General features: G+C 67.2%; 39 protein-coding genes (1 of these 39 running past the window's edge). 23 read left to right on the top strand and 16 right to left on the bottom strand.

What is annotated here, in order from left to right; translation table 11 throughout:
* The 6 genes in view from NMI01S_RS05150 to NMI01S_RS05125 are tightly spaced (at most 31 nt apart) and all read right to left on the bottom strand, a layout consistent with a single transcriptional unit that may run on beyond the window.
* A protein-coding gene (locus NMI01S_RS05150; RefSeq protein ID WP_439956224.1) for a hypothetical protein crosses the window boundary here: on the bottom strand, positions 1 to 132 show its 5' portion. Its footprint begins 525 nt before the window's first position; the window shows 132 of its 657 coding nt (coding positions 1–132); the start codon lies at positions 130 to 132; its stop codon lies off the left edge, out of view.
* Positions 129 to 1,799: an ABC transporter family substrate-binding protein gene (locus tag NMI01S_RS05145; RefSeq protein ID WP_062994861.1), complete on the bottom strand. Its 1,671-nt coding sequence runs from the start codon at positions 1,797 to 1,799 to the stop codon at positions 129 to 131. Before NMI01S_RS05145 ends, NMI01S_RS05150 begins: the two co-directional genes overlap by 4 nt.
* Before the next feature lie 31 nt (positions 1,800 to 1,830).
* The gene (locus tag NMI01S_RS05140) at positions 1,831 to 3,507 is read right to left on the bottom strand and encodes an ABC transporter family substrate-binding protein (protein ID WP_062994860.1); all 1,677 of its coding nucleotides are present in this window, start codon (positions 3,505 to 3,507) and stop codon (positions 1,831 to 1,833) included.
* Positions 3,508 to 3,516: 9 nt separating this feature from the next.
* Positions 3,517 to 5,403: an ABC transporter ATP-binding protein gene (locus NMI01S_RS05135; protein ID WP_084512441.1), complete on the bottom strand. Its 1,887-nt coding sequence runs from the start codon at positions 5,401 to 5,403 to the stop codon at positions 3,517 to 3,519.
* Complete coding sequence (locus NMI01S_RS05130) at positions 5,400 to 6,404, bottom strand: ABC transporter permease (protein WP_062994859.1); 1,005 nt, start codon at positions 6,402 to 6,404, stop codon at positions 5,400 to 5,402. Before NMI01S_RS05130 ends, NMI01S_RS05135 begins: the two co-directional genes overlap by 4 nt.
* 13 nt (positions 6,405 to 6,417) lie before the next feature.
* Entirely contained in the window at positions 6,418 to 7,395 is a 978-nt protein-coding gene (locus tag NMI01S_RS05125) for an ABC transporter permease (protein WP_062994858.1), read from the bottom strand.
* Between the two features lie 172 nt (positions 7,396 to 7,567).
* On the opposite strand from NMI01S_RS05125, the gene NMI01S_RS05120 reads away from it, so the two are divergent.
* Positions 7,568 to 8,371, top strand: a complete 804-nt coding sequence (locus NMI01S_RS05120) for an HAD family hydrolase (RefSeq protein WP_157126055.1) — start codon at positions 7,568 to 7,570, stop codon at positions 8,369 to 8,371.
* A gap of 125 nt (positions 8,372 to 8,496) precedes the next feature.
* On the opposite strand, the gene NMI01S_RS05115 is transcribed toward NMI01S_RS05120, so the two are convergent.
* Positions 8,497 to 10,773: an N-acetylmuramoyl-L-alanine amidase gene (locus NMI01S_RS05115; protein ID WP_062994856.1), complete on the bottom strand. Its 2,277-nt coding sequence runs from the start codon at positions 10,771 to 10,773 to the stop codon at positions 8,497 to 8,499.
* 308 nt (positions 10,774 to 11,081) lie between these two features.
* Between NMI01S_RS05115 and NMI01S_RS05110 the strand changes: the two genes are divergently transcribed.
* A complete protein-coding gene (locus NMI01S_RS05110; RefSeq protein WP_062994855.1) occupies positions 11,082 to 12,647 on the top strand; it encodes a SpoIID/LytB domain-containing protein in 1,566 nt (521 codons plus the stop codon).
* Between the two features lie 99 nt (positions 12,648 to 12,746).
* Here NMI01S_RS05110 and NMI01S_RS05105 read toward each other — a convergent pair whose 3' ends face one another.
* Positions 12,747 to 13,247, bottom strand: a complete 501-nt coding sequence (locus tag NMI01S_RS05105; RefSeq protein WP_062994854.1) for a MarR family winged helix-turn-helix transcriptional regulator — start codon at positions 13,245 to 13,247, stop codon at positions 12,747 to 12,749.
* Positions 13,248 to 13,358: 111 nt separating this feature from the next.
* Between NMI01S_RS05105 and NMI01S_RS05100 the strand changes: the two genes are divergently transcribed.
* The 20 genes from NMI01S_RS05100 (at position 13,359) to NMI01S_RS05005 (ending at position 41,863) form a co-directional block, all read left to right on the top strand.
* Complete coding sequence (locus NMI01S_RS05100; protein ID WP_062994853.1) at positions 13,359 to 14,330, top strand: EamA family transporter; 972 nt, start codon at positions 13,359 to 13,361, stop codon at positions 14,328 to 14,330.
* Between the two features lie 6 nt (positions 14,331 to 14,336).
* Complete coding sequence (locus NMI01S_RS05095; protein WP_062994852.1) at positions 14,337 to 14,972, top strand: NAD(P)-dependent oxidoreductase; 636 nt, start codon at positions 14,337 to 14,339, stop codon at positions 14,970 to 14,972.
* A gap of 178 nt (positions 14,973 to 15,150) precedes the next feature.
* On the top strand, positions 15,151 to 15,753 hold the full coding sequence (locus NMI01S_RS05090) for a hypothetical protein (protein ID WP_062994851.1): 603 nt from the start codon (positions 15,151 to 15,153) through the stop codon (positions 15,751 to 15,753).
* A gap of 14 nt (positions 15,754 to 15,767) precedes the next feature.
* The gene (locus NMI01S_RS05085; protein WP_062994850.1) at positions 15,768 to 16,274 is read left to right on the top strand and encodes a hypothetical protein; all 507 of its coding nucleotides are present in this window, start codon (positions 15,768 to 15,770) and stop codon (positions 16,272 to 16,274) included.
* Between the two features lie 172 nt (positions 16,275 to 16,446).
* Complete coding sequence (glf, locus tag NMI01S_RS05080; protein WP_062994849.1) at positions 16,447 to 17,649, top strand: UDP-galactopyranose mutase; 1,203 nt, start codon at positions 16,447 to 16,449, stop codon at positions 17,647 to 17,649.
* Between the two features lie 37 nt (positions 17,650 to 17,686).
* Positions 17,687 to 19,618 (top strand): glycosyltransferase, encoded by a 1,932-nt coding sequence (locus tag NMI01S_RS05075; protein ID WP_062994848.1) that lies wholly within the window; start codon positions 17,687 to 17,689, stop codon positions 19,616 to 19,618.
* Complete coding sequence (locus NMI01S_RS05070) at positions 19,615 to 20,214, top strand: phosphatase PAP2 family protein (protein WP_084512438.1); 600 nt, start codon at positions 19,615 to 19,617, stop codon at positions 20,212 to 20,214. Before NMI01S_RS05075 ends, NMI01S_RS05070 begins: the two co-directional genes overlap by 4 nt.
* 1 nt (position 20,215) lies before the next feature.
* Positions 20,216 to 21,163, top strand: a complete 948-nt coding sequence (locus NMI01S_RS05065) for a decaprenyl-phosphate phosphoribosyltransferase (protein WP_062994847.1) — start codon at positions 20,216 to 20,218, stop codon at positions 21,161 to 21,163.
* A 4-nt stretch (positions 21,164 to 21,167) separates the two neighbouring features.
* The gene (locus NMI01S_RS05060; RefSeq protein WP_062994846.1) at positions 21,168 to 23,126 is read left to right on the top strand and encodes an arabinofuranosyltransferase AftB family protein; all 1,959 of its coding nucleotides are present in this window, start codon (positions 21,168 to 21,170) and stop codon (positions 23,124 to 23,126) included.
* A gap of 282 nt (positions 23,127 to 23,408) precedes the next feature.
* A complete protein-coding gene (locus NMI01S_RS05055; RefSeq protein ID WP_062994845.1) occupies positions 23,409 to 24,419 on the top strand; it encodes an alpha/beta hydrolase in 1,011 nt (336 codons plus the stop codon).
* A gap of 458 nt (positions 24,420 to 24,877) precedes the next feature.
* Positions 24,878 to 25,888 (top strand): alpha/beta hydrolase, encoded by a 1,011-nt coding sequence (locus NMI01S_RS05050; protein WP_062994844.1) that lies wholly within the window; start codon positions 24,878 to 24,880, stop codon positions 25,886 to 25,888.
* A gap of 491 nt (positions 25,889 to 26,379) precedes the next feature.
* Positions 26,380 to 27,309 (top strand): alpha/beta hydrolase, encoded by a 930-nt coding sequence (locus NMI01S_RS05045; RefSeq protein ID WP_062994843.1) that lies wholly within the window; start codon positions 26,380 to 26,382, stop codon positions 27,307 to 27,309.
* Between the two features lie 233 nt (positions 27,310 to 27,542).
* On the top strand, positions 27,543 to 29,351 hold the full coding sequence (locus tag NMI01S_RS05040; RefSeq protein WP_062994842.1) for an alpha/beta hydrolase-fold protein: 1,809 nt from the start codon (positions 27,543 to 27,545) through the stop codon (positions 29,349 to 29,351).
* Between the two features lie 143 nt (positions 29,352 to 29,494).
* Complete coding sequence (locus NMI01S_RS05035) at positions 29,495 to 30,043, top strand: DUF732 domain-containing protein (protein WP_174554444.1); 549 nt, start codon at positions 29,495 to 29,497, stop codon at positions 30,041 to 30,043.
* Positions 30,040 to 31,026, top strand: coding sequence for a cutinase family protein (locus tag NMI01S_RS05030; protein WP_062994841.1), 987 nt, complete (start codon positions 30,040 to 30,042; stop codon positions 31,024 to 31,026). The genes NMI01S_RS05035 and NMI01S_RS05030 overlap by 4 nt, the downstream gene beginning before the upstream one ends.
* 138 nt (positions 31,027 to 31,164) lie before the next feature.
* On the top strand, positions 31,165 to 32,199 hold the full coding sequence (locus NMI01S_RS05025) for an LLM class F420-dependent oxidoreductase (protein ID WP_062994840.1): 1,035 nt from the start codon (positions 31,165 to 31,167) through the stop codon (positions 32,197 to 32,199).
* Between the two features lie 242 nt (positions 32,200 to 32,441).
* Positions 32,442 to 34,364 carry a long-chain-fatty-acid--AMP ligase FadD32 gene (fadD32, locus tag NMI01S_RS05020; protein ID WP_218020926.1) on the top strand — a complete coding sequence of 641 codons (1,923 nt, stop codon included), beginning with the start codon at positions 32,442 to 32,444 and terminating at the stop codon, positions 34,362 to 34,364.
* A gap of 244 nt (positions 34,365 to 34,608) precedes the next feature.
* Positions 34,609 to 39,948 carry a polyketide synthase Pks13 gene (pks13, locus tag NMI01S_RS05015; RefSeq protein ID WP_084512432.1) on the top strand — a complete coding sequence of 1,780 codons (5,340 nt, stop codon included), beginning with the start codon at positions 34,609 to 34,611 and terminating at the stop codon, positions 39,946 to 39,948.
* Positions 39,945 to 41,489: an acyl-CoA carboxylase subunit beta gene (locus tag NMI01S_RS05010; RefSeq protein WP_062994838.1), complete on the top strand. Its 1,545-nt coding sequence runs from the start codon at positions 39,945 to 39,947 to the stop codon at positions 41,487 to 41,489. The genes pks13 and NMI01S_RS05010 overlap by 4 nt, the downstream gene beginning before the upstream one ends.
* Before the next feature lie 173 nt (positions 41,490 to 41,662).
* On the top strand, positions 41,663 to 41,863 hold the full coding sequence (locus tag NMI01S_RS05005; RefSeq protein ID WP_036497026.1) for a DUF5988 family protein: 201 nt from the start codon (positions 41,663 to 41,665) through the stop codon (positions 41,861 to 41,863).
* 87 nt (positions 41,864 to 41,950) lie between these two features.
* Here NMI01S_RS05005 and NMI01S_RS05000 read toward each other — a convergent pair whose 3' ends face one another.
* From NMI01S_RS05000 to dprE1, 6 genes are all read right to left on the bottom strand, one after another.
* Positions 41,951 to 45,322 carry an arabinosyltransferase domain-containing protein gene (locus NMI01S_RS05000; RefSeq protein ID WP_084512429.1) on the bottom strand — a complete coding sequence of 1,124 codons (3,372 nt, stop codon included), beginning with the start codon at positions 45,320 to 45,322 and terminating at the stop codon, positions 41,951 to 41,953.
* A gap of 50 nt (positions 45,323 to 45,372) precedes the next feature.
* Positions 45,373 to 48,624 carry an arabinosyltransferase domain-containing protein gene (locus NMI01S_RS04995; protein WP_062994836.1) on the bottom strand — a complete coding sequence of 1,084 codons (3,252 nt, stop codon included), beginning with the start codon at positions 48,622 to 48,624 and terminating at the stop codon, positions 45,373 to 45,375.
* A gap of 97 nt (positions 48,625 to 48,721) precedes the next feature.
* Positions 48,722 to 50,572 (bottom strand): DUF6541 family protein, encoded by a 1,851-nt coding sequence (locus NMI01S_RS04990; protein ID WP_157126046.1) that lies wholly within the window; start codon positions 50,570 to 50,572, stop codon positions 48,722 to 48,724.
* 170 nt (positions 50,573 to 50,742) lie between these two features.
* Complete coding sequence (locus tag NMI01S_RS04985) at positions 50,743 to 52,707, bottom strand: galactan 5-O-arabinofuranosyltransferase (RefSeq protein ID WP_062994835.1); 1,965 nt, start codon at positions 52,705 to 52,707, stop codon at positions 50,743 to 50,745.
* A gap of 169 nt (positions 52,708 to 52,876) precedes the next feature.
* On the bottom strand, positions 52,877 to 53,638 hold the full coding sequence (gene dprE2 / locus NMI01S_RS04980) for a decaprenylphospho-beta-D-erythro-pentofuranosid-2-ulose 2-reductase (RefSeq protein ID WP_062965584.1): 762 nt from the start codon (positions 53,636 to 53,638) through the stop codon (positions 52,877 to 52,879).
* Complete coding sequence (gene dprE1 / locus NMI01S_RS04975; RefSeq protein WP_167669868.1) at positions 53,635 to 55,125, bottom strand: decaprenylphosphoryl-beta-D-ribose oxidase; 1,491 nt, start codon at positions 55,123 to 55,125, stop codon at positions 53,635 to 53,637. The genes dprE2 and dprE1 overlap by 4 nt, the downstream gene beginning before the upstream one ends.
* A 142-nt stretch (positions 55,126 to 55,267) precedes the next feature.
* Between dprE1 and NMI01S_RS04970 the strand changes: the two genes are divergently transcribed.
* Positions 55,268 to 55,750 (top strand): GtrA family protein, encoded by a 483-nt coding sequence (locus NMI01S_RS04970; RefSeq protein ID WP_084461108.1) that lies wholly within the window; start codon positions 55,268 to 55,270, stop codon positions 55,748 to 55,750.
* On the opposite strand, the gene NMI01S_RS04965 is transcribed toward NMI01S_RS04970, so the two are convergent.
* Positions 55,737 to 56,354 (bottom strand): pyridoxamine 5'-phosphate oxidase family protein, encoded by a 618-nt coding sequence (locus tag NMI01S_RS04965; RefSeq protein WP_062994834.1) that lies wholly within the window; start codon positions 56,352 to 56,354, stop codon positions 55,737 to 55,739. The genes NMI01S_RS04970 and NMI01S_RS04965 overlap by 14 nt on opposite strands.
* Positions 56,355 to 56,518: 164 nt before the next feature.
* A partial coding sequence (locus NMI01S_RS04960) for a molybdopterin dinucleotide binding domain-containing protein (RefSeq protein WP_281186632.1) occupies positions 56,519 to 57,671 on the bottom strand: 1,153 nt, incomplete at its 5' end.

Genomic DNA, 57,671 nt, shown 5'->3' with positions numbered 1-57,671 from the left:
AACCAGCGCCACCGCCGCCAACATGGCCGATTGCTCCGAATCGGCGAACGGCGCCCAGGCGATGCAGATCACCAGGGCGCCGATCGTGGTGAGAACCGGATAGGCCAAGGCGTGGCCGGTACCGGAAATCACTTCAGGTAGCCGACTTTCGTCCAGTCGAGGGTGGCCAGGCCGCGCGCGCCGTAGTTGGCGAGGTTGGACCGGGCCGCGACGATGCCGGGCGACTGCAGCAGCGGGAGCGAATGACCCTCGGCGAAGACCTGGCGGTCGACCTGGTTGGCCAGATCGATGGCCTTGGCCGGATCCAGTTCGGAGACCGTCTTCTCGATCAGGTCGTTGAGTTCCGGGGAACCGATATGGCCATAATTGCCCTGCCAGTTGTTCGGGTCGTAGCCCCAGATCTGGCTGATGCTGCCCAGGGGGAACGGGTCACCCACCCAGGAGAATTGCGCCAGATCGAAATCGCCCTTCTGGAACACATTGGTGAACAAGCCCTGTCCCGGCCGAGTATCGATCGTGAGTTTGACGCCGATCTTGGCGAGGTTCTGCTGCATGATCTGCGCCATCTGCACCCAGGACGGATCGTTGTACATCACATCGCGGATCTCCAGTTTGCGGCCGTCCTTCACGCGCACGTCGCCCTGCACTTTCCAGCCGAGGGCGTCGAGTTCGCGGGCGGCGGCGTCGGGGTCGTAGGGCAGGGCGTTGTCCTGGTAACCCTTCTGCCCCTCCAGGTAGATGTGATTGTTCAGCGGTTTGGGTTCGGCGACCAGACCGTTCTGAATCGCGTTCGCGATGCCCTGCCGATCGATGGCCTTCGAAACGGCTACGCGAACCTTGGGATCCTCCAGAATCGAACCGGGAGCGCCGTTGAAGGTCAGATGCGACCATTGCAGCGCCGGCGCGCGGCGGATGGAAACATTCGGAACACCTTGGGCCGTCACCAGATCGCCACGGCTGCCGATTCCGATCGCGTCGAGTTCGTTGTTCTGCAGTGCGGGCACCAGTGCGGCCGAATCGAGCACGCTGAAATTGACGGTGTCGAGTTTCGGCGGCGCACCCCACCATTTCGGGTTGCGTCCCAGCGTGATCCGCCCCTGAGTTCGGTCGGTGGATTGGACGGCGAACGGTCCGGCCGTCACCTTGATGCCATCGACGAGACTCTTGTTGAATGCCTCCGGATTCGAGGTCACCGACTTCGGGTACAGCATGCTGTTGCCGGAGAATTGACCCTGCCATTCACCGAAGTGCTTGCTGAATGTCAGCACCGCCTGGCGATCGTCGGCGCCGCGCTCGACCTTCGCGACGCGATCGAAACCCATGTTGTTGGCGATCAGGTACTCCGGGTTGCGACCGCTCAGCGCCTCGGCCTGAGAGGCGATGTCCTCCCAGGTGATCGGCGTGCCGTCCGTCCACACCGCCTTGGGGTTGATGGTGTATGTGACGGTCTGCGGATCGGTGCCGGTCAACTCGACATTGGTGAAGTAGTCGGTGTTGAGATGGGTGCCACCGGCGGCATCGATGCTGAATGCCTGTGGCAGCATCGGTCGTTCGACCGCGGTGATGTCGTAGTTGTTGCCGTCGATCTGGAGGTTGTTCCAGTTCGGCGGGAATTCCGAGATCGCCAACCGCAGGCTGCCGCCGTCGCGTAGGTCGGCGACGTCGTGCGGATTGATGTCGTTGGTCGTGCCGAGAGCGGAGCTCCCGGTCCCGGTCGTGGAGCCCGAACACCCCGACAGCAGCAGTCCGCACGCGACGGCGGGGATCGCGAGCCGGGTTATTGTCGAACGAATCCGCATGGTCTCGTTCTCCTTTCGTCGGGACGGGCGGCTAACTTACGAAGCCGATCTTGGTGTAGTCGTAGGAGGCCAGGCCCGGAGCACCGTAGTTGGCGACGGTCGTGCGCACGCCGTAGTTGCCCGGATCCTGGGTGAGCGGCAGCGAGAAACCCTCTTCGAAAACCTTGCGGTCCACTTGATTCGCGAGGTCGATAGCCTTTCTCGGATCCAGTTCGTTGAGGGTCTGTTCGATCAGCGCGTTCAGTTCGTCGGAGCCGATGCGTCCGAAATTGCTCTGCTCGTCATCGGGATGGTAGGCGTAGATCTGCGGAATGCTGCCCAGAGGGAACGCGTCGCCGGCGAAGAGGAACTGCGCGGCGTCGAAATCGCCGGGAATCATCACATCGGTGAAGAAACCTTGTCCGGGCCGGGTGTCGATGGTGAGTTTCGCCCCGATCTTCGCCAGATCGCCCTGAACGATCTGAGCGACTCGCACCCAGGTCGGGTCGTTGTACATCACGTCACGTATTTCGAGTTTCCGTCCGTCCTTCACCCGCACGTCGCCCTGCAACTTCCAGCCCAGGGCGTCGAGTTCGCGGGCGGCGGCGCCGGGATCGAAGGGCAGGCTGTTGTCCTGATATCCCTCCTGGCCCTGGACGAAGATGTGATTGCCGAGCGGCTTCGGATTCGCAACCAGGCCGTTTTCGATGGCGTTCGCGATACCCTGCCGGTCGATCGCCTTCGAAATCGCCACGCGCAATGCGGGATCGGCGAGAATCGAGCCGGGCGAACCGTTGAAGGTGATGTGGCGCCACAGATTTCCTGGAGCGTGCCGGACGACCAGTTCCGGACTGCTGCGCACGGTGGCGAGATCCTCGATGGAGGTCAGTCGCGCGGCATCCAATTCGTTGTTCTGCAGGGCGGCGGCGTAGGCCGAACGGTCCAGCACGCTGTAGGTGATGGTGTCGAGTTCGGGTTTGTCGCCCCACCATTTCGGATTGCGCGCCAGTACGATCCGGCCCTGCGTCCGGTCGGTGGACTGCACCACGAACGGACCGGAGGTCAGCGTGATTTTGTCGGCGAGTGCGTGATTGAACGTTTCCGGGTCGGCGGTCACCGATTTCGGATACAGCATGGCGTTGCCTGCGAATTGTCCGCGCCAGTCGGCATAGTGCTGTTTGAAGGTGATCACGGCCTGGCGGTCGTCGACGCCGCGTTCCACCTTCTCCACCCGATCGAAGCCGTTGTTGATCGCGATAAGATAGCGCTTGTCGGTACTCGACAGCGCATGCGCCTGGGAGGCGATGTCCTCCCAGGTGATCGGCGATCCGTCACTCCACACCGCTTCGGGATTGATGGTGTAGGTGACCTGCTGCGGGTCGGTGCCGGTGAGCTGGATATCGGTGAAATAGTCCTTGTTGATCGTCAATTGACCCGCGGCGTCGATCACGTAGGAGCGCGGCATCAATGGCCACACGACCTCGCCGATCTCGAGTTCGTTTCCGTCGGTGGACAACGTATTCCAGTTGGCCGGAAAAGCGCTGATCGCGAGCCGCAGGTTACCGCCGTCGCGTACCGCGTCGCGCGGTTGCGGGTTGATGTCGTTGGACGCGCCCAGTGCGCTCGGCCCTGTGGTGGTGTCGAGACCGGAACATCCGGCCGAGGCGAGGCCCATCCCGGCCGCGACGACGACAACAGCACAACGTAGTGCCCGCGAACGTATCCTCACGACGAACTCCTAGCGTGCGACGACCGGAAGGGGCACCGCGTCGATCAGCGCGCGGGTGTACTCGTGCTGCGGTGCCGCGAAAATCTGCTCGGCCGGCCCGGATTCGACGATCTTGCCGCGATACATGACCGCGATATCGTGCGCGAGATTGCGGACCACCGAAAGGTCGTGGGAGACGAACAGATACGACAGCCCGCGTTCGGCCTGCAGATCCCGCAGGAGGTTCAGGACCCCGGCCTGAATGGACACGTCGAGCGAGGACACCGGCTCGTCGAGCACCAGCATGTCCGGATCCAGCGCCATCGCCCGCGCGATGTTGATGCGCTGCTTCTGTCCGCCGGAGAAATCGGCCGGATAGCGATCGGCGTGTTCGGCGCGCAAGCCGACCTGCTTCAGCAATTCCGGTACCCGCTTGCGGATTTCGTCGCGGGACCGGCCGTCGACCCGCAACGGTTCGGCGAGGGCGTCGAAGATCGGCAGGCGCGGATCCAGCGAGGAGGACGGATCCTGGAACACGATCTGCAACCTGCGGCGGATATCGCGTGTGCGCTGCTTGCTCAGCGTCGCGACATCCTCGCCGAAGACCTCGATGGTGCCCGCCTCGGGCCGGACGAGGTCCATGATCTGGCTCAGTGTCGTCGATTTCCCGGATCCGGATTCGCCGACGAGTGCGAGCGTGCGTCCCTTGCGCACCGCGAAATCGATGCCGTCGACCGCGCGCACCTCACCGGTGCGCCGTTTGAAGACGACACCGGAGGTGACCGGGAAGGTTTTGGTCAGCCCCGAAACCCGCAGCACCACCTCCGAATCGGCGGGTTCGGTCGCGGCCACGCTGTCGGTGTCGTGGCGGTAGGCGGCGAACAGTTCCGCGGTCCCCACTTCGGTGGTGCGGATGCAGGCGGCCCGGTGCGCGGGCGCGGTTTCCTGCAGTGGCGGCTCCGCGGCCAGGCAGTCGTCGATCGAGACCGGACAGCGCGGCGCGAAGGGGCAGCCTGGCGGCAGGGCGTGCATGGGCGGGGGAGCGCCGACGATCGGGATGAGCGGTGCGCGGGCCGGACCGTCCATCCGCGGGATGGAACCGAGCAGGCCGACGGTGTAGGGCATCCGCGGTGAGTTGAACAGCTCTGCGGCCGGGGCGTTCTCGACGATCCGCCCGGCGTACATCACGGCCACGCGATCGGCCAGTGTGGCCGCGATCCCCATGTCGTGGGTGATCATGATGACGCCGGCGCCGGTGATGTCGCGGGCCTTGCGCAGCAGGTCGAGAATCTGCGCCTGCACCGTCACATCCAAGGCGGTGGTCGGTTCGTCGCAGATGATCAGTTCCGGATCGTTGGCGATCGCCATCGCGATCACCACGCGCTGACGCATACCGCCGGAGAATTCGTGTGGAAAAGCCTTGGCACGCACCGCCGGTTCGGGAATGCCGACCAGATCGAGCAGCTCCACCGCCCGGTCCGCGGCCTGCGACTTGCTCATCTTCTTGTGGGCGACGAGGGCTTCGGCGATCTGATCGCCGACCCGGTAGACCGGGGTGAGCGCCGAGAGCGGGTCCTGGAAGACCATGCTGACCCGCGTGCCCCGCAGCGCCGAGAGCTGTTTGTCGCCCATGCCGAGCAATTCCCTGCCGCGCAGGCGAATCGAGCCGCGGATGCGGGCCTGATCGGGCAGCAACCCCATCACGGCCAGCGAGGACACCGATTTACCGGAACCCGACTCGCCGACGATGGCCAGCACCTCACCGTCGGCGACGGTGTAGTTCACGCCGCGCACCGCGTCGATGCGGCCCTCCTCGCCGGGGAAGGACACATGCAGGTCCGACACTTCCAGCAGGGGTGCGGTGGTAGCGCGGCGCGAGTCCGCGCGGCCGGCGGATTCGGTGGTGCGATCGGTCATGCCGCTTCAATCCTCTTGTCCGACTGCTCATCCGGACCGGCACCGGAGGTCCGCGCCGATCTTCCGAGCAGCGCCTTGTCCCGCTTGCCGGCCTTGCGGCCCGCCCGTGCTCCCTTGGAACTCGGGTCGAAGGCGTCCCGCAGGCCGTCGCCGACGAGGTTGGCGCACAGCACGATCGCGATCAGGAAACCACCCGGGAACAGGAACAACCACGGGAAGGTCAGCGCCGATTTGGTGCCGAAGGCGATCAGCGAGCCCAGTGAGACGTCCGGCGGTTGCACACCGAATCCGAGGAAGCTCAAACCGGTTTCGGACATGATCGCGGCGCCGACCGCCAGGGTGGTGTCGATGATCAGGATCGACGCGATATTCGGCACGATGTGAGTGACGATCACCGAACGCGTCGACGCACCCATATACCGTGCCGCGCGGACGAATTCGCGTTCCCGCAGGCTCATCGTCAATCCGCGCACGATGCGGGCGCTGATCATCCAGCTGAATCCGGCCAGCAACACGATCAGCAACAGAATCGAACTGCTGCCCTTGGTGCGCGGGGCGAAGATCGCGATGATGATGAAACTGGGCACTACCAGCAGCAGATCGACCAGCCACATGATCGCCCGGTCGGTCCAGCCACCGAGCAGACCCGCGATCGACCCCGCGGTGACCGCGATCAGCGAGGTCAGCACCGCCACGCAGATGCCGATGATCAGCGATTTCTGCAAACCGTGCAGGGTCTGGGCCAGCATGTCCTGGCCGATCTCGTTGGTGCCGAACAAATGCTGCGGCGAGGGCGGTTGCAACAGCGCGTACGGATCGCGCTCCTGATAGTCGTAGGACAGGAACGGCGGAATCGCGAAGGCGCCGATCAGCATGATGATCAGCACGGACGCGCCGACCAGGGCGGGCTTGTTGCGGAGGAATCTGCGCCACACCAGCTTGCGGCGACCGGCAGCCGCGGGCTCCGGCGCACCCTGCGCGATGATCTCGGTTTCGGTCACAGTCCAGCCCCGATCATCCGACCCGCACCCGCGGATCCAGAATCGCATACACGATGTCGGACAGCAGGCCCGATACCAGCACCACGAATCCCGCGAACACCGTGACGGTTACCACGATGTAGATGTCCTGCGCATTGATCGCGTCGACCAGCCATTCACCGACGCCGTGCCATCCGAAGATCTTCTCGGTGAAGGTGGCGCCGGTGATCAGCGCGCCGAGACTGTAGGCGAACAGGGTCGCCATCGGAATCAACGCGGTGCGCAGACCGTGTTTGTAGAGCGCGCGGCGCCGGGTCAGTCCCTTCGCCCGCGCGGTGCGGATGAAATCGCTCTGCAGCACATCCAGCATGGCGTTGCGCTGATAGCGGCTGTAACTGGCCATCGCGCCCAGGGCGAGGCCGAGGGTCGGGACGATCATGTGCTGTAACCGGTCGACGAACTGATTCCACACTCCGTGCACGGCATTGGCCGACGTTTCGCCGGTATACAGGAATATCTGCTGTCCGGTGGCCGAATTGATTTCCAGTGCACCGTATTTCAGTAGCGTGGCCAAGAGGAACACGGGCGTGCTGAGTACCAGCAGGGAAATAATCGTGGTGAAGTAATCGGTGAACCGATATTGCCGGATCGCACCGGCCGCGCCGATCAGCACACCGAGGACCGTTCCGACCACCGAGCCCACGATCAGCAACCGCAGACTGACCCCGATCCGGCGCGGCAGTTCCTGACTGACCGGCTGCCCCGTCAGGGTCGTGCCGAAGTCGCCGTGCACCACGCCGCCGACCCAGGTGAGGTAGCGCTGCGGGATGGGCTGGTCGAGATGCAGTTCGTGGGCCTTGGCATCGATCACCGACTGCGGCGGTCGCGGATTGCGCTGTTCGAGGCTGTCCAGCGGCCGAAATGTCAGCGACGCCAGACTGAAGGCCAGGAACGACGCCAGCGCCAGCAGCACGACATAGTTGAGCGCACGTCGTAGCAGAAAGCCGGTCATCGGTCCCCTCGGGTCGGTTACTAGCCCCTGATCATAGGGAATGGTCTCGAGTCCACCGGTGACATCGTGCACCACTTCCGGCCCGCTCGCAGGCGGGGCGCGGGCAAACGATTACAGCCGCGCCGCGATTTCGGGCAGGATGGAATAGGTGACGCGTCTGCCGAAGCCGAAGATGGTGGCCACCGATGTCGATGGCACGCTGCTCGACGAGTGGGAACGGGTGACGCCGCGCACCCGTACCGCGGTGGCCGCGCTGATCGCCGACGGCGTGCCGTTCGTGCTGGCCACGGGCCGTCCGCCGCGCTGGATCGATCCGGTGATCGAAGGGTTGGGCTTTCCTCCGCTGTGCGTCTGCGGCAACGGCGCGGTGATCTACGACAGTGCCGCCGACCGCATCCTGCACACCAGCACGCTGGATGTGGAGAGTCTGGCGTGGATCGCCGATCTCGCCGAGCGCGTACTGCCGGGCTGTGGGCTGGCCGCCGAGCGCGTCGGCCGCAGCGCACACGATGCGGCCACGCCGCAATTCGTCAGCTCGCCCGAGTACGAGCACGCCTGGCTGAATCCGGACGACACGCAGGTGTCGCGGCAGGAGGTCATCTCGGCGCCGGCGATCAAGATGCTGATCCGGCTGCGCGGCACGCCGAGCGCGGAGATGCAGTCGGCGCTGGAACCCCACCTGGCCGGGCGCGCCGACATCACCTACTCCACCAACAACGGACTCATCGAACTGTCCGCGCCGGGTATCACCAAGGCCGCGGGCCTGAGCGTGGTCGCCGAGCGGCTCGGGGTGGACCCGGCAGCGATCCTGGCCTTCGGCGATATGCCCAACGATGTGCCGATGCTCCGCATGGCCGGCCACGGCGTCGCGATGGGCAACGCCCACCCCGAAGCCCTTGCCGCCGCCGACGAGATCACCGCCTCCAATTCGGAGGACGGTGTGGCGCGGGTGCTCGAGCGCTGGTGGGAGAGTTAGGGCGTCCGCCAGGTTGGCCTTGCCCTGAACTGATCGTGCAAACCTCGCCGCTCTGAGCAGGTTTCGCGCATTCGGCTCGAGGTTTGCGCGAAAAATTCGGGGTGATGCGACCTCAGCCCCAACCCTCAGCCCGCAGGAGCCGGAGGAATGGGCTGAGCCGGCGCCGCCACAGCGGACTCGGGTGCGGGCGGTGCTTCTCGAACCGCCCCTTGTTGTGCGGGTGCGGCCGGGTCCGGTGCTTCGGGAGCGGGGGCTACCGGGTTCGGTGCTTCAGGAGTGGGGGCTGCCGGAGCCTCCGGTGCTGCCTGCGCCTCGGGTGCCGCCGGGGGCGCTTGGGGATCGGAAGGCACCGCGTCCGGAGCCGGGGCGTCCGCGGCGGGCAGTGCTTGCGGAATCGGCTCGCCCGCCGGGCCTGGTTGTGCCCCACCATGTTTCAACAGGGTGGTGACCACACCGGTGGCGGTGTTGAGGATCAACGAGCCGAGCCGGAAGTCGGCCCGCTGGCCGCCGGGAACCGGATACGGAGTGCGCAACGGCGTTCCGAGCAGCCCGGATTCGGCGCCGAGCTGGACGAAGCGATCGAGAATCCGACCGGCCAGTTCGACGATCGAACCGTCGGGGGCCGCGTAGACGTACCCGTTGACGAACTCGGCGTACTGGCCGCCGTCACCGGTCGGGGTCGGTTCGGAGGATGCGGCACCGAGGCGTCCGTCCGGACCGCCCTGCCCCGCCCAGTAGGTGGCGATGGCGTTCTTGCCGACCATGCTCAGCAACTGCGTGGTCAGATTCGCCAGAGCCGCCAGATCCGCGTGCGCCCGTTGGTCTTTCGGAGCCGCGGGCGCGCTGCCGGCGGCGATGCCCGCGGCGATCTCGCGGATGCGATCCATGCGCGCATAGGCGGCGTCGCCGGGACAGGTGGTGTTGCCGACGTCGCGATGTGCGAACACGATCGGGAGGTCCACCGCCTCACCCTCGGCGTACGGGGTGTAGTCGGTGCCCTCGGAATACATGGTGGTGTGGCCCTCGGGGTCCAGTCCCGCGATCTTGGCCCGCCAGCCGACGAACTGCCCGGTGGCCTGGAGTTGGGCGTCGCTGGGTGCGTCGGTCTCGAAATCGCCCATCATCGCCACGCCCGCGGTGTTCTCGTTGAAACCACCGGCGTGCGCGCCCTCGACCGGGCGGTCCAGACCGCCGTAGCGGCCCTCGAAGATTTGGCCGTACTTGTCGACCAGCGCGTTGTAGCCGATATCGCACCAGCCCAGCGTCTTGGCGTGATACGCGTAGATCGCGCGCACGATGCCGGCGGATTCGGCCTTGCTGTAGTCGTTGCGACCGGCGGTGTGGTGCACGGTGATTCCGCCCAGCCCGTCGTCGTAGGTGGGCTCCTCGCAGCGCAGCGATTCGTCGGCGCCCCACTGCGCGCGGCTGATCACCTTCGGCCCGCCGCCCGGCAGCGGTGCGGCGACCGAGGTCAGGTTGTCGTCGATCGCGCCGCGCCCGGGATCGATCAGCACCGCCGACAGTTGCGACGCGGCCTGCTGCGCCGGATCGTCGGAGCGGCCGGCGGCCGGAGCGATCGCCTTGTGGGTGGTGAGTATCTGAACCGCCTTGGTCTCGCCGACGTAGATCGGTTCGGTACCGGTGCGGGCGGGGGCGGCCGCGTGATCGCTGCGACCGGTGTCGACCCGGTCGGCCGGGAACCACGGTCCCCAGGTGCCGTCGGCCTGCTGGGCGCGAATGAGGGAGGTGGTGTCGGTCAGTTCCTTCGCGGTCAGCGCGACCATGCTGAAGGGGGTGTCCCGAGTCAATTCCTTGACCTCCGCGCCGACCTGATCGGCCATATTTGGTGGTACCGCACCGGGGGACAGGGCGGGGGCGGCCGGGTCGGCGCCGGGTACCTGTGCGGGGTCGAGCGGAGCGGCGATGAAGCCGGGGCCGGCGTGCGCGGGGGAGGCGGCGGGAGTCCGCGTCGGCGCGGCGGGGGCGGGAGCCTGTGGGGTGACCGGACCGGCGTATGGCGTCGGGGTCGAGGTCGGGGTGGTGGTCGTCGGATCACCGAATTGGGGTAGGGGGATCTCGCTGGGTAGCTGTAGGCCCGGCGGGGCGGGTAGGCCGGGCGGGACGGGAATCGACTTCGGCAGCGGGAGCTTCCGCAAGTCGGACAGGCGCAGATCGGGCAGGTTCAAGCCGGTGAGTTCGCGCAGCGGCAACACGATGTCGGGGGCGGACGCCAGGGCCACCTCGGCGAGTTGCGCGGGTATCGCGGCGAGGTCGCTGTCGCCCGCTGGGCGATAGCCGGGAGCGTCGCGCAGTGTCAGCGTCGCGAGTGGGGCGGCAACCGCGAGGGTCGCGACCACGGGCAGGACGACCGAACGTTTCGGGCGGCGGTACGGCACGAGCATCTCCCATTCAGGTAGAACCGGTGACCGTCAGCGTCGAACAGGGTGGCGCGCGGGGTTGATTCCTGACGGATCAATGGTCACACTAGTCCCAAATGCCGCAGATCTAAACCTTTGGTTGAGGATTAGGGCTAGGATAGCTCGAATGTAACTTTCCAGTAGCCACGCAAGGTCAGGACATGCCGAGCGAGCGGTGCGTCCGCTCAACCAGCCGGCTCGCCGAACCCGTTGGGAGGCACGATGGCTCACCCTCGCCCGAGTGCGCGCCGGGACGGCCGATCGGCGCTGTCCGCACACCACAGGAGGGTTCGATGAACCGGACCGAAGCCCCTCGGACCGGCGCCGCACCGCCGGATCGCCCGAACACCACACCTGCGGACGGGGTGGCGGGCGGATTCACGAGCCGACTCCGGCGCCGGCGCGGCGGACTGCTGCGTCGCCGGCGAATGCGGCGCGGTGCGCTGATCGGCTTGGTCGTGGTGCCGGTGACCGGCGGGGTCGTCCTCGCCTTCGCGGTGCCGATGTCCGGTTCCGGTACTCGCAACGCCGCGTATCAGGCGGCCGCGGGCCCCGGACACGGGCGCGGGATGAGCCAGGTCGGCGCGTTCGACCAGGCCACCGCGGGCGCGACCGCCGACGGCATCCTGGCGCACTACTACCCGGGTGCCCAGCTCGCAACGATCGGGCCGACCACGGTGCGGGTGCGGCTGACCGTCTACGACAACGAAACCCTCGACGTGTACTCCGATTCCGGGCTGACCGTCGCCGGCCGGCGAGTGGTGGCGGGACAGGCCGCGCACCTGACCCCGACGCCCGACGGCGGCGCGAATGTCGTGGTGACCATCGGTTGTGACGGTGATGTGCTGTGGCAGGGTTCCACCGACGACCCGTGGGCCTACCCTGCCGACTCCGGTCCCGACCGGCCCGAGGCCGAACATCTGAAGGTGTGCGACGGGTCGAGTTTCCGTGGGGCACTGGGGGTTACGCAGGACAACGGGCAGCCGGCGACGGTGAACCAGCTCGACGTCGAGGACTATCTGCTGGGTGTGGTCCCCGCCGAGATGGAGGCCGGTTGGGCCGACAAGGGTGGTGCGGAAGCGCTGCGGGCGCAGGCGATCGCGGCCCGCTCGTACGCGCTGGCCGAACACCGCTACCCGTATGCCCAGACCTGCGACACCACCGACTGCCAGATGTATCCCGGCACCGACAAGGAGGATCCACGCGCGGCCGACGCGGTCCACTCCACCGCGGGCCAGGTCCTCATGCGCGACGGCCACCTCCTGCGCACCGAGTATTCGGCGGCGCCCGGCGGCGGGCAGCCCATCGACATCACCACCCTCGAGGTCGGGCCGACACCCGCGGAACTGGAAGCCGCACCGGCCGTGCCCGAACCTCCGGCCGCACCCGCACCGGCGGTCCCCGAGCAAGCGGTTCGCGGTAATTCCGCTGTCGATGCGAAGTACGCCGAAAGCGGCGGCGCGACAGGGCCTTTGGGTGATCCGATGGGGCCGGAGTCGTTGCTGCCCGGCAAGGTCGGAACCTTCCGCCTGTACCAGGGCGGTGTCATCATCGCCACCCCGACCCTCGGCGCCCAGATCGTCGATTACGCCCGCCTGCTGCAGATCGCACCGCAGGTCAGTCAGAGTGCGGGCGAGGGCGCCGGGGTGCAGGCCGCGGCTCCCGGCGGCACCCGCACCCCGGGGACGGCGGCGACTCCCGACCCGCCACCGGCGCCTACCGGGCAAAATGCGGCCCCCGGTGCGGGCCAGGCAGACTCCGCCGGCGCACCGGCCGACTCGTCGGCAGCGGGTATCGCGGCACCGGACCACACCGCGCCCGTGCCGGAGGCAGCCGCTCCGCGGCAGATTCCGGGATAGCGGACCGCGGCTCGCGTGTCCGATGTGGCGCGGCCGGTTTCGCCGACGCCGCCGGCCGCACCCGGGACCGGATCGTCGGCGCTGCTGTAGTAGCCCCGCTCAGCCCAGCGAGGTGTCGTCCAGTGATTCGGACAGCCTGCGGAGCAGGTCGGCGAGTTGGTCCAGTTCGGTTCGGCTCATACCGGACAGCAGGCGGATCTCGTTGTCGACGTGCAGCGGCATGACCTCGTCGATCACGTCGCGGCCGTGGTCGGTCAGCTGGACGCGGATGGTTCGCCGGTCCCTCGCATCGGGAACCCGGCGGACCAGATCCTTGGCGGCCATCCGGTCGATACGATGGGTGATCGCGCCCGAGGTCACCATGGTGGCTTTGATCAAGTCACCGGCCGTGAGGCCGTCGGGCCCACCGGATCGGCGCAGCGTGGACAGCACGTCGAATTCCCAATATTCGAGTCCGTAGCGGGCGAAGAACTCCTTCATCTCATGCTCGAGCCGGCGACCCATGCGCTTCAACCGGCCGATGACGTGGGTTGGCCAGACATCGAGGTCGGGGCGGACGCGACCCCAGTCCGCGACGATCCGGTCCACGGCGTCGCTCATAGCGCTCTCCTCCGTGCATTCGAATATCTCAACGTTCAGATACTTGACATCAAGACACTCGCTGGTGTCCGATTATCTCAACGTTGAGATTATCAATGAGGAGATACCGTCATGACAGGTACGGCCGCCGCCCGCGGTTCGACTGCCGCGATCCTCGCGATCACCGGTCTGGCGCCACTGGTGTGGGGGACGACGTACGCCGTCACCTCCGAATTCCTGCCGCCGGAGCGACCGATGTTCACCGCGCTGATGCGCGCCCTCCCGGCCGGATTGGTGCTGCTGGGCGCCACCCGGGTGCTGCCGCGTGGCCGCTGGATCGGCCGGTCGGCCCTGCTCGGCGTGCTCAACATCGGCGCCTTCTTCCCGCTGCTGTTCCTCGCCGCGTATCGGCTGCCCGGCGGCGTGGCGGCCGTATTGGGTTCGGCCGCACCGCTGTTCGCCCTGGCCTTCGCGGCGGTGCTGTTGCGGGTGCGGCCGAGCGGACGCAAGCTGCTGGCCGCAGCGATCGGCATGCTCGGGGTGGCGCTGGTGGTGCTGCGGGCGAATGCCGCCCTGGACACGATCGGGGTGCTGGCCGGGTTGGCGGGTGCGGCATCGATGGCCGCGGGAACCGTGCTGACCGGGCATTGGGGACGGCCCGAAGGTGTCGGCCCGCTGGCGTTCACGAGCTGGCAACTGACCGCGGGCGGGGTGGTGCTGCTGCCGTTGGCGCTGATCACCGAGGGTGCGCCGCCTGCCCTGGACGGCTCGGCGATCGGCGGATACCTCTATCTCGGCGTGCTCGGCACCGCGGCGGCCTATGCCCTCTGGTTCCGCGGGCTGGCTCGGGTACCGGCCACATCGGTCGCCTTCCTCGGCCTGTTGAGTCCGCTCTCCGCGGCGGTGATCGGCTGGCTCGCGCTCGGACAGTCGCTGACTCCGCTGCAGGTGCTGGGCATGGCGATCGCTCTGGGCGGCACGGTGCTGGGGCAGGTGGGCGATCGGGCGCAGCCGCCGTCCGAGCGCCCGGAGCCGCTCTCGCCGTCGGTCACCGACGCACCCGAACTCGCCGACCCACGGCAACTGTCATCGATCGAGGAGTGAAAAACCATGCATATCACCGTTTTCGGCGCGGCGGGCAGCGCGGGCAGTCGCATCGTGCGCGAGGCGCTGGCACGCGGCCACGAGGTCACCGCCGTCGGCCGCGGCGAGCGTTCGAACGATCTGCCCGCCGCGGCGAGCTACCGCACCGCCGACACCACCGACCCGGCCCAGGTGAAGGATGTCGCCACCGGTAGCGACGTGGTTATCAGCGCGACGCGGCCGCGACCCGGGCGCGAATACGAATTGGCGGACGTGGCGGCGGCACTGCTGGACGGATTGCGCGGCACCGGAATCCGCCTGCTGGTCGTCGGCGGCGCGGGCGATCTGATCGTGCCCGGCACCGCCACGACCGTCATGCAACGGCCCGACTTCCCGCCGGACTGGCGTCCGATCGCCCTGGCCTGCCACGCGCAACGAGAGGTGTTCCGCACCGCGACAACCGATGTCGACTGGGCCTATCTCAGCCCACCCGCGCTGCTCGAGCCCGGCGAACGCCGCGGAACCTACCGAATCGGCGCCGACGAACTGGTCACCGACAGCACGGGCACCTCGCGCATCTCGATGGAAGACCTCGCCGTAGCCCTCCTGGACGAGGCCGAGGAGCAGCGCCACACCCGCACCCGCTTCACCGTCGCCTACTGAGTTACCGGACCGAATCACGTTCTCGGACAGGGCCTTATCCCGTCGTTAAGGATCAGCCAACCGCCCCGGCGACGATAGGTGACATCCGGTGAGCCGGCCTCCCCCGTGATGCGGGTTCACCTCGTACCGACGTCGTCGGCAGGCGGTAGAGTGCCTGCCCGAGAGAAGGGGGAGGCCGATGAGCTATCCGTACGGGCCCGGCTACGGGGGGAACGGCTATCCGCCGGCGGGCTACCCGCCGCCCGGGTATCCGCCCGCGGGATATCCGGCGCCGGGCTATGCGCCCTACGGTTATCAGGAGCCGCGCCCGAGCGGGGGCGCGGCGATCACCGCGGGAGTCTTCGCACTCCTGCTGGCGTTGCTGGCCGCGTTCGGAATCATCGGATTGCTCAGTGCGGCCAGTAGTGTGAGCCACTCCTACGGCTCCTACCGTTCGCACAGCAGCGGTTCGGCCGACATCTTCTACGTCATGGCCGCGGTCGACGGCCTGATCGCGCTGCTGTGGGCCGTCGGCGCAATCATGCTGATGAACCACAAGAATGCCGGGCGGGTGATGCTGATCCTGCTGTCCTCGCTCGGACTGCTCGGTGGTCTCGCGGGCATCGTGATGGCGCTGGCCAACGGCGTGCCCGCGGCATCGATCGGCGCAATCATCGGACTGCTGTTCGCGGTGCTGATGTTGAGCCTGACGCTGTCCGGTTCGGCGAAGCGGTGGTGCGGCGTGGGCATACCGGCCTATCCGCCGGTGGCCTACTACGGTCAGCCGCCCTACCCGTACTGACAGCGGCAGCGGACATGGCCTATCCGTATTTACAGCCCGGCTACGCGCCGATGCCGCCGAAACCGGGTGGGGGATCGGCGATCACCGCGGCAGTCCTGGCGCTGCTGCAGGGCATCGGGTTGACGGCCTTCTCGATCTTCGGGGCGATCTCGACCCGACAGGATCGCCAGGCCGGAGGCGACTCGACCGGGGATTTCATCGCCTTGGTCCTCTTCGGCTCGCTGTCGGCGATGTTTCTCGTCGGAGCGATCCTGCTGCTGTGCCGGCGGAAGGCCGGTCGATTCATCGTCATCGCGATGACCACGCTGGTCTTGCTAGTGATTCCTGCAATCGCCGTGGTTGCCGCGATCGCGGGGGGTATCGAGAAAACCGACGTCGTGCCGTTCGCCGTGATGCTCGCGATCCTGTTCGTGGTCGAGCTGCCCATTCTCGTGTGCGCCGCGATGAGCTCGACCGGACGTTGGATCGCCGCGCGAACTGACGCCCACTCACTACGAGTCCCCGTCTATCCGTACTACTGAGCCGAACGGTGTCTACGTCAACCCCTGATGACACCCTGGTGAACACCTCTCGGCGCCCCGCGGCGATATTCCGCTACCCCTCCCGGTCCGCGCACGGCCGTGACCACCGTCCCCGCCGGGGAGACCTACGGCGTGCAGACGCGGTGACCGGCTACGGCTACGCTGGGCACCCGTGACCGTCGCAGCTCCCTTCGATCTGATCGTCGTCGGCTCCGGATTCTTCGGGCTGACCGTTGCCGAACGCACCGCCAACCTGCTGGGTAAGCGGGTGCTCGTGATCGAGCGCCGCTACCACCTGGGCGGTAACGCGTATTCGGAGGCGGACCCGGAAACCGGGATCGAAATCCACAAGTACGGTGCTCACCTGTTCCACACCTCCAACAAGCGAGTGTGGGATTACGTCAATCAGTTCACCGAGTTCACCGGTTACCAGCATCGGGTCTTCGCGATGCACAAGGGGCAGGCGTACCAGTTCCCGATGGGGCTGGGTCTGATCTCGCAGTTCTTCGGGCGTTATTTCGGTCCCGAGGAGGCGCGGGCGCTCATCGCGGAGCAGTCCGCCGAGATCGAGACCAAAGATGCCGCGAATCTCGAGGAAAAGGCGATTTCGCTGATCGGCCGCCCGCTGTACGAGGCGTTCGTCCGCGATTACACCGCCAAGCAGTGGCAGACCGACCCCAAGGAGCTGCCCGCCGGCAATATCACCCGGCTGCCCGTGCGATACACCTTCGACAATCGCTATTTCAACGACACCTACGAGGGCCTGCCGGCCAACGGTTACACCGCCTGGCTGGAGAAGATGGCCGAATCGGATCTGATCGAGGTGCGCCTGAATACCGATTGGTTCGAGGTTCGCGACGAAATCCGCGCGCAGAATCCGGACGCGCCCGTCGTCTACACCGGCCCGCTGGACCGCTATTTCGACTACAGCGAGGGTGAACTGGGCTGGCGCACCATCGATTTCGAGACCGAAGTGCTCGAGACCGGCGATTTCCAGGGCACCTCGGTGATGAACTACAACGATGCCGACGTGCCGTTCACCCGCATCATCGAGCCGCGTCATTTCCACCCGGAGCGGGACAGCTATCCGGAGGACAAAACCGTGATCATGCGCGAATTCTCGCGCTTCGCGCAGACCGGCGACGAGCCGTACTACCCGATCAACACCCCGGAGGACCGCGCCAAACTGCTCGCCTACCGCGAGCGGGCGAAGAACGAAACCGCCACGGCCAAGGTGGTTTTCGGCGGACGTCTGGGCACGTACCAGTATCTCGACATGCATATGGCCATCGGCAGCGCGCTGAGCACCTTCGACAACGTGCTGCGCCCGCATCTGGAATCCGGCGCACCGCTCACGGCCGGCGATCCCCAGTAATGTGCCACCGGCCCGTACCGCGGATGCAGGAAGTGAAATGACCGCACAAGTGACCCTCGAGGATATGAGCACCGAGACCCGCGCGAAATCCCTGCTGCAGCGCATCATTCTGCCTCGCCCCGGCGAGCCGCTGGATGTGCGGACGCTGTATCTGGAGGAATCGGCGACGAACGCTCGCCGCGCTCACGCTCCCACGCGCACCTCGCTCTCCATCGGCGCCGAATCCGAAGTGTCGTTCTGCACCTATTTCAACGCGGTCCCGGCCAGTTACTGGCGGCGCTGGACCATTCTGGAATCGGTGGTGCTGCGCCTGGACCTGTCCGGGCACGGCCGGGTGGACGTCTACCGCTCCAAGGCCGACGGATCGCGAATCCATGTGCGCGGCAACGAATTCGCGACGACCGCACCGGCCGATGTCACCACCGTCGAATTCGAGGTCGAGCTGGCGCCGTTCGAGGACGGCGGCTGGATCTGGTTCGACATCACCACCGATTCCGCGGTCGAACTGCGCAGCGGCGGTTGGTACGCGCCGATCGAAGCGCCCGGTGAGGGCAGCATCGCGGTGGGCATGCCGACCTTCAACCGGCCCACCGACTGTGTGAACACCCTCGCCGCCCTCGGCTCCGATCCGCTGGTGCTGGAGAAGATCACGGCCGTGATCATTCCCGATCAGGGCAATCGCAAGGCCGTCGACGAACCCGGATTCGCCGAGGCGGCCGCGGTTCTCGGCGATCGGCTCGCGATTCACGATCAGCCGAATCTCGGCGGTTCCGGCGGTTACAGCCGCGTCATGTACGAGGCGCTGAAAACCACGGACGCGCAATACATCGTCTACATGGACGACGATATCGAGATCGAGCCGGACTGCATTCTGCGCGCGCTGGCCTTCGCCCGCTTCTCCCGCACCCCCACGCTGGTGGGCGGTCAGATGCTGAATCTGCAGGAGCGCTCGCATCTGCACACCATGGGCGAGGTGGTCGACCGCGGTATCTGGATGTGGACCGCGGCGCCGAATGTCGAATACGACCACGATTTCTCGAAGTATCCGCTGCGCGACCGCGACAATTCCAAACTGCTGCACCGGCGCATCGATGTCGATTTCAACGGCTGGTGGACCTGCGTGATCCCGCGCGTGGTGGCCGAGCAGATCGGGCAGCCGCTGCCGCTGTTCCTGAAGTGGGACGACGTGGAATACGGGCTGCGCGCCCGGGCGGCCGGATACCCGACGGTCACGCTGCCGGGTGCGGCGGTCTGGCACATGGCGTGGAGCGACAAGGACGACGCCATCGACTGGCAGGCCTATTTCCACCTGCGCAATCGTCTGGTGGTCGCGGCCCTGCACCTCGGCAACGACGGCCGCCCGATGATCGTGAACACGGTCAAGGCGACGCTGAAACATCTGCTGTGCCTGGAATATTCGACGGTCGCCATTCAGAACCAGGCGATTCGCGATTTCCTCGCCGGGCCGGACAAGTTGTTCGAACTGCTGCCCACCGCACTGGGGCAGGTCGCCACGATGCGGAAGGAATTCCCCGATGCGGTGATCGTCGGCTCCTCGACGGACCTGCCGCTGCCCAGCGGCGCCGATGTGGGTGCGGTCGGTGAACCGTCGAATCCGCTGGCGAAGGTCGTCCGGCTCGGCAAGGGTGTGGTGCACAACCTGCGCAAGGCCAAGACCGAACATCACGACCGCCCGCAGTTGAACGTGCCGACACTGGACGCGCGTTGGTTCCTGCTCTCGCAGGTCGACGGGGTTACCGTGACCACAGCCGACGGGCGTGGTGTGGTGTACCGCAAGCGTGATCCGCGTCAGGCCCGGGAGCTGTTCGCCGAGGCGATGCGGCTGCGCCGGGAACTGGCCGCCCGATTCCCGGAGCTGCGGGAGCGGTACCGTGCCGCACACGCCCGCCTGACCAGCACGGCGGCCTGGGAGAACGCGTTCGGAATCAACACTAGTGAGGACAAATGACCGCCCCAGCCTCCTCCGATCCCGCAGGCGCCCCCCATCTGCAGGTGGTGGCGGACCCCGAGGTGACCAAGCCCGCGGAGGTCAAGATCCTCAACGCGGTGCAGGGCGCCATCGGCACGCCCCCGGTGATCAAGGCCGCGCGCGGGATGTCGCACTTCGGTGAGCACGCGCTCGGCTGGATGGCCATCGGCGCCGCCGGTGCACTGGTCGACAAATCCCGCCGACGCCAGTGGGCCGGGGTCGCGGTCGGCGCCTTCGGAGCGCACGCCGCCTCGGTCGTCATCAAGCGCATCGTCCGGCGCCCGCGCCCGCACGATCCGTCGGTGCAGGTCAACGTGTCGACGCCGAGCAAACTGAGCTTCCCGTCCTCGCACGCCACCTCCACGACGGCGGCGGCCGTGTTGCTCGGGAAGTTGACCGGGCTACCCTTGCCTGCGGTGCTCGTGCCGCCGATGCTGCTCTCCCGGGTCGTTCTGGGAGTGCACTATCCCTCCGACGTGCTCGCCGGATCCGCTCTGGGTGCGGCATCCGCCGCAGCCGTGCTAGCCGCCGAAAAGAGATTCGCCAGTGACCGCACAGGAAAGAACCCTCGCTGATATGAGTGAAGAGCCGACCGGCACCGACCTCGACGAAGCCGTCCTCAAGGGTCCGCCGAAAACGCTGGCCGGCGGAATCGTCAAGGCCGTGCGGCCACGGCAGTGGGTGAAGAACGTCCTCGTGCTGGCGGCGCCGCTGGCCGCCGGTAAGGACGCGGCCTCCGGTGCGTACGTGCTGGCGGATGCGACCGTGGTCGCGCATATCGCGATCGCGTTCGTCGTCTTCTGCATGGCGGCCTCGGGTATCTACCTGGTCAACGACGCGCTCGACGTCGAGGCCGACCGCGCCCACCCCACCAAGCGGTTCCGGCCCATCGCGGCCGGCATCGTGCCGGTGAACCTGGCGTACTCGCTCTCGGCGGTGCTGCTGGTCGGCTCGATCGCGGTGTCGTTCCTGGCGTCCTGGCATCTGGCCGTCGTGATGGCGGTCTACATCGGCATTCAGCTGGCCTACTGCTTCGGCCTGAAACACCAAGCGGTGCTCGACATCTGCATCGTGTCCTCGGGCTTCCTGCTGCGCGCGGTCGCCGGTGGCGCGGCCGCCGATATCCGGCTCTCGCAGTGGTTCCTGCTGATCATGGCCTTCGGCTCGCTGTTCATGGCGGCGGGTAAGCGCTACGCGGAGTTGAAGATCGCGCTCGACACCGGCGCCAAGATCCGCAAGTCGCTGCAGTACTACACACCCACCTACCTGCGCTTCATCTGGACCCTGTCGGCCACCGCGGTGGTGGTCTTCTACGGGTTGTGGGCCTTCGAAACCGATCACAAGCACACCCAGTGGTTCGCGATCTCGATGATCCCGTTTACCATCGCAGTCCTGCGCTACGCGGTCGACGTCGATGGCGGCGAGGCCGGGGAACCCGAAGAGATCGCGCTGGGGGATCGCATATTGCAGCTCCTGGCCATCGCCTGGATCGGAGCGGTAGGTGTCGCTGTCTATCTCACCTGACGAGATGCTGGTAGCGGGAGACGAACACGGGGAGGGGGCAGACGCGGAGTCGTCCGATCGCGCACTACAGCGCGACGGCGATGCCGCGCGCCGCTTTTCGGTGTTCTCCCGCACGGTATTCGTCGGTGGGGTGCTCGTCACCGTCGCGTTGTTCGGTATCGGTGCCTGGCAACGGCGCTGGATCGCCGACGACGGCCTGATCGTCCTGCGCACCGTGCGCAATCTGCTGGCCGGAAACGGCCCGGTCTTCAACACCGGCGAGCGGGTGGAGACCAACACCAGCGCGGCCTGGACCTATGTGATCTGGTTCTTCAGCTGGATCAGCAACGCCCGGCTCGAATACGTCAGTCTGGTTGTCGCGCTGACCCTTTCCCTGCTGGCCGTCGCCTTCGCCATGGTGGGTTCGGCGCGGTTGTGGCGCCCGTTCACCAGCGCCGCGCCGACGCTGCTGCTGCCCGCCGGTGCGCTGGTCTACATCGCCGTTCCGCCGGCCCGCGACTATGCCACCTCGGGCCTGGAGAACTGCCTGGTCATCTTCTGGCTCGGCGTGCTGTGGTGGTTGCTGCTGCGCTGGAGTCAGGACGAGAAGCCCGGTCTGGCACAACTTCTCGTGGCCGGCTTCTGGGCCGGTTTGTGCTGGGTGGTCCGGCCGGAGATGACCGTCATCGGTGGTCTGGCGCTGCTCATGCTGTTCTTCGCGCCGCTGCCGCGTACCCGGTTGCGCCCGATGCTGATTCGCGCGTTGCTGGTGGCGGTCGGCGGCGCGGTGCCGGTCGGTTATCAGATCTGGCGCATGGGCTATTACGGCCTGCCCTATCCGAACACCGCGGTGGCCAAGGAGGCCGGCGGCGCGAAATGGGGTCAGGGCCTGAAATATCTGTGGGATCTGGTCGGCCCGTACTACCTGTGGATTCCGCTGCTGATTCTCGTCGTGGTGGCCGCGGCGCTGGTGCGCGACCGGCTCCGCCGCACGACCGGCGCCACCGCGGCCTCCGATGCCGGGCGATGGGCCCGTCTGCGGCTGTGGCTGCGCTCTCCGGTCGCGGTGGTGACCCTGATGGTCGGCGGCGGCCTGCTGCTGGTGCTGTTCAACATGCGGGTCGGTGGCGACTTCATGCACGGCCGCATGCTGCTGCCGCAGCTGTTCTGCCTGCTGCTGCCGGTGTCGGTGCTGCCGGTCCGGTTGCCGGTCGGCGAACGCTCCGCATGGCTGCGGTGGTCGTTCGCCCTGCCACTGATCGCCTGGGTGGGAACGGTCGGCTGGGCGCTGTTCGCGGCCAACACCACCGCCGACACCTCGGGCGGGCAGATCAGCGCCTCGGGCATCGTGGACGAGCGGATCTACTACGTCCTCAACAGCGGGCACGACCATCCGGTCCTCGCCGAGGACTATCTGGACTATCCGCGCATGCGGGCGATGCTGCAGGACATCGCCGCCGCGCCGGACGGCGGACTGCTGATCAACTCGCCGTCGTTCATGATGTGGTACGTCGCGCCGCCGCCGCTGCCGATTCCGCCCGGTGGGTACGGACACACCGTCTACTTCCTCAACCTGGGCATGACCAGCATGAACGTCCCGTTGAGCGTGCGCGTCATCGACCAGGAGGGCCTGGCCTATCCGCTGGCCGCCCATACCGACCGGCTGGCCGACGGACGTATCGGACACGACAAGAACCTGTATCCCGACTGGGTGGTCGTCGATACCGGTATGGTCGACCAGCATCCGTGGATGCCGTGGTTCCTCGACGAGAAGTGGGTACGCCAGGCGCGGACCGCGCTGTCGTGCCCGGCCACCCAGGATCTGCTGGCCTCCTACCGAGCGCCGCTGACCCGGGATCGGTTCAAGCACAACGTCATCCAGTCGCTGCATTTCGCGAAGTACCGCATCGACCGGGTGCCGAAATACGAGATCCAGCGTTGCCACCTGGTGGACCCGACGACACCGCCCCCGGTGCCGAACTAGACCGCCGACGGCAACGAAGAAGTCGTGTATTAGTCTCGGTTTGATAACGCCGACGTATCGATTTCACGATACGCTCGGTGACGGACGTCCGTCGGGGGCGCATCTCCGCATGCGCACGGGTGATCATTCGCAGAGAAGAACAGCGGTCGGACGGGCCGCGCTACGGGAAAGGCCGGACAGGGTATGCGAGGCGTGACTGTGCGATGGGTGCAGCAGAGACGTCGGAGACGGTCGCAGCAGCCGTCGGCGCCTCATCGAACCGGATGGCTCAAGCGGTCCGCGGTGGGTGTTGCCTTGGCGACGTTGCTGCCGTTCGGGGTGTCGGTGGCAGAGGCCGGACACGCCGCCGCGGCGTTCAATCCGACGGGTATCGACTTCTGGGTCGATTCGTCGATGGGCCCGATCAAGTCGCGCATCTTCCGTGCGGCCGACGGCAGCACCGGACGGGTGGTGTACGCCCTCGACGGTATGCGCGCCCAGGGCGACATCAGCGGCTGGGAGAAGGAAACCAACATCATCCCGGCGTTGGTGAACGCCAACATCAACGTGGTGATGCCGGTCGGCGGCCCGTCGAGCTTCTACGCCGACTGGAACGCGCCGAGCAACTTCTTCGGAATCGATACCGGTTCGGTCGGCTCGTCCGGTTCGGCCTCGACCGGCTCCGCGATGACCGGTTCCTCGAACTACAACGAGACGCTGGGCAAGGTCAACACCTACAAGTGGGAAAGCTTCCTCACCCAGGATCTGCCCAACGCCCTGAGCGCGCGGATGGGCTTCAGTTCGCACCGCAACGGCGTCTTCGGCCTGTCGATGGGTGGTAGCGCCGCCCTGACGCTGGCCGCGTACCACCCGGACCAGTTCAGCTACGCCGGCTCGTTCTCGGGTTACCTGAACATCTCGGCGCCCGGTATGCGTGAGGCCATGCGCGTGGCGATGCTGAGCGCCGGTGGGTACAACATCGATGCGATGGCACCGCCGTGGGGCCCGCAGTGGTTGCGGATGGATCCGTTCGTGTTCGCACCGCGGTTGAAGGCCAACAACACTCGACTGTGGGTCGCGGCCGGCAGCGGCATTCCGTCGCCGCAGGACGCGGTCGCCCCGCTCGACATCATCCAGGGGTCACCGCTGGAGGCCTTGGCGCTGGCCAACACCCGCGCCTTCCAGGTACGCATGATGACCCTGGGCGCCGGCAACGTCACCTACGACTTCCCGAACGTGGGTGTGCACAACTGGCACAACTGGGAGGACGAGGTCTACCGGATGCTTCCGGATATGTCGGCCAATATCGGCTGATATCAGCACGACTCGCAGCCCCGCGGCGGACTTCCGCTGCGGGGCTGTGTCGTATCCGGAGTCGGCGCTGCCGTGCCGAGTCGGATCGGCACGAGAACCGCTCGCGAAACTGCCGCAAGCTGGGTATTTGCTCCGAATGAGCGCCGCGGCCCGGCGAAACCGCCTTCCCGCACAGTGTGTGCCGCAGATCACCTTTCGGACTATTTCCGTGTTGAATCATTCGGTCGCGCTACCGGATCACCGATACTCGATTGGTATCGAAGAACCCTCAGTACAGCGGCGAGGGCCCTCGCCGGAACGCTTGTGTCTGTGTTGTCCGGAATGAGCGGTGGCTCGTGCGGTGTGGGATCGGGTGCGGCCGCCGCTTCAGGTGAAAGGTCGTGTCGATGCGATTTGCGCACAGGAAGCGGTCACTCGGAGGTCGGTCCGGTTCGTGGCTCAGGCGCTCGGCGCTGGGCATGGCATTGGCACTGTTGCTGCCCCTGGGGGTTTCGGTACTCGGCGACGGCGCGAGCGCGTCGGCGGCATTCGACCCGTCGGGGTTCGACTTCTGGGTGGATTCGCCGGTCATGGGTGCGGTCAAGTCCAGGGTTTTCCGGGCCAAGGACGGCAACACCGATCGCGTGGTCTACGCGCTCGACGGTTTGCGTGCCCCGCAGACACTCAACGGCTGGGAGATCGAGACGAATGTCGCGCAGGTCCTGACCGATTGGAATATCAACGTCGTCATGCCGGTCGGCGGCCAATCCAGTTTCTACGCCGACTGGAATGCGCCCAGCTCGTTCTTCGGCGCCCCGCCGAGCAATTTCGGTTCCGTCAACACCGGATCCGGCGCGACCGAGACATTCCTGGGTGGGCCGGGCAAGGACTACCGCTACGACTGGGAGTCGTTCCTGACCGTCCAGTTGCGTAATGCCCTGCGGGACCGGCTCGGCTTCCGGACCAGCCGCAACGGTGCGTTCGGATTGTCGATGGGTGGTAGCGCCGCGCTGACGCTGGCGGCGTATCACCCGGACCAGTTCAGCTTCGCCGGGTCGTTCTCGGGCTATCTGAACAATTCCGCTCCCGGTATGCGCGAGGCGATTCGGATGGCGATGATCGACGCGGGCGGTTACAACGTCGATTCGATGGCTCCGCCGTGGGGCCCGCAGTGGCTGCGGATGGACCCGTTCGTCTTCGCGCCGCGCCTGATCGCGAACAACACCCGGCTCTGGATCGCCGCCGGCAGCGGCGTCCCGTCGCCGGAGGACCTGGGCCTGCCACTGCCTGCGGCCGCCGACCACATCATGCGCGGTGCGCCGCTGGAGGTGCTGGCGTTGGCGAATACCCGGGCTTTCCAGGTGCGGATGATGACACTGGGCGCGACCAACGTGGTGTATTCGTTCCCCAATGTCGGTGTGCACGACTGGTTCAACTGGCAAGCCGAGGCATACCGCATGATTCCGGACCTTTCGGCGAATATCGGCTGAACATCCGAGCACCTCGGGCCCCGGCCGAAACCGCCGGGGCCCGAGTCATGTTCGGCGTTTCCTGGTGAAATTCACCAGCGCAGTAGTTGATTCGTCATTTCACGCTGTCATTTCCGGGCGGACGCGATAGGGTCACTGCACGATTACGAATGGCGCACGGGCGGATTTCAGCCACCCGGCGGGGTCCGTGTTGCTAACGATTGGGCGGTCGAATATCGTCCAGCGAGCGCAAGTGTGACCGTTCGTAGCCGCGGCGTCGCTCATGTCGAAAGGTCGGGTTCGACGTGGGTGCAGATCATGCCGTCGCTGACGGATGTGGTCGTGGCGCGGCGACAACAGCAGACAGCAGCAGAAAGAGAGCAGTATCCATGCGTTTCGGCAGGTCGGCCGCGCCGGTTTCGCATTCGGCGCTCGCGCCGGAGTCAGCCCCCAGAGGGCGGCGAGGCGCTCAGCGTGGTTGGCGCACACGTCTTCTCGCTGCGGGTGCCGCGATGGCACTCCCCATCGCGGCGGGCATCATGGCTCCGGCCGCCATCGCCGCTCCCGTTCACGCACCCGTGCACCAGACTCCCGCGGGTGGCTACGACGAACTGATGGTTCCGTCGAGCATGGGCCCCATCAAGGTGCAGGTGCAGTGGGCGCGCAACGGCGGTAACGCCGCGCTGCTGCTGCTGGACGGACTGCGTGCTCGCGACGACCGCAACGCCTGGTCGTTCGAGACCAACGCGCAGCAGATGTTCGGCAACGACAACGTCACCCTGGTGATGCCGGTGGGTGGCCAGTCCAGCTGGTACGCCGACTGGCAGGGCCCGAGCAACACCAACGGCCAGAAGTTCACCTACAAGTGGGAAACCTTCCTCACCAAGGAACTTCCGGACTTCCTCGGCAATTACGGCGTTTCGCGGACCAACTACGCGGTCGCCGGTCTGTCGATGAGTGGTCCGGCGGCGTTGCGCTTGGCGGCATTCCACCGCGACCAGTTCAAGTACGCGGCCTCGTTCTCGGGCCCGCTGAACTGGAACGCCCCGGGTATGCGCGAGGCGATTCGCGTGATGATGCTCGATGCCGGCCGCTTCAACGTCGACTCGATGGCCGCGCCGTGGAGCCCGCAGTGGCTGCGTTCGGACCCGATGGTGTTCGCGCCGCAGCTGCGCGGTCTGCCGATGTACATCTCGGCCGCCAGTGGTCTGCCGGGTCAGTACGACCACCCGAACGGCCTTGTCGGCGCGTTCAACACCGGTAACGCCATGGGCATCGAGCTGATCTCGATGGTCAGCACCCACTCGTTCAAGGCTCGACTGGACTCGCTGGGCATTCCGGCCGCCTACGACTTCCCGCCCACCGGCACCCACGCCTGGCTCTACTGGCAGGACGAGCTGGCCAAGGCGCGCACGGGCATCCTGGCCGCACTGAACGCCTGATCAAGGGCCGCAACAGCAACTGAACTCGGCGCCGCGCAGATCCGATCTGCGCGGCGCCGACATGTTGCGGGCGGTCGCAGGTTGCCTTGTGTCCTGCCATTTCTCAGGTTTGCTGTCCGCGCGTCCTACCGCCTCGAGCGGTCTCGGCGCGGTACAACACTCCTGTGGCAGGTGTGGTTTCCGGTAGCCGGGGGACGCAGCGTCGCAGCCGATGGAGCAGGCGACGGCTGGCGATGCTGGCCGCCGCCGTGGTCGTGCCGATCGCGTCCGGGATCACGGTCGCGCCGCTCCCGGCATTCGCCGAACCCGCCGCGGTGCCGGCTCCGGCCGGGGCGACCGTCGAGAAGGTCGTCTGGCTGACCGACCGTCGCGTCGCGCTGTGGGTGAACTCGCCGTCCATGGGTTCGCCGGTCCAGGTGCAACTGCTGCTGGCCCGGGACTGGAATTCCCGCCCGGACGCGCGATTCCCGCTGCTGTTCATGCTCGACGGCCTGCGTGCCCAGGACGACGAGAGCGGCTGGACCAAGGATGCCGGCGCGGTCGACTTCTACGCCGACAAGAACGTCACCGTGGTCCTGCCGATCGGCGGCCAGTCGAGCTTCTATTCCGACTGGGTGCAGCAGGACAACGGCAGGAACTACAAGTGGGAAACCTTCCTGACCAAGGAACTGCCGCCCCTGCTGGAGAGCCAGTGGCGTGCCACCGATGCCCATGGGGTGGAGGGGCTTTCGATGGGCGGCACGGCCGCGATGTTCCTGGCGGGGCGCAATCCCGGCTGGGTGAAGTACGCGGCCTCCTATTCGGGCTTCCTGACCACCACGAGTGTCGGTATGCCACAGGCGATCATGTTCGCCATGCGCGATGCCGGCGGATTCGACGCCAACGCCATGTGGGGTCCGCCGACGGATGCCGAGTGGTCCGAACACGATCCGTATCAGCTGGCGCCCAAACTGAAGGGCATCAGCATGTACGTCTCCGCCGGCAGCGGCACCACGGGCGCCTACGACAAACCGTCCGACATCCCGGGCATCAGCACCAACTACGCCGGGATGGGCCTGGAGATGCTGTCCCGGTTGACCAGCCAGAACTTCGTCGACAAGCTGAACAAGCTGTCGATTCCGGTACAGGCCAATTACCGTCCCTCCGGCACACATTCGTGGCCCTACTGGGATTTCGAGATGCGTCAGTCGTGGCCGCAGGCCGCGGCCGCGCTCGGCGTGGAGGCCGGCAAACCTGCCTGCGCGGTGAACGGCGCGGTCGCCGCGGCCGTGCAGATCGACACCTGGCTGGGTGACTGCGTCACCGGCGAGTACCAGGTGGCCAACGGCAGCGCGCAGGACTTCAAGGGCGGCCGGATGTTCTGGTCGCAGGCCACCGGCGCCCATGCCGTAGCGGGGGCGATCGGCGGGACCTATCAGGCGACGGGCGGACCGGGTGGCCCGCTGGGCCTGCCCACCTACGCCGAACAGCCGCTGCCGGACGGGCAGGGCCGCTTCCAGACTTTCCAGGGGGGTTCGGTGTACTGGTCGCCGCAGACGGGCGCCCAGGTGATCCGCGGGGCGATTCTGGCCGAATGGGAGCGGCAGGGCTTCGAACGCGGCCCCGCCGGCTATCCGATCGGGCCGGAGGCCAGGACGCCGAACAAGGACGGCGTGGTGCAGGGGTTCCAGGGCGGGCCGATGTACTTCAGCGACAAGACCGGGGCGCACCGGGTGCAGGGCCTGATCCTCGGCAAGTATGCGCAGATGGGCTTCGAGAACAGCTGGCTGGGTTTCCCGGCGGCCGAGGAGCAGCCGACCAAGGATCTCGGCCGCTACAGCAAATTCGAGAGCGGCAATATCTACTGGAGTCCGCTCTCCGGGGCGTGGGCCGTGCGCAACGGCCCGATCATGGACGCGTGGGGACAGCAGGGCTTCGAGAACGGCAAACTCGGCTACCCGATCAGTGACGAGTTCCCGGTCCCCGGCGGCGTCCAGCAGAATTTCCAGACCGGATTCGTCGTCGTGCGCGACGGCAAACCCCCCGAGGTGCACGGGGCCTAGGGCGATAAATCACCTTTAAGTGGTTGATGAGGGTTCCGGACATGGGATCCCTGTCCGCGCCGGTTGCCGTTAACCTGGAGCGCGACCTGCTAGGCCTTGGAAGAAGCTCTAGCCTTTAGCGAACTAGATCGAGGACACGATTCATGCTTCGGACCCGTCCGGTCGGAGAACGGTACATCGCTGGTGGCAAGGTCGCCGGCATCATGGTCGCGCTGGCGGCGACCGGATTACTGGCCGCCTGCGGCGGTAACGATTCCACGGCGTCGAGCACGCCCACGTTGAAGCCATCCACCACGACCGCCACGGTTCCGGCGGCACAGGGCGCGCCGACCACCGCGCCGGCGGCGCCCGAGCCCAGCCAGGAGCAGGCCCCGGCCACCAGCACCGCGAACGAACGTCCCGAGCCGGCGCAGCCGAACGCGGGCGACAACACGCAGCTGTCGGCGAAGGATCAGGCCTATCTGGACGAGTTGAAGAAGCGCGGGGTGAATCCCTCCAGCCCGGACATCGCGATCACCGCGGCCAATTACGTCTGCCAGAGCAAGGCGAGCGGCGCCTCCGATCAAGAGGTCAAGACGTTCGTGAACGCGATGGCGGGCACCGACCCGTCCTTCGATCCGCAGAAGATGTCGGTTGAACAGGCGGGCCAGATCTACATCGACGTCGCGACCCAGTCCTACTGCAACAAGTGAACGCGCGACGTCGTTCCGGATATGCGGGGGGCGGCGGCAACCGGCGGCCGGGTTGTCTGCTGTTCGTGCTGATCGCGGTCCTGGTTGCGATCGTGGCGCTGGTGCTGTGGTTCGTGCTCGCGGGCCGGTTGCACGTCCCGAAGCCGGGACCGTCGAAGCCGGGTAAGCCCGCCAGCCAGCCGGCGTCCTGCCCGGATGTGCAGTTACTGGCGATTCCCGGTACCTGGGAGTCGAACAGTAACGACGATCCGCACGATCCGACGGCCAATCCGGCGTCGCTGATGCTGCATGTGACCAACCCCGTGCGGCAGCAGTTCCCGGAGTCCCGGCTCGACGTCTACACCGTTCCCTACGTCGCGCAATTCTCGAATCCGATCGCGATTCCGCCGGACGGTCAGTCGTCCTACAACAACAGCCGGTCCGAGGGCACCCAGCGTGCGCTGGCGGAACTGACCGATATGTCGAAGAACTGCCCGCTCACGAACTATGTGATCGCCGGATTCTCCCAGGGCGCCGTGATCGCCGGTGATATCGCGGCGCAGATCGGCGCCGGGCAGGGCCCGGTCGCCGCCGACCAGGTTCTCGGCGTCACACTGATCGCCGACGGCCGTCGCGTGAGCGGCCCCGGGCAGGCCGGTGAGATCGGGATCTCCCCGCCCGGCGTGGGCGCGGAGGTCGCGCTGAAGGGCCTGTCGGTTCCGGGCATCACGATGACCGGGCCGCGCGGCGGGTTCGGTGCGCTCGCCGGGCGCACGAACACCATCTGCGCTCCCGGGGACCTGATCTGCGATGCCCCGCCGCAGGCGCTTAATCCGCTGAATATCGTGCCCAGCCTGATGACCCTGGTGCATGCCGTCGGCAATCCGGTGCACAGTCTCTACAACACCTTCCAGGTGGACGATCAGGGCACCACCGCCACCCAGTGGGCGGCCGCCTGGGCCGAGGGTTTGATCAAGGACGCCCCCCACCCGCCGCACGGCTGACAACCGGCGGTGACCGCGGCCGCCGGAGGTCCCCGAAAAAAAGTAAACCCGAGGGTCACTCAGATTTTGGTGAAGGCTGTAAAGTGCAGCGATGATCGCGCCACAGCGCACATCCGCACAGCCAGGAGCAGAGAGTTCATGACAGAAGCCGCCGCCGCCGGCGCGACCAGCGGTGTCGAGATGACAGCGCTGGGTGTTCCGGCGCGCGCGTTCCGATTCGCTGCTGCAGGTGAGGGAAATCAGCAGGAGGGCGGTGCGCGGAAATTCGTCAAGCTCGCCCAGCAGGCCGAGGAATACGGATACGACTCCTTCGCGATTCCGGACCACCTCGGCCCCCAGGTCGGGCCGATCGCCGCGCTCGGCGCGCTCGCCGTGGCCACCGACCGTATCCGGATCGGAACCTCGGTGCTGGCCAACGGTTTCCGGCATCCGGTGGTGCTGGCCAAGGACGCCGCGACGATCGATGTGCTCTCGCGCGGGCGGCTCGAACTCGGTGTCGGCGCGGGCTGGATCAAGAGCGAATTCGACGCCGCCGGCCTGCCCTACGAATCGCCCGGCGTGCGATTGGAGAAGCTGGACGAGGCGCTGACCATTCTCGACGTGCTCCTGCGCGGGCAGGAATGCCATTTCGAGGGCAAGCACTATCAGGTGCGTGGCATCAAGGGCACGCCGCGGCCGCGGCAGGGCCCGCGTCCGCCGCTGGTGACCGGCGGTGGCGGCCCCAAGATGTTGCGGCTGGCCGCCAAGCACGCCGACATCATCTCGGTGGTGCCGCGCACGACCAAGACCGGTAAGGGCCTGCTGTCGGGAATCACCCTCGAGAAGACCATCGAGAAGGTGAATCTCATCAAGGAGGCCGCCGGGGACCGGTTCCCCGACATCGAACTCAACTGGACCGTCACCGCCGTCGTGATCACCGACGATCGCGAGCGTACGGCCGAGATGGCGTTGGCCGCCCTCGACAAGGGTTTGCACCCGGATCTCGAGGTCGATGTCCAGCTGTCGGTGGAAGACATCCTGAATTCGCCCTATGTGGCCATCGGCACATTCGAGGAGATCGCCGAGCAGATCCGTAACGTGCGGCGATTGACATCGATGTCCTATGTCGGAGTGTTTCCGACCCAGATGGATGCTTTCGCACCGGTGATCCCCTTGCTGCGAGAGGAGCCGTAGCGAGTCGCCACCGTGCAGGCCGGGGAATCGTTCGGCTCGCTCCGGAGACCGCTTCGGGGCCTGCTCTGTAACATGTCCCTGGCTCGAGTACATCTAGCCGATAGGTGGTCACCGCGCAGACCACCGGAAAAAGCTGCAGGCAAGCTCTCGCACCACAGAGCGCCCGCGGGTGAAAGAGAGTCGGGGCCTCACAGGTAACAGCGGCCATGTCGCCGTGCTGCGTGTGCCTCGGAGGAGAAGGAATGACGGACGAGACTTTCGACGATTACCTGGACGAAACCGGGAACATCACAATTCCCGAGGGCCGCACCCTGGTCGATTACGTCGAGAAGCACACCCGCAACGATGCGAACGATCTTGCGTATCGCTATATCGACTACTCCCGCGAGCGCGACGGGGAGTACCAGGACCTGACCTGGAAGGAATTCGGCGTCCGGCTGCGCGCGGTGGCCGCTCGCCTGCAACAGGTGACCGAACCGGGCGACCGGGTGGCGATTCTGGCGCCGCAGGGCCTGGACTATGTGATCTCCTTCTTCGCCGCCATCTACGCCGGCACCATCGCCGTGCCGCTGTTCGATCCGGACGAGCCGGGCCACACCGACCGGTTGCACGCCGTACTGGGCGACTGCAAGCCGTCGGCGATTCTGACGGCCAGCTCCTCGGCCGCCGGCGTGCGCCAGTTCTTCCGGCCGCTGCCGGCCGCGCAGCGTCCGCGCATCATCGCCGTCGACGCCGTGCCCGACACCCTCGGCGAGTCCTGGGTGCGGCCGGATCTGGCCGTCGACGACATCGCCTACCTGCAGTACACCTCGGGTTCGACCCGGACTCCGGCCGGTGTGGAGATCACCCACCGCGCGGTCGGCACCAACCTGCTGCAGATGGTCAACGCCATCAACCTGGACTGGAATTCGCGCGGTGTCACCTGGCTGCCGCTCTACCACGACATGGGCCTGCTGTGCGTGATCCTGCCGGCCATCGGCGGCAAGTACATCACCATCATGTCGCCGAGCGCCTTCGTCCGGCGCCCGGGCCGCTGGATCTCCGAGCTCGCCGCGGTGTCCGACGGCGCCGGCACCTTCGCCGCCGCTCCGAACTTCGCCTTCGAGCACGCCGCGGCGCGCGGTCTGCCGAAGAACGGCGAAACGCTGGATCTGTCGAACGTGATCGGCCTGATCAACGGCAGTGAGCCGGTGACCACCTCGTCGATGAAGAAGTTCAACGACGCCTTCGCCCCCTACGGGCTGCCGAAGACCGCGATCAAGCCCTGCTACGGCATGGCCGAGGCGACGCTGTTCGTCTCCGCGACGCGGGCCGAGGACGAGGCCAAGGTCATCTACGTCGACCGCAACGAGCTCAACGCCGGACGTGTGGTGAAGGTCGACCAGGGCGCGCCGAACGCTATCGCGCAGGTGAGCTGTGGCTACATCGCGCTGTCGCAGTGGGCCGCGATCGTCGACCCGGAATCGATCGACGATCCCGAGGGCGCTCAGGAACTGCCCGAGGGCCGCGTCGGCGAAATCTGGTTGCACGGCAACAACATCGGCATCGGCTACTGGGGTCGCGAGGAGGAAACTCGCAAGACCTTCAAGAATCTGCTGACCAACCGCCAGCCCGAGGGCTCGCACGCGGCGGGCACCCCCGACGACGCGATCTGGCTGCGCACCGGCGACTACGGCGTCTACGTCGACGGCGAACTGTACATCACCGGCCGCGTCAAGGACCTGGTGATCGTCGACGGCCGCAACCACTACCCGCAGGATCTGGAGTTCTCCGCGCAGGAGGCCAGCAAGATGCTGCGCCCGGGCTTCATCGCGGCGTTCTCGGTGCCGGCGAATCAGCTGCCGGCCGAGGTCTTCGCCGCGGACAGCCACGCCGGGCTGAAGTACGACGCCGACGATGCCTCCGAGCAGTTGGTGATCGTGGCCGAGCGGGGTCCGGGCGCGCACAAGGCCGACCCACAGCCGATCGCCGACGCGGTGCGCGGTGCGCTGTCGCAGCGTCACGGCGTGACCGTGCGCGACGTGCTGCTGGTGCCCGCGGGTTCGATTCCGCGTACCTCGAGCGGCAAGCTGGCGCGCCGGGCGTGCCGGGCCGCGTATCTGGAGGGCACTCTGCGCGGTGGTTATCAGCAGCAGGCCTTCCCCGACGCACCGGACGAAGAGTAAGTCGTGCTCCCGGTGATTTCCCACCGTGCCGAGATCGGGGTTTCTCGTCGCCCCGGCCGGTCCGTTGGTCGCTGTGACGTGCCCGTTCGACGGGTCGGCCGGCATCCGGCGGCGGTGTGGAATCGCCGGGGGAACGCGCGCTGCGTGGCGAGTTGTCCACAACCCGCCACTTATCCACATGACGGCGAATCGGCTGTCAATCCCCGCCCGCGCAACATTCGCACACAGGTAGCTTGAGGAATTGATGGCTGACAACGAGGGCACCCAGACGACGGCGACCAGTGGCGTCACCGACGCCGAGACCACCGGCGACGCGAACGCCGAGGTGGAGCAGACCACTGCGACCGAACCGAGCGTGACCGAGCCGGGCGGCGCGGCGAAATCCGGCAGCACCGATATGTCGGTGGCCGAGCTGCGCGAGTGGCTGCAGCGCTGGGTCGCCGACGCCACCGGCCAGCCGGTGGAGCAGATCACGGTGGACCGGCCGATGGAGGAATTCGGCCTGGCCTCCCGTGACGCCATCGCCCTGGGCGGTGATATCGAAGAGCTCACCGGCGTACTGCTGAACGCGACGATCGTGTATCAGCATCCGACGATCGCGGCACTCGCCGAGCGGATCATCAACGGTGAGCCGGAGACGCCGGAAGAGGCGGCGGACGACGCCTTCTACACCGCCGGATATCAGCCGGGGGCGGCGCACGACATCGCCATCGTCGGACTCTCCACGCGCTTGCCCGGGGCCGGCGATACGCCGGAGTCGACCTGGGACTTCCTGATCAACCGGGGTGACGGCATCCGGGACCTGCCCGAGGGGCGGTGGTCCGAATTCCTGGCCGATCCGGATATCGCGGCGGCCGTGGAGAAGGGCAATACCCTCGGCGGCTACCTCGACCAGGACGTGATCAAGGGCTTCGACGCCGAATTCTTCGCGATGTCGCCCGTCGAGGTCGAGCGTGTCGACCCGCAGCAGCGGCTCATGATGGAGCTGACCTGGGAAGCGTTGGAGCACGCGCGAATTCCGGCGAATACCCTCAAGGGCGAATCGGTCGGCGTGTTCATCGGTACCTCGACCAACGATTTCTCGTTGATCGCCGCACTGGGACTGGGCAAGTCGGACGCCGACGCTCCGGCCTCGGCCGACGCCTATGCCCTCACCGGCGGCTCCACCGCGATCGTCGCCAACCGGGTGTCGTACTTCTACGACTTCCGCGGTCCCTCGGTAGCCGTGGACACCGCATGCTCGTCGACCCTGGTGGCGGTGCACGACGCGGTGCGCGCACTGCGCAACGGCGACGCCGACGTGGCGCTGGCCGGTGGTGTGAACATGCTGCTGGCCCCGGCGATCACGCTCGGATTCGATTCCATCGGCGCGGTCGCGAAAGACGGCCACATCAAGGCGTTCTCGTCCGATGCCGACGGCATGGTCCGCAGTGAAGGTGCCGGCATGGTGGTGCTCAAGCGCCTGGCCGACGCCGAACGCGACGGGGACCGCATTCTCGCGGTCGTGAAGGGCAGTGCCGTCAACTCCGACGGTCGCTCCAACGGCATCGTCGCCCCGAATCCGGATGCCCAGGTCGATGTGCTGCGCCGTGCGTACCGGGATGCGGGTATCGCGCCCTCGACCGTCGACTACATCGAGGCGCACGGCACCGGTACCCCGATCGGCGATCCGATCGAGGCCGACGCGCTCGGCCGGGTGATCGGCCGTGGGCGCGAAGACGACAAGCCGGCGCTGCTGGGTTCGGCGAAGACCAACTTCGGACATCTCGAATCCGGTGCCGGTGCCGCCGCCCTCGCCAAAGTGATCATGGCGTTGCAGCACAACGTCATTCCGCCGAATATCGGCTACGCGGGGCCGAGCCCCTTCATCCCGTTCGATCAGGCGCACCTGAAGGTCGTCGACGAGCCGACCGAATTCCCGCGCTACAGCGGCATCGCCACCATCGGCGTCTCCGGATTCGGATTCGGTGGCACCAACGCGCACGTGGTCATCCAGGAATACGTCCCGGCCGCTGCCGCCGAGGCGAAAGACGATGCCGCGCAGGGTGCTTCGGCCGACGCCGAGACGCTCGACGCCGGCCTCGATCACGAGGCGACCGATGTGCTCGCCGGTGCCGAGGCGATCGTCGAGGGCAGCGATCCGCTGGCCGAACCCGAGCCCGTCGCCGAGGCGGCCGAGTGGACACAGGAACGCACGGAGCCGCTGCCGGTGATCCTGCCCGTGTCGGCCTATCTGCCGTCACGCCGTCGCCGGGCCGCGAGCGACCTCGCCGACTGGCTGGAATCCGAAGCGGGACAGGCTACTCCGCTCGAGGATGTGGCGCGGTCGCTGGCCAAACGCAACCACGGGCGTTCGCGCGGCGTGGTGCTGGCGAAGACCCACGAGGAGGCCGTGGCCGGATTGCGGGCTATCGCCGCCGGTAAGCCGGGGCCGGGCGTATTCACCGCCGATTCCCCGGCCGCCCAGGGCCCGATGTGGGTGCTGGCCGGATTCGGCTCGCACCACCGGAAGATGGGTAAGCAGCTCTACCTGGAGAATTCGATCTTCGCCCGGACCGTGGACGAGGTCGACGAGCTGGTTGTCGACGAGGCCGGATACTCGGTCAAGGAGATGATCCTCGACGACGCCCAGGACTGGGATGTGGGCACTTCGCAGGTCGGCGTGTTCACGATCCAGCTCGGTCTCGCCGCGCTGCTGCGCGCGCACGGCGCCGAACCCTTCGGAGTGGTGGGGCATTCGCAGGGTGAGGCGGCCGGCGCGTACATCTCCGGCGGCCTGCCGCTCGAGGACGCGGTGCGCGTGATCTGCGCGCGGTCGCGGCTGATGGGCGAGGGCGAGCAGATGATCACCGACGACCAGGTGCGCAATATGGCCCTGGTCGAATACAGCGCCGAAGATATCGAGAAGGTGCTGCCGGAGTACCCGGATCTCGAGGTCGCGGTGTACGCCGCGCCGACCAACACCGTGATCGGTGGCCCGCCGGATCAGGTGCACGCGATCGTGGCGCGCGCCGAAGCCGAGGGCAAATTCGCGCGAGTGCTGCAGACCCGCGGCGCCGGGCACACCTCGCAGATGGATCCGCTGCTGGGTGAGCTGGCCGCGGAGCTGGCCGGTATCGAGCCGACCAAGGTGACCACGGATCTCTACTCGACCGTGCACAAGGCGACCGTGTACAAGGCCGGCTCGGACCCGGTGCACGACGTCGACTACTGGGTGACCAACATGCGCGGCTCGGTGTATTTCACCAACGCGATCCGCCGCGCGGTCGACGCCGGCATCACCACCTACCTGGAACTGGCGCCGAATTCCGTTGCGCTCATGCAGGTGATGGGTACGACCTTCGCCGCCGGTGTGCACAACGCCGCTCTCATCCCCACGCTCAAGCGTAAGGAGGACGAGGCCGCGGGTGTCATTTCCGCCTTGGCCCAGCTGTATGTGCAGGGCCACCCGGTCGATCTGGTGTCGCTGCTGCCCGCCGGTGAGTACGCCGACGTGCCGCGAACGGCCTTCCTGCGCAAGGAATACTGGCCCAAGGTCAGCATCGCGACGGGTTCGGGCAGCGGCCGCCCCCCCGGTGCGCATGTGGCGCTGCCCGACGGCCGCCACGCCTGGGAGGTGTCGGCCGCGGCCGTCACCGATCTGGCCGGTCTGGTGAATGCGGCTGCGGCGCAGGTGTTGTCGGAGGTGGCACTGGGTGCGACCGTCGCGCACTCACCGCTGCCGGGCTCCGGCACCCTGACCACCACGCTGACCCCGCATCCGGGGGGAGCCTCGGTGCAGGTTCACGTCCGCGAGGGCGCTGCCTTCCGGCTGCTGTTCGATGCGGTGGTGACCGCGAGCGCACCGTCCACCAACGGAACGCCGGCAGCCGCGGTCCGGCCCGCTCCCGCCCCGGCCGAAACCGACAGCGGCACAGCCGATCTCGTCGTCGCGGAGAGTTTCGGCGACCGCTGGGATCCGAACGGTACGCAGACCGTCGAGGAGCGCCTGGCGACCATCGCCGCCGAATCCATGGGTTATGCCGTGGAGGATCTGCCGATGGAGATCCCGCTGATGGAGCTGGGACTCGACTCGCTGATGGCGATGCGGATCAAGAACCGCGTCGAATACGAATTCGACATCCCGTCGCTGCAGGTCTCCGCGGTGCGCGATGCCAGCCTCAACGAGGTGGGCAAGGTGCTGCGCTACGCCATCGAGCACCGCGACGAGGTCGCCGCGATGGCGGAAAAGCAAGCCGCCGAGGGTGGTTCGCTCACCGTGGACGACAACTTCGTCGCGGCCGCGCGGGCCGCGATGGAGGCCGGGGAAGATCCGGCCGCGGCGGTGCAGCAGCAGGTGGAGGCCGCCGAGCCGAAGCCGGTCGAGACGGTTGCTCCCGCCGCCGACGTGGCCGAGGCGAAGACCGGATCCGAGAACGGTACCGCTCCCGCGCAGGCGGCGGCAGTGTTCGGCGGCGGCCAGGGCGCGGGCACCAAGGAACCGGAAGCCGATGTGCCCCCGCGTGATGCGGCCGAGCGGTTGACCTTCGCCGCGTGGGCGATGGTGACCGGCAAGTCGGCCGGTGGCATCTTCAACACCCTGCCGATCCTCGACGAGGACACCGCGGAGAAATTGGCCGCGCGCCTGTCGGACCGGGTCGGCAGCACCGTCGACGTCGACGACGTGCTCGACTGCGAGACGATCGAACAGCTGTCGGATATCGTTCGCCGGCACCAGGATTCGGCCACCGAGGTCGAGGGCTTCATCCGCCCGCTGCGGCCGCGGCCCGAGGGCTCGACCGCGATCCCGATCTTCGTCTTCCACCCCTCGGGCGGTAACACGCTCGTGTACGAGCCACTGCTCAAGCGGCTGCCGGAGGGCACTCCGATGTACGGCTTCGAGCGGATCGAGGGGTCGATTCCCGAGCGGGCCCGCGAATACGCGGCCGAAATCCGCAAGATCTTCCCCTCCGGTCCGTACGTCCTCTACGGCTGGTCGCTGGGTGCGGTGTTCGCACTGCAGGTCGCCCAGATCATGCGTGCCGAGGGCGACGACGTGCGGCTCGTCGGTCTGATCGACCTGGCGATCCCGGTGGAGGACGAGGACCCGTCGCCGGAGGGCCGTCGTGCCCGGATCGAGCGGTTCCAGGCGTTCGCGCAGAAGACCTACGGCATCGAGGGTCAGCTGGACGACGAGATGTTGCAGGAACTCGCGGACGCCTCCGACGAAGAGCAGTACGAGATCATCATGAGCCTGCTCAAGTTCGCGGACGTCAAGATCCCCGGCGGTGTGCTGGAGCATCAGCGCACTTCGTGGCTCGATGGGCGCGATCTGCAGAAGGCGCAACCGTCACATTACGAGGGCGAGGTGACGCTCTATCTCGCCGACCGCTATCACGACGGCATCATCGAACTCGAGCCTCGTTTCGCCGATCGGCAACCGAACGGCGGATGGGATGGTTACATCCCCAACCTGGAAGTCATCCACATCCCGGGTGACCACCTCCAGATCATCGATGAACCGCGCGTCTCGCAGATCGGTGCCGACCTGACCCGGAAACTGGCCGCGATCTCGGACGATGCACCCGGGAAGGGAGAGCAGTGAGTACGACCGCCGAAAGGCTTGCCGACCTGCGGAAGAAGCTGGAACTCGCGCAGGAGCCGGCTGGCGAAGCGGGGATTGCCAAACGGGCGAAGAAGGGTATTCCCTCGCCGCGCGAGCGGATCAACATGCTGCTGGACCCGGGCACGTTCGTCGAAATCGGTGCGCTGGTACGCAATCCGGCGGACAAGAACTCTCTCTACAGCGACGGCGTGGTCACCGGCCACGGGCTGGTGGAGGGCCGCCCGGTGGCGGTGTTCTCGCATGATCAGACCGTGTACGGCGGAACGGTCGGCGAGATGTTCGGCCAGAAGGTCGCCTCGCTCATGCGCTTCGCCGCCAAGATGGGCTGCCCGCTGGTCGGCATCAACGACTCCGGTGGCGCGCGTGTGCAGGAGGCGGTGACCTCGCTGCGCTGGTACGGCGAGATGGCGATCGCCATGGAAGCACTCTCGGGTGCGGTGCCGATGGTGTCGCTGATCCTCGGCAACTGTGCCGCGGGTGCGGTGTATCAGCCGATCTGCACCGATGTCGTCATCGCGACCGAATCCGCGCACATGTTCGTCACCGGCCCGCAGATCACGCGCGAGGCCACCGGTGAGGACGTGACCGCCGACGAACTGGGCGGCGCCTACCGGCAGGCCGACTGGGGCAATATCCATCACGTCGCCAAGGACGAGAAGGCGGCGTTCGAGTGGGCGCGCGAATATCTGAGCTTCCTGCCCTCCAGCTGCCAGGAGGAGCCGCCGATCGTCAATCCGGGCCTCGAGCCCGAGATCACCGAAACCGATCTGGAACTGAACACCTTCGTCCCGGACTCCGACAACGCCAGCTACGACATGCACGAGGTGTTGCTGCGGATCTTCGACGACGGCGGGTTCCACGAGGTCGGGTCGGATATGGCCCGCAACATCATCACCGGGTTCGCCCGGGTGGACGGCCGGTCGGTCGGCGTCGTCGCCAACCAGCCGATGTATCTGGCGGGTGCGCTCGACGCCAAGGCGTCCGACAAGGCCTCGCATTTCGTCCGCATGTGCGACGCGTTCGAGATTCCGCTGGTGCTGGTCGTGGATACGCCCGGCTTCATGCCCGGTTTGGAACAGGAGCGGGCCGGCGTCATCAAACGCGGCGGTCGCTTCTTGTTCTCCTTCGTGGAGGCGTCGGTGCCGAAGGTCACCGTCGTCGTGCGCAAGGCCTACGGCGGCGGCTGGGCGGTCATGGGGTCCAAGGCCCTCGGCGCGGACGTGTACTTCGCCTGGCCGACGGCCCGGATCGCCGTGATGGGTGCGGAGCAGGCGGTCGGCCTGGTCGGCCGTCGCCAGCTCGAGGCGGCGCCGGAGGATCAGCGCGAGGCCATCCGTAAACAGATGATCGACTTCTACAACGCGACCGCCGCCACCCCGTGGCCCGCGGCCGAGCGCGGCTACATCGATGCGGTCATCGAACCCTCGGCGACCCGCTTGGAGATCCGGAAGGCTCTGACACTGCTGCGCGACAAGCGCCTGCAGCGCAATCCGCGCAAACATCACTTGCTGCCGCTGTAGCCCGGCCCACGAGCACACGGCGCCACCCGTACCGGAGATCCGGACGGGTGGCGCTGCCGGGTACAGCGGTCGCAGCGAGCTGCACCTGCGGTTACGCCCGGTTGAACGCCGGGTAGCGCGTGTCTTTCGTGGAATCGCCCGGTCGGCGGGCCGCCATATGAGAGCCTTCAGCTATGGGTAGCTCACCGAAGGCTGTACTCGAAGGCGGGCCGGCCGACCTGCCGCACCGCATCGTTCCCATCACCCCACCCGGCATCGAATTACGCGTGCAGAACGCCGGTGGCTACGAACGCTTCAAATCCACACCACGCCGCCAGGACACCCCTGAAGGCAATCTTCCGGTCTACGAATGGATCGAACACGTCGACGTGTAGGGCAGGCAACCCCACATCGCCGCATACGACGACGGCGGGCGGCGCACGATATGTGCGCCTCCCGCCGTCGTTCGTCGGGGCTACCGATCAGAACACGCGCAGCTGTCCCGGACTCCAGAATCCGGAATGCGTCGCGGTACCGGTGTCGACCTTCGCCGGGGTGGCGTCGGTGTAGTACCGGTTGTAGCGCTCCAGGGTTCCCCAGTCCCGAGCCCAGTTGTCCTTCAGGTAGGTCGGGATCGTGGTGGAACCCGCCAGCATCTGGGTGAAGCCGAGCGGGCCGCCGAATTCCTCGGCCTGCCAGGTATCGGTCGAGCTCACCGCGAGCGGGCGGTCGGGCAGGATGCGATAGTTCGGCATGGTCGCCACGCCGTAGCGGTGCGGGAACGGGTTCTGGCACGGGAACTGCAGGCCCACCGCCCAGTCCTCGAGCACCGGCTGTTCGGAGCCGAGGAAGGTGTTCAGCGTGACCATCTTCGGCACCCGCGGCGGTGTGAACGCCAGCCACTGGTCACCGATCAGCACATTGCGATTGGCCGAGATCCGCACCGCATCGGCGTCCGCGGCGATCTCCGACAGCGGAACGCGCAGGTTGCGCCACGACGGCGCGGGGCCGATATCGCGCGGAACATAGCTGCCCTCGAACTTCACCGAACCGTCGGGCTGGCGCTTGCCGTACTCCAGTTTCAGGTCCTGGCCGTACTGCAGCGCACCGGTCTGATCGAAGGACAGGATGCGGCCGGCCGCGGAGATGACCACCAGCGGCGAATCCGCCGACCGAGCGGGCAGTTCGTACCAGCTCGAGGTCAGATGCGCGGGCTGCTGCAGGCCCTGCTGATAGCTGCCCATCACCGGCGTCGTCGCCGGGTCGAGGCCGTAGGGCAGTGCGACGGTCGAGCCGTTGACACCGGCCTCTTTGGTGGTGCCGCCGCCGGTGCCCGCGTTCTGGCCCTCGGCGAAGTTCGCGCCCACCGACTGGTTGGAGGTGTTGCCGGTGCCCGGCTTCACCTCCACCGCATCGGCTTTCAGATCGGTCGGCACGCCGTTGGGATCGAAGCCGGTCGGGTCGACACCGGCCAGCGGATCGTTGTCCTTGGGCGGATGCGCGGGATCGATGATCGGATTCAACCGGCCCTGGTTCGGATTCGACTCGACCAGAACGTCGTCGGCGATTCCGCAGCGGTTGCCGTCGACCGCGTCGACGTTGCCGCGGGCCAGCGAGTAGGCCGGGTACTGGGTCACCGCGCCCTTGGCCAGCGACAGCACCTCGAACAACACCATCGCCGCGGCGACGAGCGTCAGCGGAATGGCCGCGAATCGGCGAATACGCTTGCCGCGCGAGGATTTCGAACTCTCCGGCGGTTTGGCGTAGCCCTCGCGCAACGCCTGCCAGGCCACCACCGCCAGCGCGAGCCCGAACAGCACCAGCATCATCGTGTTGGACTGGAATCCGTGCAGCGACACCGTCTTGTCGAACCACGGCACGCCGTAGCTCGAGACGTACCAGTAGCCGTTGGTGCCGGAGAACGACAGCGCCAGCGCGAACAGCAAGGCGGCCAGGAAGATCGAGCGGTTCTTGCGCGACCGCAGCGCCGTGGCCGACACCGCCACCGCGGTCACCGCCGCGAGCGCACCCGCGATGCCCGCATAGGCACCGAAGTGGTGGGTCCACTTGGTCGGGTTGAACATCATGAAGAAGATGGTTCCGCAGACCACCCCGATCAACCGCCAGGTCGGACCGCTGGAGATGCCCGGAATCTGCTTGCGCCGCAACAGCACCAGGGCGGTGGTGATCAGGCACAAGATCATCACGATGAAGGCGAACCGGCGCGAGACCGAACCGTCGACGGTCTGGACGAACAGGTAGTAGTAGCGCAGGTAGTCCTCGTACCACGCCAGGTTCGGGCCGGTGAGGCGCCGCACCCGGTTGGCCTCCTGGATTCCGGCGAAGGTCTGATCGCTGTAGACGACGGTGAGCACCAGGAAACCGGCCGCCGCGATCGGCGCCAGCAATGGTAGTGAGGAGACGAATCCCGAAGCGCGCCAGCCACTTCCGGCACGTGCCTGGAGATCGCGCTTGCGCCGCACCACGATTCGCACCAGCGGGCGGATACCGGCGAGCAGCGCGGCCACACACATCAGGCCGGTCGGCGCGGCGGCGAGCGTGAACGCCGCGACCAGTACCGCGCCGGCGGCGGGCAACAAGCGTCCGGTGGCGATCGCACGTTCGATGGAGACCCAGGTCAGCAGCGCGCCCAGCGCGACGATCGGCTCGGAGCGCAGGCCGTTGTCATAGGGCAGCCAGAAGGCGAGGAACACCAGCCCGCCGGTCCACAGCGCGACCTTCGAGGTCCGCACGCTGCGGCCCAGCCGCGGCACCACCTCGCGGCTGATCACCATCCAGCACAGAATCCCGCACAGCAACGCGGGGATGCGCACCCACGGACTCGCCGTGGAGATCTGCGCGAAGACCTGGATGACGTCGTAGTACCAGCCGAACGGAGCTTCCGGCACGCCGTACCAGCGGAAATAGTTGGCCAGATAACCGGCGTGCGGCGCCACGCGCACCATGGTGAGGATGTAGCCGTCGTCGGAGGTGTTGGCGCCGATGAAATGCCACACCAGCAGGATGCTCAGCACCGCGCCGTCGGCCCAGGTCGGCTTCAGCCAGTGCGCGGGGAAGAAGCGGCGGTGGCCGCGGCCGTCGCTGGTGTCGAGGCGGCCGAGCGCGGCCAGCGCGATGAGTGTGCACAGCACCGCGGCGATCATCGCGACCAGTTTGATCACGGTCGGCGACGACGAGAAGCGGGAATCGACGGTCATGTGGAACGACAGCCCGGCCGGCGCCGCACCCTTCAGATCCGAGAACACGCCGACGACCTGCGGCCGCAGATCACCCTGCAGCGCGCCGTCCACCGGCACGGTCACCGTTTCGGTGCCACCGTCGGCGGCGGGCCGCTCGACCTGTTTGGTCAGGCCCTCGAAGTGGGCGTAGGTGCGGTCGATATCGGAGCTGATGGTGATCGAAGTGCAGCCGTCGAGCTCACCGCGCTTCGCCGAGGCGACGATCGCATTGCGGTCCACCACATCGACAGAATCGCTGGTGACACGCACGAACATGCCCTCGAGCGCGGCCCGGTCGCCCTGCGGCGGCGCGGTGTTGAGCAGCATGCCGCCCTGGGGCAGCTGTGCCACCGTCGAACACGGAATCGATGCCCGCAGATCCACCGGGACCTGCGACATCAGCGGCGCCTCGACATTGCCGATGGTCCCGCCCTGCGGCCAGTTCACCTCGGCGGTGGTCTGCTGGACCGGCAGGAACGGGGTCGCGAGCGCGAAGATCGCGCCGAGCAGGCCGGCGATCACGGCGATCAGCCGGGCGGTGCGGAAATCGCGCGACGTCACCGGTTGTTCGGCGACCGTCGGTTTTGTCAAGACAGCTGTTGCGGCGTCGGGCACGGATGGTGATGTTATCTGCCCACACTGAGAGTGACGTTGTTCACGCCCCGCTATTTCGCCTTGATGGGCGCATCCTTGGCCCAGCCCCAGCGCGTCTGCACCGTCACACCGACATCGGCCTGGCGCGCCTGCGGCACGTAGGGGGTGAATCGTTCCAGCGAACCCCAGTCCCGGCCCCAGTCGTCGTTCAGGTAGGCGGGGATGGTCTGGGCCGAGAGCAGCAAACCCGTCCAGCCCAGTGGACCGCCGCCGATATCGTCCTGCCAGGCGTTGGAGGCGTCGGAGCCGACCCGGTCCGGCAGGATGCGCCACTTCGGCACCTCGGCCACGCCGTCCTTGTGGTCGAACGGGCGCTGGCAGGGGAAGGCCAGGCCGACGTGCCAATCCTCGAGGACCGGATCGGTGTGTCCGACCACCGAATCGAGGGTGGCGAGCTTCGGCAGCCGGGGCGGTGTGACCGCCAGCCACTGCCGCGGCGTCAGATCGTTGGCGACCGCCACGATCCGTACCGCGTTGGTGCCGTCCGGAACGCGATCCAGCGGCACCCGCATATTCCGCCACGACGGCGCGCCGCCGATGTCCAGCGGTACGAACGAGCCCAGCGGCCGCACGGTGCCGTCGGCGGCGCGGTCACCGAATTCGACGCGCAGATCCTGGCCGTAGGTGACCACGCCGTCGGCATTCACCGATTTGATCCGCCCGGCCGCGGTGACCACCAGAACCTCGCGAGCCGGGTCCTGACGGGCGCCGGACAGATCCATCCGGTACCAGCCCGAGGTCAGATGCGCCTGCTGTTTGGTGCCGGTGGTGTAACTGCCCATCACGGGGGTGCGGGCCGGGTCCAGCCCGAACGGCAGGGCGACGGTGCTACCGTTCACGCCCACCTGCTGGGTGGTACCGCCGCCGGTGCCCGCGGTGGTGGTGTGGGTGGTCTTGTTCGCGGAATCGGTGGTGACCGAATTCGCGCCGCCGGTGGTCGTCTCTTCGGCGTCGGCGGTCAGATCCTTGGCCACGCCGTTCGGGTCGAAGCCCGTACTGTCGGCGCCGAGCGCGTCCGCCGCGGAACCGGAGTAGGGCTGCAGCAGGGAATCGGCGGTGTCGGTTTCGGTGAGGACCGCATCGGCGAGCGAGCACGGATGTCCGCCCAGCGCACGGATATTCGACTTCGCGATGGAATAGGCCGGATATTGCGTGATGGCGCCCTTGCCGAGGGAGGCCACCTCGAACAGGACCATGGCCGCGGCCGCGATCGTCAGCGGTTGCACGGCCCAGGTGTCGAACCGCCTGCGGCCGTCCGCTTGTCGATACGGCTCACGGTAGTACTGATAGGCCGCCAGCAGCAGGCACAGCACCGCGAGTCCGAGGAACAGCGTCGAGAGTCCCTTACCCGCGATCAGCGGCGCCTTGTCGTACCACGGCACACCGTAACTGGAGACGTACCACCAGCCGTTGGATCCGGTGAACGTGATCGCCAGCAGGAAGAACACCGCGGCCGCGAACAGCGAGCGGTTGTAGCGGGCCCGAATTCCGTTGATCCCCACCGCAACCGCGGTCAGCGCCGCGAGCGAACCGGCCAATCCGGCATAGACGCCGAAGTGGTGGGTCCACTTGGTCGGAGTGAACATCATCAGCAGCAGTGACATGAACACGATGCCGAGGATGCGCGCCGAGGGACCTTTCGAGGTGCCCGGAATCCGGCCGTTCTTGCGCAACATGACCAGGACGCACACCAGCAGGCACAGCAGCATGCCGAGAATGCCGAACCGGCGGGCCAGTGAGCCGTCCGGCGCCAGCATCAAGAGCGAATCCCACCGGGTCCGTTCGTCGAACCAGGCCACATTCGGTCCGATGATCTTGCGGACCCGGGTCGCCTCCAGCACCGAGGCCAGCGTCTGATCGGCGAAGACCACCACCAGGACCAGCGCTCCGGCGGCCGCGCCCGGCGCGAGCAGGGCGCCGTACCGCAGTATCGACGCGCCGGCCGAACCGCCGCCGCGGGCGCGGGAAATGATGTGCCGCAGGACCGGTCGCGACCCGGCGACCAGAGCGGCGATGCAGATCAGGCCGGTCGGCCCGGCGGCGAGCGAGAACGCGGCGATCAATACCGCGACCGCGGCGGGCAGCAGTCGTTTGGTCGCGATCGAGCGTTCGATCGAGCACCAGGTCAGCAGCGCGCCCAGGGCGATCAACGGTTCCGGGCGCAGCCCGTTGTCGTAGGGCAGCCAGGCGACCAGGAACACCAGCCCCGCCGTCCACAGCGCGACGGTATCGCGACGGACACGAGAACCCAAGCGTGGCAGCACTTCCCGGCTGATCACCAGCCAGCACAGCACACCGGCCAGCAGCGCCGGCAGCCGCATCCACCAACCGGCGTCGCTGACCCGGGTCATCCAGGCCAGCACCTCGTACGGCCAGCCGAAGGGCGCCTCGGCGACTCCGAACCAGCGGTAGTAGTTGGCCATGTAACCCGAATGTTTCGACGCCCGGGCCATATTCAGGATGTAGCCGTCGTCGGAGGTGTTGGCGCCGATCACATGCCAGACCACCAGCGTGCCGAGCACCACCACATCCGCGAGGGTGATTCGCCACCAGTGCGCGGGCAGGAAGCGTCGCGGCCGTCGCCCGTCGGCGGTATCGATCAGATGCAGGCAGATCAGCGCGATGACGGTGAAGACGACCGCGCCGATGATCGCGGCCAGCTTCAGCGGGCTCGGCGTCGACGAGAAGCGCGAGTCGATGGCGGCGTGCAGATGGGCGTCACCGAGCTGCTCGCGGGTCAGATCGGTGAAGACGCCGACGATCTGGGGCCGCACATCGCCACCGACGGTATTGGTGAACGGCGTGCCGTCCTGCCGGGTGACACCGGTGAATTCGGCCGTCGTGGCCTGCGCGGTGGAGGTGACGACGAAGCGCGCGCAGCCACCCACCTCGGCCAGTGGTGCCGACAGCAGCGGAATATCGCGCAGCCGCACCGAGAGCGTGCGCCCACCCGGCTCGTCGGCGACCTTGGCGACCAGGCCCTTCGCGGAAGCATTGGGCGCGTCGGCGGGCACGGTGGACAAGACCGTGCCGCTGGGGAGTTCGCGCAGCGCGCTGCACGGCAGCGACGCGTCGACGGTGAGCGGCACATACGACACCAGCGGCGCGTTCACCGGGACCGATTGCGGCTGCGGCCAATCCAGGCTCGCCCGGTCCTCCCGCACCGGCAGCAGCGGTGTGAGCACCGCGAGGGCGACGGCGATCAATCCCGACAGGAGAGCGACCACGCGGATGCGGGGAAACGCTGGAGAGTCTGCGCGCACCCAGCGATGCTAAGCCACGGTCCGGTCGGCAACCGGCGAGCACGGGCGGAAGGGGAGGCGGCTACCGATTATTCGTGCGAGCCCGCCGCCGAGCGAATCAGCGCAGTCCGCGCACATCCCAGACGACGACACCGTCGACCACCTGCCCCGGGATGCCGAGCAGCTGGTCGAGGGTCGCGCGGATCGCCCCGCCGTGTTCGGTCGGCGGCAGCACCACCACATCGGCGTGCCAGTAGTCGAGATCGGCCAGCGCTCGAGCCCGTGCCCGGTAGTCGACCGGCTGGATCCGGTCGGTCTCCTGCGCCCGCATCAACAGCGTCGCGGTCGGCCGGTCGTCGGGTCCGTAGCGGCCCTTCTTGTCGGCCGTCGGCCCGACGAAGTAGCCGCCCGCGAGCGGGAAGCCGAAATGGGAATCGACCTGCCAGTGCAGCGGCTGGGCGTCGAGCCGGGTCGGGGGCGGCGCGATCACGACCGACCCGTCGCCGACATAGCGGTCGACCGTGCCGTCGGTGAAGAATCGCGGCGTCGGATCGCGATGGGTCACCGGCAACACGGTCGGTACCAGCGGGACCAGCGCGAGCGCGACGGCGGTGAACCAGATCACGGGCCGCAGATCGTTCGTGCCGCTGCGCGCGTAGTCGAGGATGCGCTGCGTACCCAGCGCCAGGATCGCCGCGAGCGCCGGAATCGCGGCCATGGTGAAGCGGGTCTCCAGCACGGTGTTCAGCAGCGGCACCTGATCGAGCCAGTGCCACGGCAGTGTGATCCCGGTATCGGACCTGCCGATCCGCAGCGAAACCCCCAGCGACAGGACGCTGTAGACCACGATCACCGTCGTGGCCGCGCGAATCACCCGATATTCGCGGTTGCGCGAGCGCCACAGCCAGACCGCGGTCGCCGCGGTCAGCGCCAGCAGCGGCCAGCCGAAGAAGGCGTTCTCCTCGGTCGGGTTGATCGCGGGGGTCTTACCCGGGGCGAAAACGCCGCCGAGCGATCGGGAGGGGAATTCGATCAGCGCTTCGAGGTCGTTGCCCATCGGCCCGTGATCGATGGAACGGTAGCTCTGCGGCCCGAAGAACTGCCACCACAGCGGAATCGCCGTAGCGGCCACCGTGATCACCGCGGCCAGCGCCAGGGTCGGCATCACGGCAAGCACCACCCGCAGCCCGGTGCGGGGCCGGTGCAGGTAGTAGACGAGGGCGAACAGGCCGAAGCCGAGGGCGAAGATCAGCAGCGGTTCCTCGCCGAGCGCGATCTGGAGCGCGACCAGGACCGCGAGCACCACGGCCTCCCGCACCCGCCGCGCCCGCGTCACCGGTTCGTCGCCCACGGCCCGGCGCGCCATCCGGATCACCAGGATGGCGAGCACCGGCAGGATCGCCAGACCGACGAAATTGGGATGGGCGTTGGCATGCGAGATCATCGCGGGTGCGAAGCCGCAGAACGCGCCGCCCAGCGCGGCGGCGAAACGGGACCGCACCAACTCCCGGGAGAACAGCCAGTACCAGGCGAAACCGGTTCCGGCGAGGCCCAGGGTCAGCACCAGGGCGAAGGTGACGGTCGGGCCGAACAGCACCGTGACCGGGGTCAACGGGATACCGACGCCGAACATGGCGGTATTGGCCATCATGTTCACGCCGTCGGGATAGTTCTGCAGATTCGTGCCCAGCGGGTTGTGCAGGTGGGTCACCGCATGCGCTGTTTCGGCGAAGAACCACTCCCACATCGACTGATCCTGGCCGCTCGCGACCAGATATCCGTGCGCGGTGTCGCGCCACTGCCCGGACAGGACGTAGACGGCGGCGGCCAGGTGGATGGCCGCGACCACCAGATCCGCGCGGGAGGCGAGCAGACGGCCGCGCAGGCGCGTGCCCCGGGAGGGTCTGTCCGCGAGTCTCGGCTCCGGGGTGCGCAGCTCGTTCCCTCCGGACAGGACGGCCGCGCTCACCCCCGGACGCTGCTCGTTCGGAACCGCTGGCCCGCCCTGCACCACTGGTAAAACACTCCTTCGGCCGACAATCAGCCACCCACCGTACCGATCCGGAGCGAAGCAGCGCCGGATGAACGGTGGTTATCCACAGGAATGGGGAAATTCCACAGCGTTATCCACAGCGGGAGTCAGTGGCGTACGACCAGGGTGAACGGCCCGATATCGGTGATCCGGAAGTGTGGATCGGCGAAGAGGGTTCCCGGAAACTCGACCGTGTAGCGGCGCACGTTCGGATCGTTCGGATAGACGTCCTCGGCCAGGCGCAGGGTGTAGTTCTCGCCGCTGCGGCGGAACAGGAAGGCGTCCGGCGCGCGCCAGGGGGAGTGGTTCAGTGCGTCGATCAACTCGGCCGGTGATTTCAGTTCGCTCCAGCGCTTGATCTCGGCGGCCCGGGCGGGGAAATCGGCGAGCGGATTGGCGTAGTGCGACGTCAGCGCCTGGAAACCGAAGTACGGATAGTAGGACAGGAAGCTGGTGTCGGCGGTGAGGACCACCGTCTCGTCGCGCGGTCGCCCGGTCTGCTCGGTGAGTGTCTGATCGATGCGCCCGTAATACGACACCGCCGAGGGACTGCGCTTGTCCGCGCGCACTCCGTTGCCGTCGGTGTCGGTGTAGGCGGTGGTGATCTCGGCGTTCAGGATGCCGGGGATGCTCTGGGTGAAGGCCAGCGCACCCAGGACCGCCACCACCCCGGTCGCCGCCCGGAACCGCCGCGGTTCGTCGACGGCCTGGTAGATCGCTCGCGCCCCCTCGACGAATCCGAACGCGCCCGCCGCGGCGAGCAGCACCTGCAGGATGGGTTCCAGCCGGAAGGCCAGCCCCGTCGTACCGGCCGCAGTGACCAGCATGGAGGCCAGCGACCACAGATAGATGGCGACCACCGAAATGGCCAGCGCCTGGGCTCGTCGCGAACTCGCCGCCCGCACCACCAGCCAGAGGGTGCCGAGCAGGCAGAGCGCGCCGAGCAGCGGTTCGGAGAAGTCGAACATCGGGAAGGCCAGTCGTGAACCGGACTCCGGCAGGTAGTGCAGGGCGGTATTGGATTCCGGCGGATGCCCGGTCAGCACCTTCGCCAGATACGGGCCCCAGACGATCAGGGCCAGGATCGCGGCGATCATGCCCATGACGATCAGGCGCAGCAGAATCGGCCACAGCAGCCGGAAGACGCCGAGGCGCGGAGCACGCGGCTGATGCACCGCGATTTCGCGCTGTTGCCACCACAGGGTGGCCCAGGCGACCAGGCCCATCAGGACCACGGTGAAGACGGCGACCACGAAGAACAGCGTGTAGAACATCGCCGACAGTCCGAGGAACGCGCCCGCGCCGATCGCCGCGCCCCAGCCACCCGCGGTGCGCGGTTCGCCGGCCGAGCTCGCTGCCGCCCCGAACTCGGCGGGCCGGTACAGGGCGCCCCACGCCAGCACCATCGCCGGTGCGAACAGGATCACCAGGACGGCGCTGTAGGCCTCGGGGGAGGCGAACGCCACCATCACCGCGGTGGTCGTCGCCGCGACCGCGACCGCCCAATCCCACCGAATCAGCTTGGACCACAACACGAGTGCCAGCACCGACGCCACCGCCAGCGACACGATCGCATACGGTTTGAACGTCTCCCACCCGGCCAGCCCGAGCAGATTCGCCACGCGTCCGCCGATCCAGAACCAGCCGGCGGGGTAGTACGCCGGAATGTCGGCGTAGGTCATATCGTGCAGCGCGGCGGTATCGGTGAGTCGTGTCAGATATTCGGTGCGGAATTCCTGATCCACCGAAATGCCGAACAGATACAGCTTGGTCGCCGCGAGCGGCATTCCCAGCGTCACCGTGACGAAGGCGGAAATACCGGCCCAGGACAGCACTTTCGCCACCCACGGCCACCGGTGCAACCGGATCAGCACGATGGCGAGCACCAGTAGCACCGCCGCCCCCGCCTGCCCGACGGTGGTCAGCGCCCGACTCACATTGGAGGAGTTGAACGCCGGCCACTGCACCGCCGACATCGCCGTCAGCCCGATCGCCGCCACCAGCGCGGCGACCACCGCCCCGACGACAGCTTCCCCGAGCCCGCCCCCGACCTGCCGGACTAGTACGCGCACAGTGCCTCCGGATCCTCTCTCGCCGCCGATCTGCCCGCGAGCCTACAAGCCGGGTGGAACCGGTTCGCGTCGGTGCGAAGCACCCCGGCGGCCGCCCTCGGAAAACGACGAAGGAGAGCCGGCGCTCGGTAGCGGCGACTCTCCTTCGCGGCTCGAAATCGGGCCGAAACTAGATGGGAAGTTTGCGGAAGATCGGGCGCGGAACGTGGCGCAGGATCATCATGACCCAGCGGAACGTGCCGGGCGCCCAGACCAGTTCCTTCCCCTTCTCGGACGCCGAAACCGCAAGCACCGCAACGTCTTCCTTGTTCACCGTGAGCGGCGCCTCGGCGACGTGCGCGGAGAACTGGGTGCGCACCTGGCCCGGCCGCACGACGGTGACACGCGGGCCGTGCGGGCGCAGCGCCTCACCCAGTCCGAGGTAGAAACCGTCCAGACCGGCCTTGGTGGAGCCGTAGACGAAGTTGGCGCGCTTGACGCGCTCACCGGCCACCGAGGACATGACGATGATCCGCCCGAAACCCTGGGCCTTCATCTTCTCGCCGACCAGCACGCCGACCGACACGCCCGCGGTGTAGTTGACCTCGGCGACGCGCACGGCCTTGAGCTGGTTCTGCCACAGCTCCTCGGCATCACCGTCGAGCGCGAAGGCGACGATCGCGACATCGATATCGCCGTCGGCCCAGGCCTGTTCGATCACCTTGGGGTGGCTGCCGGTGTCCAGGGCGTCGAAGTCGACGATCTCGACCTTCGACGCGCCCGCGGCCTCCAGCTGAGCCACCGACTGCGCCCGCAGCGGATCGTTCGGCAGCGCCGCGAGCACGACCCGCGCCGGCCCCTTCTTCAGGTACTCCTCGACGATCGCGAGGCCGATCTCCGAGGTACCGCCCAAAAGCAGAATGTTCTGCGGGTTACCTACCGCGTTGATCACTGCAGCTCCAGCCTTCTCGCCATATCGGACATGAAAACGCCTGTGGGATCGACACTTCGGCGGACCTTGATCCACTCGTCGATCTTGGGATACATCTTGTGGAAGGTCTCCGCGGTGGTCCGGGAGTCCTTCGCGGTGTAGAGGCGACCGCCGAATTCCAGTACGCGACGGTCCAATTCGGTGACCAGCTCGTTGAGGCCGGGCCGCACGGGGAAGTCGACGCAGATGTTCCAGCCCTCCATGGGGAAGCTCAGCGGCGCCTGGTTGCCCGGACCGAAGAACTTCAGCACGTTGAGCGCCGAGTAGTGACCGGAACGCTGGATGTCGACGATGATCTTGGTGAATTCGTCCAGCGCCTCGGGCGGCAGCACGAACTGGTACTGGATGAAACCGGCCGATCCGTAGGCCCGATTCCACTCCGAGACGACGTCCAGCATGTGGTAGAACTGCGTCAAGTTCATGATCTTGCCGGTGTAGTTGCCGCCGAGCGCGTAGTACGCCTCGCCGACCATGCCGAGCGTGAGCTTGTTCGCCGCGAAACTCGGGAAGATGTTCGGCACCGTCAGCAGATTCGGCGCGTCGAACTTCAGCGGGTTGCCGCGCAGTTTCTTCGGCAGTTCGTCCAGCTTGGCCAGCCGACCGCGAGATACGTTGGCGCGCCCCAGTTTCGGCGGTGCGCTGATCACGTCGAACCAGGTCGAGGAGTACGTGTAGTTCTCCTCGGAGCCGTCCTTGTGTACGGCGATGGTCTCGTCCAGCGTGGTGGTCTTGATGCCGTCGGCGATGAAGTAGGCCGTCTCGGTCGGCGTCATCTCGATCGTGGCACGCAGGATGATGCCGGTCAGGCCGTTGCCGCCGACGGTCGCCCAGAACAGCTTGGCGTTCTTCTTGGGGCCGATGTGCTGAACCTTGCCGTCGGCGGTCAGCAGATCGATCGAACGCACGTGGTTGCCGAAGCTGCCCGCGCTGTGGTGGTTCTTGCCGTGGATATCGGAGGCGATGGCGCCACCGACGGTCACCTGACGGGTGCCCGGCAGGACCGGAACCCACAGGCCGAAGGGAAGCGCGGCCTTCATCAGCTGATCGAGGCTGACACCGGCATCCACATCGACGAGGTGGGTGTCACGGTCGATCCGGTGGATGTTGTTCAGCGCCGACATGTCGATGACGAGGCCGCCACCGTTCTGCGCATGGTCACCGTAGGACCGGCCGAGCCCGCGCGCGATCACGCCGCGCCGCAGGTACGCCGGCTTGGACTCGTTGTCCTCCGCGACCATGGCCACGGCCTTGGCGATCAGTTCCGGATCGCCGGTCGAGAGCACTTCGGAGGTGGAGGGCGCGGTACGACCCCAACCGGTCAGTCGACGGGTGCGCGTCGGCAGCGAAAAGCTGTCGGCGGAGCCGTTGCTGCTTGCCTGTGACGCCTCGCCGTCGCCCGCGGAGTTCGCAGGACCCGCGGCGGTGGAGGTCTGAGCTTTCGTGGACATCGGCATAGAGGCTACAGGTATGGCCGGGACAGGGGTCGGGTGTCGCGGGTCCGCGGCCCGCTCGAGGCGGATTTCACAGCGCCGACCGGGGCGGGAGCGTGGTTGCGGCGGCGTGTGCGGCGGGACCCGCTACTCTCGTGCCGTGAGTGCGGAACCCCATCTCCCTCTTCCGGCCGAGTTACCCCTGGTAGACGAGCCAGGCGGTACCGACGTCGATCTGAAGACGCAGATCGTCCGGTTCGTCCTCACCGGTGGCCTGTCGGCGGTGGTCGACTTCGGGCTGTACGTGCTGCTCATGGCCCTGTTCGGGATCCCGCGCGATTTCGCCAAGGCCTGCAGTTTCATCGTCGGCACCACCACGGCGTATCTGATCAACCGGCGCTGGACGTTCAAGGCGCCGCCGAGCCGCAGCCGCTTCGTGGCGGTGGTGATCCTCTACGCGGTGACCTTCGCGGCGCAGGTGGGTATCAACGCCCTGCTCAACGACACCCTGCCGCCGATGTCGGTGGATATCGCCGGCCATTCGGTGAAGGGTGCGGTGCTCATCGCCTTCGTCATCGCGCAGGGCGTGGCCACCGTGATCAACTTCGTCGTGCAGCGCGCGGTGATCTTCAAGATCCGCTGAGGGCCCGCGCCTGCGCCTTGGCGCCGAAGTAGTCCCCGCCCTTGGCTCGCGGACTGTCGGTACCCCATTCCCGCTCCTCGCGGGCGGCCGGCACCAGATGCGGGATGTGCTTGCGGCAGTGGATATAGGCCTCCTCGACATCCACGACCACCCACCGCTCGGCGATCCGCCCGCGTTCGGCCGCGGGCAGGCCGGGTACCCGGACCCGTAATGCCTGATCGTCGACGATGTGTGCCGATCCGTTGATGTGCAGTCCGACCAGGTCGTGCACGAAGTCGATCATCAGGATGCCGACGTGCGGGTTCTCCAGGATGTTGCCGAGCGAGGCCATCACCCCGTTGCCCCGGTATTCCGGATAGGCGACCGTGCGGTCGTCGATGACGTGCACGAATCCGGGTTTTCCGGCCCGGAAGCTGGTATCGCATTCACCGTGCCGGTCGGCGGTGGCTATGAAGGCCATATCCATCCGGCCCACGAAGTCGCGCATACGGCTGTTGAGTCCGTTCAGCACCTGTTCGTCGTAGAAACGCCCCGCACGCTCCTCGGTACCGAATCGCCGTTGCAGTTCCCGCTCGCCGTCACTGCCGTCTGTGAAACCGGACATGCCACACCCCTCCGGGTAGCTGAGATCCGCACGTGGATGGTTCGGCGCTGAACCTGGAATATGTCGAAATCCTATAGGAACGAACGTATTTCGGATGGCGAATTCGGCAATGCCGAAAGGTCGTTTGCCCCGGGGATGCCGGCCGATTCGGACGTATCGGAGAATCACACCGGCGTGATGGTCACCGGAACTCCGTTGAACACCGCATTTCCGGAAACGGCGTCGATGCGCGAATCATCGGTCAGGGCATTGGCATTCACGCCGGCGTGCTCGCGCGCGACCGTCTGGGTGCTGCCCGAATGTCCCCACCCGTGCGGCAGGCTCACCACACCGGGCATGATCCGGTCGTTCGGTTCCACGGGCACGGTCAACTTTCCGGCCGCCGACTCGATCGCGGCCAGCTCGCCCAGCCCGAGGCGCGCCACGTCGTCGGGATGAATATGCAGCGTGCAGGTATTGGAGCCGCCGACCAGGGCCGGCACATTGTGCATCCAGCTGTTGTTCGACCGCAGTTGCCGTCGGCCGATCAACACCACATCCGGCCGGGCAGCCGACATTTCGGCCAGCAGCCGGGTCGTATCGTCGAGCAGCTGCTGCGGCGCCAGCTCCACCTTCAGGGAGGCCGTGCGCAGCACGCCGGGCAGCCGCGGCCGCAGCGCACCCAGGTCGACGCCGTGCGGATTGTCCAGCAGGACCTGCAGGTTCAGCCCCTCGGGCGCGATGTCGACGGACCGGCGATCGGGATTCCATTCCCCGTACGGACCCAGGCGCAGCATCATGTCGATGCGCTGTTCGGTGCTGTTCGCGCCGATCAGCTCGCCGCGCCGCGCGCCGAGTCCGGCCTTGTGCAGGGTGCCGGCGATGATCAGCTCGTCCACCGCGGCGACGGAATCGGTTCCCGGCTCCGGCTGCTGACCCGCCAGGGAAAGTGCCAGGCGGGCAAGTATTTCCGGTTCCGAGGGCCGGTCGCCGGGCAGGGCGACCACCGGCGGGGAATAGCGGGCGTAGTTGTGCACCGCGAACTGCAGCAGCGCGAAATCGTAGTGCGGCGCCTGCAGAGTGCGCGGCGGCGGCAGGATCACATCGGCATGACGGGTGGTCTCGTTGAGGTAGCGATCCACACTGACCATGAAGTCCAGTCCGGCCAGCGCTTCGCCGAGCCGGGCGCCCGCGGGAGCCGAGAGCACCGGATTGCCGGCCACCGTCACCAGCATCCGGACCTGTCCCTCGCCGGGGGTGAGAATTTCGTCGGCCAGCGTCGCGACGGGGAATTCGCCCATGGCTTCGGGCAATTCGCGCACCCGGCTGGCCCAGCGC

The organism is Nocardia mikamii NBRC 108933 (assembly GCF_001613505.1).
Classification (GTDB): domain Bacteria; phylum Actinomycetota; class Actinomycetes; order Mycobacteriales; family Mycobacteriaceae; genus Nocardia; species Nocardia mikamii.
Note: the sequence above shows the minus strand (reverse complement) of the source record. Positions and strands in the feature narration are given on the sequence as shown.

Excerpts from the sequence above, each read along its gene's own strand:
- NMI01S_RS05145 (WP_062994861.1), bottom strand. The coding sequence starts at position 1,799 with ATGCGGATTCGTTCGACAATAACCCGGCTCGCGATCCCCGCCGTCGCG.
- NMI01S_RS05135 (WP_084512441.1), bottom strand. The coding sequence starts at position 5,403 with ATGACCGATCGCACCACCGAATCCGCCGGCCGCGCGGACTCGCGCCGC.
- NMI01S_RS05125 (WP_062994858.1), bottom strand. The coding sequence starts at position 7,395 with ATGACCGGCTTTCTGCTACGACGTGCGCTCAACTATGTCGTGCTGCTG.
- NMI01S_RS05120 (WP_157126055.1), top strand. The coding sequence starts at position 7,568 with ATGGTGGCCACCGATGTCGATGGCACGCTGCTCGACGAGTGGGAACGG.
- NMI01S_RS05115 (WP_062994856.1), bottom strand. The coding sequence starts at position 10,773 with ATGCTCGTGCCGTACCGCCGCCCGAAACGTTCGGTCGTCCTGCCCGTG.
- NMI01S_RS05110 (WP_062994855.1), top strand. The coding sequence starts at position 11,082 with ATGAACCGGACCGAAGCCCCTCGGACCGGCGCCGCACCGCCGGATCGC.
- NMI01S_RS05105 (WP_062994854.1), bottom strand. The coding sequence starts at position 13,247 with ATGAGCGACGCCGTGGACCGGATCGTCGCGGACTGGGGTCGCGTCCGC.
- NMI01S_RS05100 (WP_062994853.1), top strand. The coding sequence starts at position 13,359 with ATGACAGGTACGGCCGCCGCCCGCGGTTCGACTGCCGCGATCCTCGCG.
- NMI01S_RS05095 (WP_062994852.1), top strand. The coding sequence starts at position 14,337 with ATGCATATCACCGTTTTCGGCGCGGCGGGCAGCGCGGGCAGTCGCATC.
- NMI01S_RS05090 (WP_062994851.1), top strand. The coding sequence starts at position 15,151 with ATGAGCTATCCGTACGGGCCCGGCTACGGGGGGAACGGCTATCCGCCG.
- NMI01S_RS05085 (WP_062994850.1), top strand. The coding sequence starts at position 15,768 with ATGGCCTATCCGTATTTACAGCCCGGCTACGCGCCGATGCCGCCGAAA.
- NMI01S_RS05075 (WP_062994848.1), top strand. The coding sequence starts at position 17,687 with ATGACCGCACAAGTGACCCTCGAGGATATGAGCACCGAGACCCGCGCG.
- NMI01S_RS05070 (WP_084512438.1), top strand. The coding sequence starts at position 19,615 with ATGACCGCCCCAGCCTCCTCCGATCCCGCAGGCGCCCCCCATCTGCAG.
- NMI01S_RS05065 (WP_062994847.1), top strand. The coding sequence starts at position 20,216 with ATGAGTGAAGAGCCGACCGGCACCGACCTCGACGAAGCCGTCCTCAAG.
- NMI01S_RS05060 (WP_062994846.1), top strand. The coding sequence starts at position 21,168 with ATGCTGGTAGCGGGAGACGAACACGGGGAGGGGGCAGACGCGGAGTCG.
- NMI01S_RS05050 (WP_062994844.1), top strand. The coding sequence starts at position 24,878 with ATGGCATTGGCACTGTTGCTGCCCCTGGGGGTTTCGGTACTCGGCGAC.
- NMI01S_RS05045 (WP_062994843.1), top strand. The coding sequence starts at position 26,380 with ATGGCACTCCCCATCGCGGCGGGCATCATGGCTCCGGCCGCCATCGCC.
- NMI01S_RS05040 (WP_062994842.1), top strand. The coding sequence starts at position 27,543 with ATGCTGGCCGCCGCCGTGGTCGTGCCGATCGCGTCCGGGATCACGGTC.
- NMI01S_RS05035 (WP_174554444.1), top strand. The coding sequence starts at position 29,495 with ATGCTTCGGACCCGTCCGGTCGGAGAACGGTACATCGCTGGTGGCAAG.
- NMI01S_RS05025 (WP_062994840.1), top strand. The coding sequence starts at position 31,165 with ATGACAGAAGCCGCCGCCGCCGGCGCGACCAGCGGTGTCGAGATGACA.
- fadD32 (WP_218020926.1), top strand. The coding sequence starts at position 32,442 with ATGACGGACGAGACTTTCGACGATTACCTGGACGAAACCGGGAACATC.
- pks13 (WP_084512432.1), top strand. The coding sequence starts at position 34,609 with ATGGCTGACAACGAGGGCACCCAGACGACGGCGACCAGTGGCGTCACC.
- NMI01S_RS05005 (WP_036497026.1), top strand. The coding sequence starts at position 41,663 with ATGGGTAGCTCACCGAAGGCTGTACTCGAAGGCGGGCCGGCCGACCTG.
- dprE1 (WP_167669868.1), bottom strand. The coding sequence starts at position 55,125 with ATGTCCACGAAAGCTCAGACCTCCACCGCCGCGGGTCCTGCGAACTCC.
- NMI01S_RS04965 (WP_062994834.1), bottom strand. The coding sequence starts at position 56,354 with ATGTCCGGTTTCACAGACGGCAGTGACGGCGAGCGGGAACTGCAACGG.